The sequence below is a fragment of the Pandoraea anhela genome, from assembly GCF_902459655.1.
In the GTDB taxonomy this organism is placed as follows: domain Bacteria; phylum Pseudomonadota; class Gammaproteobacteria; order Burkholderiales; family Burkholderiaceae; genus Pandoraea; species Pandoraea anhela.
In genome coordinates, this window is the sequence record NZ_CABPSB010000005.1 from 230,151 (window position 1) to 287,821 (window position 57,671).

The 57,671-nt window shown below is 65.0% G+C and carries 49 protein-coding genes and 1 pseudogene (1 of these 50 only partly in view); 23 read left to right on the top strand and 27 right to left on the bottom strand.

What is annotated here, in order from left to right:
* Positions 1 to 184: 184 nt before the first annotated feature.
* The 5 genes from PAN31108_RS09960 (at position 185) to PAN31108_RS09980 (ending at position 5,438) form a co-directional block, all read left to right on the top strand.
* The gene (locus PAN31108_RS09960; RefSeq protein ID WP_150668693.1) at positions 185 to 589 is read left to right on the top strand and encodes a DoxX family protein; all 405 of its coding nucleotides are present in this window, start codon (positions 185 to 187) and stop codon (positions 587 to 589) included.
* A 166-nt stretch (positions 590 to 755) separates the two neighbouring features.
* Positions 756 to 1,574 carry a dioxygenase family protein gene (locus tag PAN31108_RS09965; RefSeq protein ID WP_150668694.1) on the top strand — a complete coding sequence of 273 codons (819 nt, stop codon included), beginning with the start codon at positions 756 to 758 and terminating at the stop codon, positions 1,572 to 1,574.
* A gap of 147 nt (positions 1,575 to 1,721) precedes the next feature.
* Positions 1,722 to 2,669, top strand: a complete 948-nt coding sequence (locus tag PAN31108_RS09970) for a LysR family transcriptional regulator (protein WP_150668695.1) — start codon at positions 1,722 to 1,724, stop codon at positions 2,667 to 2,669.
* Positions 2,670 to 2,772: 103 nt separating this feature from the next.
* The gene (locus PAN31108_RS09975) at positions 2,773 to 4,131 is read left to right on the top strand and encodes a hemolysin family protein (protein WP_150668696.1); all 1,359 of its coding nucleotides are present in this window, start codon (positions 2,773 to 2,775) and stop codon (positions 4,129 to 4,131) included.
* Between the two features lie 164 nt (positions 4,132 to 4,295).
* Positions 4,296 to 5,438 (top strand): helix-turn-helix transcriptional regulator, encoded by a 1,143-nt coding sequence (locus PAN31108_RS09980; RefSeq protein WP_150668697.1) that lies wholly within the window; start codon positions 4,296 to 4,298, stop codon positions 5,436 to 5,438.
* Between the two features lie 109 nt (positions 5,439 to 5,547).
* Here the strand turns inward: PAN31108_RS09980 and PAN31108_RS09985 are convergent, their stop codons facing one another.
* The 3 genes from PAN31108_RS09985 to PAN31108_RS09995 all read right to left on the bottom strand — a co-directional run bounded on the left by PAN31108_RS09985 (position 5,548) and on the right by PAN31108_RS09995 (position 7,705).
* Positions 5,548 to 6,315 (bottom strand): flagellar brake protein, encoded by a 768-nt coding sequence (locus tag PAN31108_RS09985; RefSeq protein ID WP_150668698.1) that lies wholly within the window; start codon positions 6,313 to 6,315, stop codon positions 5,548 to 5,550.
* 287 nt (positions 6,316 to 6,602) lie between these two features.
* On the bottom strand, positions 6,603 to 7,241 hold the full coding sequence (locus PAN31108_RS09990) for a LysE family translocator (RefSeq protein WP_150668699.1): 639 nt from the start codon (positions 7,239 to 7,241) through the stop codon (positions 6,603 to 6,605).
* 260 nt (positions 7,242 to 7,501) lie between these two features.
* A complete protein-coding gene (locus PAN31108_RS09995; protein WP_150668700.1) occupies positions 7,502 to 7,705 on the bottom strand; it encodes a cold-shock protein in 204 nt (67 codons plus the stop codon).
* Positions 7,706 to 8,186: 481 nt separating this feature from the next.
* On the opposite strand from PAN31108_RS09995, the gene PAN31108_RS10000 reads away from it, so the two are divergent.
* Complete coding sequence (locus PAN31108_RS10000; protein ID WP_246183867.1) at positions 8,187 to 8,978, top strand: peptidoglycan DD-metalloendopeptidase family protein; 792 nt, start codon at positions 8,187 to 8,189, stop codon at positions 8,976 to 8,978.
* Positions 8,979 to 9,111: 133 nt separating this feature from the next.
* Here PAN31108_RS10000 and mdoH read toward each other — a convergent pair whose 3' ends face one another.
* From mdoH to PAN31108_RS10015, 3 genes are all read right to left on the bottom strand, one after another.
* The gene (mdoH, locus tag PAN31108_RS10005; RefSeq protein WP_150668776.1) at positions 9,112 to 11,514 is read right to left on the bottom strand and encodes a glucans biosynthesis glucosyltransferase MdoH; all 2,403 of its coding nucleotides are present in this window, start codon (positions 11,512 to 11,514) and stop codon (positions 9,112 to 9,114) included.
* Positions 11,515 to 11,771: 257 nt separating this feature from the next.
* Positions 11,772 to 13,295, bottom strand: a complete 1,524-nt coding sequence (locus tag PAN31108_RS10010) for a glucan biosynthesis protein G (RefSeq protein WP_150668702.1) — start codon at positions 13,293 to 13,295, stop codon at positions 11,772 to 11,774.
* A gap of 433 nt (positions 13,296 to 13,728) precedes the next feature.
* Complete coding sequence (locus tag PAN31108_RS10015) at positions 13,729 to 14,382, bottom strand: LysE family translocator (protein WP_150668703.1); 654 nt, start codon at positions 14,380 to 14,382, stop codon at positions 13,729 to 13,731.
* A gap of 195 nt (positions 14,383 to 14,577) precedes the next feature.
* On the opposite strand from PAN31108_RS10015, the gene PAN31108_RS10020 reads away from it, so the two are divergent.
* Positions 14,578 to 15,492, top strand: a complete 915-nt coding sequence (locus tag PAN31108_RS10020) for a LysR family transcriptional regulator (protein ID WP_150668704.1) — start codon at positions 14,578 to 14,580, stop codon at positions 15,490 to 15,492.
* A 16-nt stretch (positions 15,493 to 15,508) separates the two neighbouring features.
* Here PAN31108_RS10020 and PAN31108_RS10025 read toward each other — a convergent pair whose 3' ends face one another.
* From PAN31108_RS10025 to PAN31108_RS10050, 6 genes are all read right to left on the bottom strand, one after another.
* Positions 15,509 to 16,999, bottom strand: a complete 1,491-nt coding sequence (locus PAN31108_RS10025; RefSeq protein ID WP_150668705.1) for an MATE family efflux transporter — start codon at positions 16,997 to 16,999, stop codon at positions 15,509 to 15,511.
* Positions 17,000 to 17,007: 8 nt separating this feature from the next.
* Complete coding sequence (locus tag PAN31108_RS10030; RefSeq protein WP_150668706.1) at positions 17,008 to 17,796, bottom strand: alpha/beta hydrolase family protein; 789 nt, start codon at positions 17,794 to 17,796, stop codon at positions 17,008 to 17,010.
* A gap of 637 nt (positions 17,797 to 18,433) precedes the next feature.
* Entirely contained in the window at positions 18,434 to 19,762 is a 1,329-nt protein-coding gene (locus PAN31108_RS10035) for an MFS transporter (protein ID WP_150668707.1), read from the bottom strand.
* Entirely contained in the window at positions 19,759 to 20,955 is a 1,197-nt protein-coding gene (locus tag PAN31108_RS10040; protein ID WP_150668708.1) for an amidohydrolase family protein, read from the bottom strand. The genes PAN31108_RS10035 and PAN31108_RS10040 overlap by 4 nt, the downstream gene beginning before the upstream one ends.
* Positions 20,952 to 22,427, bottom strand: coding sequence for a sodium:solute symporter family protein (locus tag PAN31108_RS10045; protein WP_150668709.1), 1,476 nt, complete (start codon positions 22,425 to 22,427; stop codon positions 20,952 to 20,954). Before PAN31108_RS10045 ends, PAN31108_RS10040 begins: the two co-directional genes overlap by 4 nt.
* Positions 22,424 to 22,645 (bottom strand): DUF3311 domain-containing protein, encoded by a 222-nt coding sequence (locus PAN31108_RS10050; protein ID WP_150668710.1) that lies wholly within the window; start codon positions 22,643 to 22,645, stop codon positions 22,424 to 22,426. The genes PAN31108_RS10045 and PAN31108_RS10050 overlap by 4 nt, the downstream gene beginning before the upstream one ends.
* A gap of 402 nt (positions 22,646 to 23,047) precedes the next feature.
* Here PAN31108_RS10050 and PAN31108_RS10055 point away from each other — a divergent pair, with 402 nt between their 5' ends.
* The 4 genes from PAN31108_RS10055 to PAN31108_RS10070 all read left to right on the top strand — a co-directional run bounded on the left by PAN31108_RS10055 (position 23,048) and on the right by PAN31108_RS10070 (position 29,858).
* A complete protein-coding gene (locus PAN31108_RS10055) occupies positions 23,048 to 23,869 on the top strand; it encodes a GntR family transcriptional regulator (RefSeq protein WP_246183869.1) in 822 nt (273 codons plus the stop codon).
* A 331-nt stretch (positions 23,870 to 24,200) separates the two neighbouring features.
* Entirely contained in the window at positions 24,201 to 25,502 is a 1,302-nt protein-coding gene (locus PAN31108_RS10060) for a UDP-N-acetylglucosamine 1-carboxyvinyltransferase (protein WP_150668711.1), read from the top strand.
* A 406-nt stretch (positions 25,503 to 25,908) separates the two neighbouring features.
* On the top strand, positions 25,909 to 26,778 hold the full coding sequence (locus PAN31108_RS10065) for a response regulator transcription factor (RefSeq protein ID WP_246183879.1): 870 nt from the start codon (positions 25,909 to 25,911) through the stop codon (positions 26,776 to 26,778).
* A 272-nt stretch (positions 26,779 to 27,050) separates the two neighbouring features.
* Positions 27,051 to 29,858, top strand: coding sequence for a hybrid sensor histidine kinase/response regulator (locus PAN31108_RS10070; protein WP_246183880.1), 2,808 nt, complete (start codon positions 27,051 to 27,053; stop codon positions 29,856 to 29,858).
* Between the two features lie 34 nt (positions 29,859 to 29,892).
* On the opposite strand, the gene PAN31108_RS10075 is transcribed toward PAN31108_RS10070, so the two are convergent.
* From PAN31108_RS10075 to PAN31108_RS10085, 3 genes are all read right to left on the bottom strand, one after another.
* Positions 29,893 to 31,257: an MFS transporter gene (locus tag PAN31108_RS10075; RefSeq protein ID WP_150668714.1), complete on the bottom strand. Its 1,365-nt coding sequence runs from the start codon at positions 31,255 to 31,257 to the stop codon at positions 29,893 to 29,895.
* 85 nt (positions 31,258 to 31,342) lie between these two features.
* Positions 31,343 to 31,996, bottom strand: coding sequence for a DUF4286 family protein (locus PAN31108_RS10080; RefSeq protein ID WP_150668715.1), 654 nt, complete (start codon positions 31,994 to 31,996; stop codon positions 31,343 to 31,345).
* A 250-nt stretch (positions 31,997 to 32,246) separates the two neighbouring features.
* Entirely contained in the window at positions 32,247 to 33,200 is a 954-nt protein-coding gene (locus tag PAN31108_RS10085) for a LysR family transcriptional regulator (protein ID WP_150668716.1), read from the bottom strand.
* Positions 33,201 to 33,506: 306 nt separating this feature from the next.
* Here PAN31108_RS10085 and PAN31108_RS10090 point away from each other — a divergent pair, with 306 nt between their 5' ends.
* The 4 genes from PAN31108_RS10090 (at position 33,507) to PAN31108_RS10105 (ending at position 36,490) form a co-directional block, all read left to right on the top strand.
* Positions 33,507 to 33,719 carry a hypothetical protein gene (locus tag PAN31108_RS10090; protein WP_150668717.1) on the top strand — a complete coding sequence of 71 codons (213 nt, stop codon included), beginning with the start codon at positions 33,507 to 33,509 and terminating at the stop codon, positions 33,717 to 33,719.
* Between the two features lie 58 nt (positions 33,720 to 33,777).
* A complete protein-coding gene (locus PAN31108_RS10095; protein ID WP_150668718.1) occupies positions 33,778 to 34,140 on the top strand; it encodes a hypothetical protein in 363 nt (120 codons plus the stop codon).
* A gap of 129 nt (positions 34,141 to 34,269) precedes the next feature.
* Complete coding sequence (locus PAN31108_RS10100) at positions 34,270 to 35,571, top strand: O-antigen ligase family protein (RefSeq protein ID WP_150668719.1); 1,302 nt, start codon at positions 34,270 to 34,272, stop codon at positions 35,569 to 35,571.
* Between the two features lie 25 nt (positions 35,572 to 35,596).
* Positions 35,597 to 36,490: a glycosyltransferase family 2 protein gene (locus PAN31108_RS10105; RefSeq protein ID WP_150668720.1), complete on the top strand. Its 894-nt coding sequence runs from the start codon at positions 35,597 to 35,599 to the stop codon at positions 36,488 to 36,490.
* Positions 36,491 to 36,775: 285 nt separating this feature from the next.
* Here the strand turns inward: PAN31108_RS10105 and PAN31108_RS10110 are convergent, their stop codons facing one another.
* Complete coding sequence (locus PAN31108_RS10110) at positions 36,776 to 37,837, bottom strand: YeiH family protein (protein ID WP_150668721.1); 1,062 nt, start codon at positions 37,835 to 37,837, stop codon at positions 36,776 to 36,778.
* Positions 37,838 to 38,074: 237 nt separating this feature from the next.
* On the opposite strand from PAN31108_RS10110, the gene PAN31108_RS10115 reads away from it, so the two are divergent.
* The gene (locus tag PAN31108_RS10115; RefSeq protein WP_246183870.1) at positions 38,075 to 38,746 is read left to right on the top strand and encodes a 2-hydroxychromene-2-carboxylate isomerase; all 672 of its coding nucleotides are present in this window, start codon (positions 38,075 to 38,077) and stop codon (positions 38,744 to 38,746) included.
* Positions 38,747 to 38,786: 40 nt separating this feature from the next.
* On the opposite strand, the gene PAN31108_RS10120 is transcribed toward PAN31108_RS10115, so the two are convergent.
* From PAN31108_RS10120 to yfiR, 4 genes are all read right to left on the bottom strand, one after another.
* Positions 38,787 to 40,067: an SGNH/GDSL hydrolase family protein gene (locus tag PAN31108_RS10120; protein WP_150668722.1), complete on the bottom strand. Its 1,281-nt coding sequence runs from the start codon at positions 40,065 to 40,067 to the stop codon at positions 38,787 to 38,789.
* A 314-nt stretch (positions 40,068 to 40,381) separates the two neighbouring features.
* On the bottom strand, positions 40,382 to 40,960 hold the full coding sequence (gene yfiB / locus PAN31108_RS10125) for an outer membrane lipoprotein YfiB (protein ID WP_306440139.1): 579 nt from the start codon (positions 40,958 to 40,960) through the stop codon (positions 40,382 to 40,384).
* A 91-nt stretch (positions 40,961 to 41,051) separates the two neighbouring features.
* A complete protein-coding gene (gene dgcN / locus PAN31108_RS10130) occupies positions 41,052 to 42,314 on the bottom strand; it encodes a diguanylate cyclase DgcN/YfiN (RefSeq protein ID WP_150668779.1) in 1,263 nt (420 codons plus the stop codon).
* Between the two features lie 227 nt (positions 42,315 to 42,541).
* Positions 42,542 to 43,186, bottom strand: coding sequence for a regulatory sequestration protein YfiR (yfiR, locus tag PAN31108_RS10135; protein WP_246183871.1), 645 nt, complete (start codon positions 43,184 to 43,186; stop codon positions 42,542 to 42,544).
* 328 nt (positions 43,187 to 43,514) lie between these two features.
* On the opposite strand from yfiR, the gene PAN31108_RS10140 reads away from it, so the two are divergent.
* From PAN31108_RS10140 to bcaP, 4 genes are all read left to right on the top strand, one after another.
* Entirely contained in the window at positions 43,515 to 45,236 is a 1,722-nt protein-coding gene (locus PAN31108_RS10140) for a putative bifunctional diguanylate cyclase/phosphodiesterase (protein WP_150668723.1), read from the top strand.
* Positions 45,237 to 45,445: 209 nt separating this feature from the next.
* Positions 45,446 to 46,552 carry an S-(hydroxymethyl)glutathione dehydrogenase/class III alcohol dehydrogenase gene (locus PAN31108_RS10145; RefSeq protein WP_150668724.1) on the top strand — a complete coding sequence of 369 codons (1,107 nt, stop codon included), beginning with the start codon at positions 45,446 to 45,448 and terminating at the stop codon, positions 46,550 to 46,552.
* 250 nt (positions 46,553 to 46,802) lie between these two features.
* Entirely contained in the window at positions 46,803 to 47,462 is a 660-nt protein-coding gene (locus PAN31108_RS10150) for an SH3 domain-containing protein (RefSeq protein WP_150668725.1), read from the top strand.
* A gap of 737 nt (positions 47,463 to 48,199) precedes the next feature.
* On the top strand, positions 48,200 to 49,633 hold the full coding sequence (gene bcaP / locus PAN31108_RS10155; RefSeq protein WP_150668726.1) for a branched-chain amino acid transporter BcaP: 1,434 nt from the start codon (positions 48,200 to 48,202) through the stop codon (positions 49,631 to 49,633).
* On the opposite strand, the gene PAN31108_RS10160 is transcribed toward bcaP, so the two are convergent.
* Complete coding sequence (locus PAN31108_RS10160; RefSeq protein ID WP_150668727.1) at positions 49,614 to 49,907, bottom strand: hypothetical protein; 294 nt, start codon at positions 49,905 to 49,907, stop codon at positions 49,614 to 49,616. The genes bcaP and PAN31108_RS10160 overlap by 20 nt on opposite strands.
* A gap of 251 nt (positions 49,908 to 50,158) precedes the next feature.
* Between PAN31108_RS10160 and kefF the strand changes: the two genes are divergently transcribed.
* Both kefF and kefC read left to right on the top strand, forming a co-directional pair.
* Positions 50,159 to 50,872 carry a glutathione-regulated potassium-efflux system oxidoreductase KefF gene (kefF, locus tag PAN31108_RS10165; protein WP_150668728.1) on the top strand — a complete coding sequence of 238 codons (714 nt, stop codon included), beginning with the start codon at positions 50,159 to 50,161 and terminating at the stop codon, positions 50,870 to 50,872.
* Entirely contained in the window at positions 50,872 to 52,806 is a 1,935-nt protein-coding gene (gene kefC / locus PAN31108_RS10170) for a glutathione-regulated potassium-efflux system protein KefC (RefSeq protein ID WP_150668729.1), read from the top strand. Before kefF ends, kefC begins: the two co-directional genes overlap by 1 nt.
* 90 nt (positions 52,807 to 52,896) lie before the next feature.
* Here kefC and PAN31108_RS10175 read toward each other — a convergent pair whose 3' ends face one another.
* Entirely contained in the window at positions 52,897 to 53,322 is a 426-nt protein-coding gene (locus PAN31108_RS10175; protein WP_150668730.1) for a hypothetical protein, read from the bottom strand.
* Between the two features lie 357 nt (positions 53,323 to 53,679).
* Here PAN31108_RS10175 and PAN31108_RS10180 point away from each other — a divergent pair, with 357 nt between their 5' ends.
* On the top strand, positions 53,680 to 54,582 hold the full coding sequence (locus tag PAN31108_RS10180; RefSeq protein ID WP_150668731.1) for a ferritin-like domain-containing protein: 903 nt from the start codon (positions 53,680 to 53,682) through the stop codon (positions 54,580 to 54,582).
* Positions 54,583 to 54,678: 96 nt separating this feature from the next.
* Here the strand turns inward: PAN31108_RS10180 and PAN31108_RS10185 are convergent, their stop codons facing one another.
* The 5 genes and pseudogenes from PAN31108_RS10185 to mmsB form a co-directional block, all read right to left on the bottom strand.
* Entirely contained in the window at positions 54,679 to 55,089 is a 411-nt protein-coding gene (locus tag PAN31108_RS10185; protein WP_150668732.1) for a DUF4148 domain-containing protein, read from the bottom strand.
* A 256-nt stretch (positions 55,090 to 55,345) separates the two neighbouring features.
* Positions 55,346 to 55,795: pseudogene (locus tag PAN31108_RS10190) on the bottom strand (SRPBCC family protein); the annotation flags it as partial.
* 19 nt (positions 55,796 to 55,814) lie between these two features.
* Positions 55,815 to 56,171, bottom strand: coding sequence for an ArsR/SmtB family transcription factor (locus PAN31108_RS10195; RefSeq protein WP_150668733.1), 357 nt, complete (start codon positions 56,169 to 56,171; stop codon positions 55,815 to 55,817).
* 54 nt (positions 56,172 to 56,225) lie between these two features.
* Positions 56,226 to 57,137, bottom strand: a complete 912-nt coding sequence (locus PAN31108_RS10200) for a bestrophin family protein (RefSeq protein ID WP_150668734.1) — start codon at positions 57,135 to 57,137, stop codon at positions 56,226 to 56,228.
* Positions 57,138 to 57,355: 218 nt separating this feature from the next.
* Positions 57,356 to 57,671, bottom strand: partial view of a 3-hydroxyisobutyrate dehydrogenase gene (gene mmsB / locus PAN31108_RS10205; RefSeq protein WP_150668735.1) — the final stretch only. The gene runs 614 nt beyond the window's last position; only the last 316 of its 930 coding nucleotides appear in the window; its start codon lies beyond the right edge, outside the window; the stop codon is at positions 57,356 to 57,358.

Genomic DNA, 57,671 nt, shown 5'->3' on the forward strand with positions numbered 1-57,671 from the left:
GCCCCCTTCCACGATTGATTGTCCCGACTAACGGGACAATCAATCCCTTCCACCCCCGTTTATCTGCACGATCTCGCTCCCTAGAATCGGGGCTGAGTCAGTCGTCCAAGTGCTCGATGTGCTCGACACGTTGCGACTGCGCCGACCCTTCGCCCGTTTTCCGATTCCCTCACCGGAGCCCGTCATGATCGATACCAAAACCGCCCCTTACGCTGCGCTGCTGCTGCGTGTCTCGTTAGGCATCCTGTTCCTCGCTCACCTGTCGCTCAAGGTGTTCGTCTTCACCATTCCCGGCTTCGTGGGCTTTATGTCCTCGCTTGGTCTGCCGCCAGCGCTCGCCTATGTCACGATGGCGCTGGAACTGGTCGGTGGCCTGATGCTGATCACCGGGTTTTACGCCCGCTGGGCCGCCCTGCCGCTTGCTGCGTTGATGCTCGGCACCATCGTCTCGGTGCATGGCCAAAATGGCTGGCTGTTCACCAACAAGGGCGGCGGCTGGGAATTCCCGGCGTTCTGGCTCGTGGGCCTGCTCAGCGTTGCACTGCTCGGCGACGGCGCCTTTGCGATGCGTCGCGCTCGTGTCGAGTGATCTGCCTCGCCGCCCGCGACACCATCGGCCCCGTCACCGTAGTGCCCTGCGGTAACTGGACGGAAGGGGTGTCCGGGATGTCCGGGGCGTCGTCGATCACGTCGACGGTCGTTTCACGATATCCCGTCGTGATGTTGATTCGTGTTTTTTCGCAGGAGTGAATGCCATGTCTGCCCTTCCGACCCTCTTCGTCTCCCACGGCTCGCCGCTGCTTGCGGTCGATCCGGGCCGCACCGGCCCCTTGCTGACGGCGCTGGGGCGTGCGGTGCCGCGTCCCAAGGAGATCCTCGTGATTTCCCCGCATTGGTCGACGCCGACGCCGCGCGTGGGCAGCCTCGCGCAGCAGCGCACCATTCACGATTTCGGCGGTTTCCCGCGCGAACTCTATACGCTGACGTACCCCGCGCCGGGCGCCCCCGCGCTGGCCGAGCGCACCGTGCAGCGCCTGCGCGACGCCGGACTGCCCGCCGTCACCGACGATCAGTGGGGACTCGATCACGGCGCGTGGGTGCCGCTGCGCTATCTGTATCCGGACGCCGATATCCCGGTCACTCAGTTGTCGCTCCAGCGGCATATGCGCCCCGATTACCAGTACCGGCTCGGGCAAATGCTTGCGCCGCTCGCCAGCGAGGGCGTGCTGATCGTGGCGTCGGGCAGCTTCACGCACAATCTGCACGAAGTGTTTCGCGCGCCGTCGGAAGACCGCGCCGAAGCGCCTTATCTGGCCGAGTTCGTCGCCTGGTTCACGGCGCATCTGGCAACGATGGACCTCGACGCCCTGTTCGACTACCGCGCCCGTGCACCACATGCCGAGCGCGCGCATCCGAGCGACGAGCATCTGCTGCCGATCTACGTCGCAATGGGCGCCGCCGACAACGCGCTCAGCCAGACGCATTTCGACACCGGCTCGACTTACGGTGCGCTGCGTATGGACGCCTTCGCGTTCGGCAGCGCAGCACCGTCGCTCGCCGATGTCGCGCCGTGATCTCAGATGACTGGCGGAGGTGACGCGCCGGCAGCGTTCGCTCACGCGAGCGCGCTGGCACAATAGGGGCATCGGTGTCGGCAACGACCACGTGCCGCGCGCCGCCCCTTCATCTCACCACAGGATTCTGAGGAGCATTGCCCCGGCATGAATAAACTTCGCGAGATCGAGTGCTTCATCGCCGTGGTCGAATCGGGCAGCTTCGTCAAAGCCGCCGAGTCGTTGGGCATCTCGAAGACGGCCGTCTCGCGGTATGTTGCCGACCTCGAAGCGCGTCTGGGAACGCGACTGCTTCAGCGCACCACACGTCGTCTATCGCTCACCGAACCAGGCCAGCGTTACGTGGAGCGCTGCCGCCAGATCCTCGCGGAGCTCGACGAAGCCGACGCGATGGCGGGCGAGCAGGACGGCGAGCCCGCCGGACCGCTGCGAATCAACGCGCCGCATACCTTCGGCGTGCTGCATCTGGCGCCGCTCTGGCCGACGTTTCTCGCCCAGTTTCCGCATGTCAGCCTCGACATCACCCTGAGCGACCGGCTCGTCGACATCGTCGATGAAGGTTACGACCTGGCCATTCGCATCTCGCGGCTGCCCGATTCGTCGCTCGTGCACCGGCGGTTGGCGGTGACCCGTCTGGTCCTGTGCGCGTCTCCCGGTTATCTGGCGCAGCACGGCACGCCCAGGCATCCCAGCGAACTCACGCGCCACGAGACCGTCGGTTACAGCTATTTCCTGCATCGCCGCGAATGGCATTTCGATGGCCCGGACGGCCCCGTTTCCGTTCAGACGCATGCCCGGTTGATCGCCGACAACGGCGACACCTGCGTGGCCGCCGCCATGGCGGGCAGCGGAATCATCCTGCAACCGGCATTTCTCGTGCAGGACGCCCTGCGCGACGGTCGTCTCGTCGAATTCCTGTCCGAGTACACGCAGGGCGAGCGCGGCATCTACGTCGTCTATCCATCCCGCAAGTACCTGAGCGCCAAGGTTCGCGCGATGATCGACTTCCTCGTCGAGGCCTTCGCCATGCCGGGCTGGCTGGCGCCGAACCGCCCCGACCGAAATCTGCCTGCATCCGCGGCGAAAGCCCCATGAATCGCCTGCAAACGGTCGACAAAACACCGTAACGCCACGGTTATTTATTGGCGACGGCAATTGTCACTTATACTGTTGGGCCTGTCGTTCCATTCCTACTATTTTGGAAAACTTCTTACTGATCGTCGCTGCGATCCTGCTGGTGTTGCTCAACGGCTTCTTCGTGGCGGCGGAATTCGGCCTCGTCAAACTGCGCCAGACGCGCGTTCATGTAATTGCCCGCCAACGGGGTTGGCGCGGCCGTATCCTGGCCAAGGTTCACGGCCAACTCGATACCTACCTTTCCGCATGCCAGCTGGGCATTACCCTCGCCTCGCTCGGCCTTGGCTGGATCGGTGAACCGGCGTTCGCACGCATTCTCACACCGCTGTTCGAACTCGTGGGCGTGAGCTCCCCGGAACTCATCCACGCGCTGGCCTTCTTCATCGCGTTTTTCACGATTTCTTATCTGCACATCGTCGTGGGCGAACTCGCGCCCAAGTCGATGGCACTGCGCATGCCCGAGGCCGTTTCCGTGTGGACGGCGGCGCCGCTCTACGGCTTTTACTGGCTGATGTATCCGGCCATCTGGATCCTCAACCACAGCGCCAACCGGCTGCTGCGCTGGACAGGCCTCGATCCGTCGCACGGCACCGACGCCCATTACTCGGCCGATGAAATCAAGCTGATCGTGCGCCGTGGCGCATCGAGCGAAAAACTCTCGCGCGACGACTGGAACGTGGTGGCTTACGCCATCGACTTCAGCGATCTGACGGTGTCGGACCTGATGCGTCCGATGAGCGAAGTGGCCGCCTTCCGCCGTAACGCCACGTTCCGCCAGAACATGGACATGGCCTATCGCCACCGCTACAGCCGCTATCCGTTCTTCGACAACGACGGCGAAACGGTGCTCGGCGTGGTCCACCTGAAGGATCTGTTCCTTGCCGAACACCATGGTCAGTCCATCGAGGACCTCGGCAGCATGGCGCGCCCGGTCGAGCGCGTGAAGCCCGACATGCCGGCGCGCGAGCTTTTCAGCCGCTTCCGCCGGGGCGCGCCGCACTTTGCCATCGTGGGATGGCCGGATCAGAAGCCCATCGGCTTCCTCACGCTGGACAACCTGCTCTCCGCGCTGGTCGGCAAGATCCGGGACGAATTCCGGCAGACGGAAGACGACTGGACCCGTATGGAAGACGGCACGCTCATCGGACGCGGCAGCCTGCCCATCCTGACGCTGGAGCGTGCGCTGGGCCTGGACATTCCGAGCGAGCACGCGGAATCCGTGGGCGGCCTCATCATGAACGCGCTCGGCTATCTGCCGCGCGAAGGTCAGAAGGTCGATTTCGACGGCTTCTCGGTCGTCGTCAAGAAGATGCAGGGCCCGCGCATCGTGCTCGTGCGTATTTACCCCGATGGCGTGCGCGAAGCCCGCGGCCAGCCGCCTGTCGCCCACCCTGTGGCGGTGCCGCAACGCGAGGATTGACCCCGGTTGATGCCCGTGATGCGGCTTGCCAGAATGTCCACTATGTGTGACAGCGCCCGTCAGAGGTTGTCGGTTGGACGCTGAAGGCCAACCGAAGCGAAGGTCACGCAACGCATGGCGGGGCAGGGCAACAGCAGTTCGTCGAAACAGAGCCAGGGGAGGCGATGGTGGACGACACGGGGAAGCGCGCTCTCGACGCGCTGATCGGCACCTGCTACGACGGCGTACTCGATGAGGCATGCTGGGATCGGGCGCTGCGTGATTTCAACCGGTGGGCCGGGGGGATGGGTTTCCATTCGGTCACGTGGGACCGGGCACGCCATTGCGCCACACGCGACTCGCACTCGCTCGACGCCTCCCCCGATCTGATCCGCGAGTTCGTCGAAAAGCTCGCGCCGACCGATCCACGCGTGGCGCTCATGCTGCGCCAACCGGTCGGTCATGCCATGCGGTGTCACCACCATCTGAGCGATCGCTACGTCGCCCACAGCGAGCTGTTCAACGACTTCCTCATTCCCAACGGCGTGCGCTATACGTACGGCCTGCATCTCGATGGCGCGGACGGCGCCAGCGAATTGCTCGCTATCCTGCGCGGCCCGGATCACGTGCCGTTCGAAGATGCCGACGACGCGCCCGAGCTGGAAATCCTGACGAAGCACATTGCGCGAGCGGCGCGTCTGCGCGCGGGCACGCGTCATTTGCAAGCGCAGGCGGCGATGGGCATGGCAGCGCTCGATCATCTCGAGATGGCCATCGTCATCACGGACGACACGAGCCATGCGCACTATCTGAACATCGCGGCGCACCAGATCCTCGGCACGACGCGAAACGTCGGTATTCGCGCGGGGAAATTCTCGGCGCTGCTGCCCGGCGACGATCAGGCATTGCAGCGCCTGATCGCCAACGCAACCGCCGCGATGCCCGTGGCAGGCAGTCACCGGCTCCACGGGGACCATCAGCACCATTGGGTCATCACGGTGCTGCCGCTGCGCGAATCGCACGTGTGCTCGGCGCCGTGGCAGCGGCCGATGGCCATGCTGACGATCGGCGAGCTTGACCGTCGCATGACGCTCGGCCCTTATACGCTCAAGGTGCTCTTCGGGCTGTCGCCGGCGCAAGCGCGTCTCGCGCAGGCGCTGGCCGAGGGGCGCGAGTTGACCCAATACGCGCAGGACGCGAACATCGCCATCAACACGGCGCGCACACAGTTGCGTCACGTCTTCGACAAGACGGGTTGCCGCCGCCAGGCCGATTTGCTGCGGCTACTGCACGCGATTCCCGCGCTGCGAATTCAGGCGCCGGGTTGAGGTGAGGCCCGGCGCGCGGCGCACCGCCGGGCAAGCCCTGCGGCGAATGCAAAAGGGCGACCGAATGGCCGCCCTTTGTGCTTTCGAAAGGTAGATTTCCCCGACAGGCCTATCCGCGCGCGAACGCCTTGCGATTGAGTTCGAGTTGGGTAATGAGCTTTTGCAGACGCGACTCTGCGGTGCGTGAAAGCGCAATGAAGCGGCACCCGATGTGATACTCGATGTCTTTGGCGAGCGGCACGGCGCGCACCGCGCAGACTTCCAGATCGACCTGCACGGTCCCGTAGTCGCGCAGTTCGATTTCGACGTGCATGAGCATCGAGCCCTTCGGAATCTCGGCAGCCGCCTCGGCCTTCGTACGCAGACCGACGCCGCCCAGCGACAGATCGAACACAGCCAGACGCATCGGCGTGTCGTCGGGGAATTTGACCGTGCACTGATACGGGTCGAGGATCGGCGTCTTCACGCGGAAATAGTCGCGGCGCTGCAAGCGCACGAGCGTCTCCGGATACGACGAATAGAAAGCCGGATAGCCTTCGTACTCGCGCTCTTCCACGTCGCCGATGGGGAAATGCACCTGAATGCCTTCGGGCACACCGACGAACAGTGCGCGCTTGTTCGCAAGCAGTGCGCGGTTCTCCGTCTCGATGCCGCCCCAATCGAAGTAGAAGCCGCGGGCTTGCGGCTCGACCTTGAGCAAACGCGTGACGAGCTGACGCTGACCGTTCGCGAAGTACACCGTCATGAAATCGCCGCGGGTCGCCAGATGACGCAGCACGCCGCCAATCTCGAGCGGATTGCTGATGCGATACGAGTCATGCAGTTGAGACTCTTCTTCCGTGGGCGCCGGTGTCACCTGCGGTTCTGTCGTTTCCATACCTGATCTTCTATTTGTCCCCGTGACGGTCACGCGCAACCACGCGATCCGTACGTAATAAAGCCGTTGCGCCGCGCAATGCCCGGGCCATCCCGACACCAAACGGCGCCGGCATCGCGTATCGGGTCATGAACGTTAACGGTCGCCGACCGGAAATATTGAGTGCGCCGGCGCGCCAGCCTCCTGCTCCCCGTGCCGCGCGCCACACCCGGGCCTTTCCAACGCCCTGCTCCACCTTCCACCTCTTTCCTGCTTGGCTACGCTGTCTGCCGACTCCCGTCGCCGGATCAGCGATGAACTGCCGCCATCAACGCGCCGAAGCCCATGAACGCGCCGCCGCTGATGCGATTGAACGCCTTGAGCACACGGGCCTCACGCAAATAAGGCGAGATGCGCATGCCACCGGCCGCGTAGACCATGTACCAACCCATCTCGATGACGGCGAACGTGCAAAGCAGAATCGCGAACTGCGGCAGCTTGGCGGCCGTCGGATCGATGAATTGCGGCAGAAAGGCGGCGGCAAACAGAATCGCCTTGGGGTTGCTTGCGGCAACCAGAAAACCGCCCTTGAAGCGCTTTCCGAAGCTCGCATCGACGACCGGCTCGGGCGAGCCGAGCTTGGCGGCCTCCTCCTGCGGGTTCACCGGCGAGCGCCAGCTCTTGTAACCGAGATAGACGAGATACGCGGCGCCGATGTAGCGCAGCGTATCGAAGAGCATCGGCCACGCCTTGAGCAGTGCGCCCAGACCGGCCGCCGAAATCGACATCATCGCGATGAGCGCCGTCATGCAACCGGCCATCGTCCCGAGCGCCGGACGCAGCCCGTGGCGCGCGCCATGCGTCATGACGAGCAACATGTTAGGGCCTGGCGTCGCCGAGACGAAAAAAGTGGTGACGATGAACAGCCACCAGGTTTGCAGGCTCATGAGTGCCTCGGAAAAATGCTTACACGGATTCGATCAGGCATTGTAGCGTCGAACCGTGACGGTGGCATCGTCCGCGTGAACGTCCGATGCGATTCTGCACGTTCTGAGAACGCGCCTCGCGGCGCTTGCCCGTCGCCCAAGAGGGACAATACGACGGACAAAAAACAAACAGGCCCGATGACTTTCGTCATCGAGCCTGTCGATCGCGGGATATTACCTCGCCAGAAGGCGAGTGCAACATCGCGAGAAGCGGTCAGCCCTTACAGCGGCTTGATGTTCGCAGCTTGCTTGCCCTTCGGGCCAACCTTGACTTCGAACGAGACCTTTTGGTTCTCTTGCAGCGACTTGAAGCCGTCGACCTTCACTTCCGAGAAGTGAGCGAAGAGGTCTTCACCGCCGGCGTCCGGGGTAATGAAGCCGAAGCCCTTTGCGTCGTTGAACCACTTAACAGTACCGGTTTCCATGTTTTTTCCTAATAAAACAATAGCTTGAGGTCGGAATGACCTCGTGAAGCGCTGACAATCAAGGGAAAATGAAGGACTAGAAACCAGCGAGAAGCAGGAAAACTACGTCTGACAACAACTTCGCGGCTTGACAATCTGCAGTTGGTTTTATACGTGTCGCGCCGACGCTTGTCAACAGGGGAAATACCGCAAAATAAGTAACAAATTCCGCAAATAGCGGGGAATTTGGGCACTCTTCGGGTGTCCGACGGCCTGTCGGTGCCCGTACAATGGCGTTTTGTCCCGCGCCCATGCCGTCATTGCGCGCCCGACCCGAGTTTTGTGCTGTCTGAAACCGTTTCCTGACGTTTTTCCCCTATTCGACGCACAGACCGGCCGAGTGTCCGGTTCGCCGCGATTTCCGAGCACCAGCGGGCCTCGCCCTGCCGATTTTTTTACCTGCCCACGGATGGAGCCTAATCGTCTTTCCCGATCGCTACGGTTGTCGCGATCGCAAACCGAAGTTCGCACGCCCGGTCAGTCCCACTGGATCGCGCGTTGCCGCGCCCATCTGATCAGTCTGGCCGTCTGCGCCACACTGGCCGCCTGTGCGGGCTCACCCACGTATGGCCCGGTACCTGCCGGCAGCTATCGCGTTCAGTCCGGCGACACGTTGTATGGCATTGCGCGCGCCAACAACACCAGCACTGCGAATCTCGTGAACTGGAACAATCTGGCCGACGCCGACAAGATCGAGGTAGGCCAAGTGCTGCGCGTGGTGCCGCCGGCCGGGGCGTCCCCCGCGCCCGCACCGTCGGCCGCTTCGGGCGGCAGCACGCCGTCGGCAGCCGCACGGCCGCGCGCGCAGGCAAAACCGGCGCCGAGACCCGCGCCGGCGCCCGCTGCCCCGCGCACGGCCACCAACAAGATCCCGATGACGTGGCCCGCCACCGGCAAGGTGCTGGCCAATTTCAACGGCAGCAGCAATAAGGGGATCGATATCGGCGGCAAGGTCGGCGATCCGATTTACGCGGCCGCCGCCGGGAAAGTGGTTTATGCCGGAAATGGCCTGCGCGGCTACGGCAACCTCGTCATGGTGCAGCACGAAAACGGCTATCTCACCGCCTATGCCCACAACAGCGAGCTGCTCGTCAAGGAAGGCGCGAGCGTCGCGAAGGGGCAGACGATCGCCAGGATGGGCGACACCGATTCACACGGTGTTGTGAAGCTGCATTTCGAAGTGCGTCAGAAAGGCACGCCGTTCAATCCGAGCGACTTCCTGCCGCCACGCTGACGGGCGGGCGCCGGGCCGGGCGTCCACGGCGGCGCCCGGACGGCAAAAGACGCGTGGTCCGCGAAAAGGAAAACGGCAAGGCGACGCCTTGCCGTTTTCGTTATCGGGCGCGGATCGAACACGGAACGCCGGCTCAGGCCGACGCGAGGAATGCCTGCGACAGTCCGTTGGCGCGCGCCTCGCACCATTCCGGGTGGGCGCGCGGATCGGTCCACACGAGCAGGTGGAGTGCTGCAAGCGCGCGTGGATCGTTGAGCAGTTCCCACTTCTGCGTGTTGGTCAGTTTGGTCGGGCCTCTGAGCAACGCCGTCTCGACACGGCCGGCGCGCAGCGTATCGCGCTTCACGTCGTCGAGCGTCGGCTTCACACTCGACGCCACGAGCGCGTTGGCCATCGGGTCCACCACCGCGTCGACGAAATTGACGTGCTTGCCGGTCTCCGCCGTGTACTTCTCCGTCATGCGCAGTTCCTTCGGCGGCCACGACTCCTCCGGAATCAGGAACAGGCGGGCGCGCTTGAGGCCGCGACCGAGCGAGACCCGGCTCGAGAAGACCGACACCGGGATCGAGATCATCATCGAGCCGACGATGGGCATCAACCACCAGATAAAGTCCGGGTTGAGCCAGTAGACGATACCGCCCCACCCCATGCCGATCAGCGTTTGCAGACCGTGACGGCGAATGGCTTCACCCCAGTGCGTTTCCGCGTCCTCGCGCGGTGGCGACTTCCATTGGATCGCGATTCCCGTGAGCGCCGCCAGCACGAACTGCGTGTGAAACAGCATGCGCACCGGCGCCAGCACAGCCGAGAACACCATCTCGATGAACATGCTCACCGTCACGGCGAACCAGCCGCCGAATCGCTTCGCGCCCTTCACCCAGATCAGCAGCACCGCCAGAATCTTCGGCAGGAAGAGCAGCGTCGCCGTCGCGGAGAACAGGGCCAGCGCGCGCTCCGGATGCCATTCCGGCCAGACCGGGAACAACTGGCGCGGCGCCGTAAAGTACTCGGGCACGACCAGCGTATGCTTGGCGAGCAGACACGTCGAAAGAATCAGGAAGATGAACCACAGCGGCGCCGACACGTAGGCCATCGCACCGGTCACGAACACGGCGCGATGCACCGGGTGCATGCCCTCGGCGAGGAACAGACGGAAGTTCATCAGGTTGCCCTGACACCAGCGTCGGTCGCGCTTGAGTTCGTCGAGCAGGTTCGGCGGCATTTCTTCGTAACTACCGGGCAGATCGTAGGCGATCCACACACCCCAGCCCGCACGCCGCATGAGCGCCGCCTCCACGAAGTCGTGCGACAGAATCGCACCCGACATCGCCCCCTTGCCCGGCAGCGGCGCGAGTGCGCAGTGCTCCATGAAGGGCTTCAGACGAATGATGGCGTTGTGGCCCCAGTAATGCGACTCACCGAGTTGCCAGTAGTGCAGGCCGGCGGTGAACAGCGGACCGTACACGCGTCCCGCGAACTGCTGCAAGCGGGCGTAGAACGTCTCCCGCCCCGCCGCGAGCGGCGCGGTCTGAATCAGCCCGGCGCTCGGATGCGCTTCCATCATGCGCACCAGCTTCGTCAGACATTCGCCGCTCATGACGCTATCCGCGTCGAGCACGATCATGTACCGGTAGTCGCTGCCCCATCGACGGCAGAAGTCGTCGAGGTTGCCGCTCTTGCGCTTCACACGGCGCTGGCGCCGGCGATAGAAGATGCGACCAAACCCGTCGACCTCGCGGCACAACGCCTGCCAGGCATCGACCTCGGCGGTACAGTTGTCCGCCTCATTCGAGTCGGACAGGATGAAGAAGTCGAACCGCTCGAGCGAGTCCGTCTTCGCGAGCGACTCGTACGTCGCCCGCAAACCGGCGAACACACGGCCGACATCTTCGTTACAGATCGGCATCACGATGGCGGTGCGCGCTTGCGGTGCGATGGGCGCGTCGCCCGCCGCCATTTTCGAGATCATGTGGCGCTCGCCGCCAACGAGCAGGACGAAGAAGCCGAAGATGGCCGTCCAGAATCCGGCGGACACCCAGCCGAACAGCAGAACGAACAGCACGAGCACGGAGAATTCCAGCGGGTCGGCGCCGTGATACGGCAACACCGACGCCATGAAGTGCGTGGCAAGCGCCGTCTGCGCGATCATCAGCGCGAGCAGCATCCAGCGGCGGCGGCGGCCCGCCTGCGACCATTTCCCTTTCGGATCGGGGGCGTCGCGCACGAGCGGATCGGGGTCCGCGCGCCCGGTGATCTTGCGCCACAAGCGCGCGAGCGGATTGAGCGACCACGCACGCGGGATAAGCGACGTGCGCCGCACCGGCGGCGCCACGCGCAACGTCTGCACGCCGCGCACTTCGTTCAGTCCGGCCGCAGCGGCCAATGAGCCGCCCTCGGTCAACGAGAGACGTACGGGCTGCGACGCGAGTACGGCATCGCTGTCGGACTCGATCTCCGCGAGGTCATGGGCGTGCCATGTCGCCGTGGCCACCAAAGGGGCGGTCACAGTCGCATCGGGTTGCCGGTCTGCCTGCATCCTGGTGTCGGTGGCGTCGGAGGCGTCAGTGGCGGCCGTGCCGTCGGCCACGGCGGCAGACGCTTCGTTCGCGCACGGCGTCCCCTCGCCGGCGACACCGGCACCGCGTGCGGCGAGCAAGCGCTGCAGGCGGGTCAGGATGTCGAGCGAATCGCCACCGTCGCGCTTCGCTTGTGCAAGCAGGGCGCGACGTTTCTCGGCGGGCAGGGGCAGCCGGTCGACATAAAGCTCATCGACCGGAATATCGGAGCGCTCGCTCACTCGGGGGGTAACAGGTAGCTCCACGTTTCGGATAGGGTGTTACTGCCGTTGCGCAGGTAAGCGCGCATTTCGACGGGTTTCTCGGAATCGAGGCGGCGCATGCGGAGCATGACGCGATAGCCTCCCGTGACGTCATTGCGCTGCGTCTGCACTTCAAGAATCTTGCCGTTGCCGTCGATGGACACATTGCCCTCGACCTTGGCGTCGTCCGGTAATTTCTTGAGCGACGGGCCCTCGAAATCGAGTGCGAACAGCAGACTGTCGTCTGGTTTTCCCCGGTAGCCGTGACCTCGGCGGCTTTGCGTCACCCACGCCAAAGGCGGGCGTTTTTCATTATCTTTTTGCCACGTCAGCCGATACTCGAGCGCATAAGGCTGCTTCAGCTTCGGCGGCGCATCGGGGACCCAATAGGCTACGATGTTGTCGTTGGTTTCGTCCGGCGTGGGAATTTGCACCAACTCTACGCGGCCTTGTCCCCATTTGCCCTTGGGTTCCACCCAGGCGCTCGGACGTGACTCATAATGGTCCTCAAGGTCCTGGTAGTTATTGAAGTCCCGGTCGCGTTGCATCAGCCCGAAACCCGCGGGGTTGGACAGCGCGAAGGACGACACCAGCAGCCGCTTGGGATTGACGAGCGGACGCCAGATCCATTCGCCGGTGCCGGACTGAATCGACAGGCCATCGGAATCGTGTACTTCGGGGCGATAGTCGGGCACGGGCGCCTGCTGGTTTTCGCCGAAGAAGAACATGCTCGTGAGCGGGGCGATGCCCAGCTTGGTCACGTTCTCGCGCAGGAACAATTCGGACTTGACGTCGACGGTGGTGTCCGCGCCCGGGCGCAGCGTAAAGCGATACGCGCCGGTGGCGCGCGGCGAATCGAGCAACGCGTAGATGATCAGTTCTTTGGCGCCGGGCGCCGGACGCTGAATCCAGAACTCGGTGAAGCGCGGAAACTCTTCGCCGGAGTTCAGCGCGGTATCGAGCGCGAGGCCACGGGCGGACAGGCCGTAGGTTTGATTTTTCCCCAGCGCGCGGAAATAGCTCGCGCCGAGAAAGACCATGACTTCGTCTTTGTATTTGGGAGTGTTGACCGGGAAATGGATGCGGAACCCTGCGAAGCCCAGGCCACGCAGTTGTTTCGGGTCGATCTTGAGCGCGCCGAAGTCGAACATGTCCGGGCTGTAGCGGATTTCGCGCACGCTGTTGCCCGTCAGTTCATTGATTTTGACGGGACGGTCGTAATACGAACCTTCGTGGAAGAACATCAGCTCGAACGGCAGCTTCTGCGCACGCCACAACGCCTTTTCAGGCTTGAAGCGGATATTGCGATAGCGGTCGTACGTGAGGTTCTGAAGCTCCTTGGGAAGATTCGGATCCTTGGGTTTGTAGCGGCTGTTCGCGAGCGTGCGGGCTTGCTTGGCGACGTCGTCGAACGAAAAGGCATGCGCCGCGCCCGAGACGAGCGCGCAGACGCTGAGCGCACTGGCGAGCGCCAGGCGCAGGGCACGGTGGGAAATCATGCGGGGAACCGCGTTAAGCAGGAATTCCATCGGCAATGGGAAGGGCATGTAACGCGCGTGCCGACCGTAGCCAGCGTGCGCCGAACGCGCAATTTTACCCGTTCATTTACCGATTGACTAAAGATGCATCGGCAAAACCTTCGAAGCGGGTACTCACATTACCCCTATCGTCTGCTGTGACGGTGCTTGCGGCGCGTCATAAATTTGTGACTATTTGTGACCAGCGCAACGAATGAAAGGATTTCCTTGCCTTTCTGCTCCGCCGCTCAGCACTACGCCACCGCCACTTCACCACTTTTCGACCGCTTTTCCGCCACTTCCTCGGCATTCTTTCGCCATTTTCCCGTCATTCACGGAAAAACTTCGCAGAAGTCGCCATACGTTCGTTTCGTCCATCCCCAAATCGCGGACCCACCGTCGGCGTTTCGACTCATTAACGGTTCGCCATCGCCAGTAATCCGCCCAGCGTCATCAGTGCGCCACCGATGGTCCGGCGAACGAGTCGCTGCCGCCGGACCATTGCCGCACGCATCCATCCCGCCGAAAAGCCCAGCGCCACAAGGCTGAACCAGACCCAGTGAGCGAAGGACATGAACGCTCCATAAGCCAGCCCCAACGCCCAGCCCGTGCCCGGGTGTACGACCTGCGTGAAGGTGCTCACCACGAACAGGGTGCACTTCGGGTTCAACGCGTTGGTGAAAAAGCCGGTACGGAAGGCTTGCATGGCGTCGCGCCAGCGGGCGCCACCGGCATCGTTCGATTCAACGCACGTTGAGGATGGTAACTCCTCGCTCACGTCCACCACGGGCGAGCGGTCCTGCAGGGTCCGCCATCCGATGTAGATCAGGTATGCCGCCCCGATCCACTTGATGGCGGTGAACAACCAAGGCACCTGTGCGATCAGCAAGCCCACCCCGACCAACGTGTACGCCACATGGACCTGCACGCCCGCCGCGATCCCCAACGCCGCCCATAGCCCCGCGCGCCTGCCGTGACGCCAGCTCTCACGCGTGACCATCGCAAAATCCGCCCCCGGGCTGACGACCGCCAGTACCGTGATCGTCATGACCGCCAACAACTCTTGCATGATATTTTCTCACTCATTAATTCGGCACCGGGACCTCTCCAACCCGCCGCCTATCCCCTTCGGCGTTCGACTTTCGATCTTTCGATCTTTCAATCTTTCAATCTTTTCGCCCTGACATTTCGAAGGCATTTTGCCGAGTCTTTTTTCACCCGAAAACGATGTTTTTGCCTCGCCATCCGTGATAATTTCTCACGCATGAAGCGCCCTCTCCCCCTGAACGCCCTCCAGGTCTTCGACGTCGCCGCCAGCGAACTCAGCTTCGCCCGCGCCGCCGAGCGGCTGTTCGTCACTCACGGCGCCGTCAGCCGGCAAATCCGTTCCCTCGAACTCGCCCTCGGCCTCCCTCTCTTCGAACGCCGTAACCGCGCCGTCTTCCTCACCCCCGCCGGCACTCGCCTTCACGCCACCACCCGGCAAATGTTCGAGCAGCTCGCATCAACCGTCGCCAGCCTCCACCCGGGCGCCGCCTCCCGAACGCTCGTCGTCTCCTGCGAGCCCACGCTCGCCATGCGCTGGCTCATCCCGCGTCTCGGCGCTTTTGCCCAAGCGCACCCCGATATCGCCCTGCATCTGCACTCCGCCGGCGGGCCGCTCGACTTCGACAGCGCCAAGGTTGACGTCGCCATCCGTCGCAACGACTTCTTCTGGGGACACACCCTCGCGGCCGAACCGCTCGCAGATGAATGGATCGGCCCCGTCGGACTCCCCGCCGCGTTCGCCAGCCATGAGGTGAATGCGCTCGGCACACGCACTCGCCCGAGCGCCTGGCAGGACTGGCTGCGGGCAATGAACGCGTCCCGGCACGAAGCGACGCCGGGGCTTCCCTGCCTCGGGACGCATACCAACACGCCGCCGTTCGAACACTTCTATCTGAGCTTGCAAGCGGCCGGTGCCGGACTCGGTGCGGCCATCGGATCGGTCTACATGGTGAGCGACGAACTGAGCGCAGGACGCCTCGTCGCCCCCTATGGATTCATCCGCGACGGCTCGGGCTACGTCGCGCTCTCGCGCGAACCGTTCGCCGCGAATCCGGCGAAGGAGGCCCTGCTGACATGGTTGCGTGAGGCGCTGGTGGAAGCGGCGTCGCCATGGATCGCGAACGCGCAGTGAACCGGCGCCCGCGATGTCAGGAACGCGGGTCGCGCGGTGGCTGATCGGCAGAGGCGGCCGCGGGCGGTGACGCCACGACCGGTACCGGCGCAGGACCTGCCGCCGCGCTTGCCGCGTCTTCGGTGAGGGCGACGGCGGACGGCGTCTTCGGCAGCATCCGAACCCCGCGCCAATGCCCCCACTTGTAATACGCCAGCGCCATGACGAGCGAGACGGCGAACCCCAGCGGGAAGCTCCACCAGATCGCCTCCGCTCCCCACGTCTTCTGCATCTGCCATGCGAACGGCAAGCGAATCACCCACTGCGAGACGAACAGGATGACGAGCGGCGCCGTGACCGCCCCTGTCGCCCGCACCACACCGAAGAGCACGATGGTCACACCGAACAGCACGAAGGACCACGCCACGATCGCGTTGATGTGCTGGGCCACGGAGATGGCGTAACCGTCCCCCGGCAGGAAGGCGTTCATGAACTGCCTGTTGAACAGCACAATGGCGACGACGAGCGCACCGGTCATGACGACGTTGAGCCCCACGCCCACACGCCCGATCTTCGTCACGCGCTCCCATAACCCGGCGCCGACGTTCTGTGCCGTCATGGACGACACGCCCGCCCCGATGGCGAGCGCAGGCATCTGCACATAGGTCCACAATTGCGACGCCACGCCGTAAGCGGCCGTGGTCTGCGATCCGTAACCGTTGACGAAGCCCATCATGACCATGGCGGACGACGAAATCACCACCATCTGCAACCCCATCGGCAGCCCCTTGACCACGATCAGCCGCAGCAATCCCATATCGATGCGCAGGTACTGCCAGTCCTCGCGCGTGAGCCACAGCGGATCACGGCGCCGGTACAAGGTGTACATCAGCGCGGCAAGACTGAGCGTCTGCGCAATGAGCGTCGCGCCCGCCGACCCCGCAATGCCGAACGGCGGGATCGGCCCCCAGCCGAAGATAAGCAAGGGATTGAGCGCGATGTCCAGCCCCGCCGACAAGAGCATGAAGCGAAACGGCGTACGGGCGTCGCCCGCGCCTCGCAGCGCCATCATCACGAAGTTGTAGAAGTACATCACCGGCAGTGCCACGAAGATGATGCGCAGATAGGCGACGGCGAACTCGCGCGCGTCATTCGGCGTACCGAGCGCCGCCAGCAATTCGGGTGTGAAGCCGTAACCGAGTGCGGACACGGCGACCGACATCAGCACGAAGAACGTCGCACTCGTGCCGACGATGCGCTTCGTGAGCACAGGGTTGCGCGCGCCGATGGACTGACCGATGAGGATGGTGTTGGCCATGCTGATGCCGAAGACGACACCGAGCAGGAAGAACAGCAGGATATTGGCGTTGGACGCCGCCGTCAGCGCCGACTCACCAAGGTAATGGCCGATCCACATGGCGTTGATCGACGCATTGAGCGACTGGAGCACGTTGCTGCCCAGCACCGGCAGCGAGAACCAGAACAGGGTCTTGCCGATCGGGCCGCGCGTAAGGTCCTGTTCGGCCATGGTCTGCCCTATTTGGTCTCGAACTTCACGCCGGCCGTCGGCGACGGCACGCTGCATCGATGGCCGCGTAGATTGTCGAGAAAGCGTTGGATCAACGGCAGCACCTTCGCTTCGATATCGCCGTGTCCGTAACCGAAGCCGGCGAAGTTGAAGTGCGTCGCGCCATCGACGACTGCCAGCCAATGGCACCCCGGCGACATGTCGGCGAAGGGCTCGGTGCGCGTCTGCCATTTGCCTTCGAGCGGCTCGTCGCGAGTCCCGGTCACGAGCAACACGGGCTTGCGGATGTCATGCCATGCGCCCGCCGGGAAGATCGGTCCCTTGCCCTGAGGCGAGAGCGCGATGTACCCGTCGAAGCGGTCGTCGCTATCGAGCCCCAGCGTATTCTTCGCGCCCGCTTCGATCATCACCGTCACGGCGCCCATCGAATGCCCCGCGAAGACCGCCGGCCCCGAGCGGCACTGGCCGCGCGCCCAATGCAAGGCGGCGCCGGTATCTTCCAGGCGGTCGTCGTACGCTTCGGGGTCCGTAGTGAGTGCGAGCAAACCGTCGCGCAAACCGCCATTGCGCACCCGGTCCCGCAACGAGTCGCGCCCGCTTTCCTTGTGCGCCATCGTCACGGTGAGCCAGCCGTACTTCGAGAGCGCACGGCCGAGCCACGACAGGGCATCGCGGTCGTCGCCCGCGCCGGGACTGAGCACGGCGACCCCGTTGCAGGCGCCGGGAGGGCGGAAGACGTGGAGGTTGGCGTACGCCCCGTCGCTACGCAGCACGCGCTGGTCCGAGCCTGTCGCCATGGACGCGGAGGATGCCGCAGAGGATGTGCCGGACGCAGGCGCGGGCGCAGCCGTTGCGGACGCGGCAGACGCGGCCGGGTCGGCAGCCGATACCTGGGCCGGGAAGGTCGTAATCAGGGCAGTGAGAAGCGTGGTGGGGAGCGTGGTGGGGAGCGCGGTGAGGAGCGTCGTAAAAAGCGTCGTAAAAAGCGCGCCAGGAAGGGCCGTGAAGACGCGAGAGAGAAGTCTGGCGGAAAGTGTCGCTGGAAGCGTCGTGAACGGGGACGCGCCGACGCTGTAGGCACCGAGCGCGACGCGTAGCGTCCCGAACGATCGTCCCACGGCCCTGCGCGACTTTCCGAGCATCCGTTCTCCCCTGGTATCCGGCAGCACGCGGCCAACCTGGGCCCGAAGGGCGCTAGTCCGAAATGATCTGAAGGACCGAGGGATCAGATTGAGCCGGGGCAACGGTCTCGCGACGACGCCCCGCTGCGACATCACACGATGAGCCATCTTAGCGCGGATTGCGAATGCGCTCGCATGAATTTTGCGTCGTCTGCACATGTCTCGCGTGCGCAACGCATCGCTTGCATTTCGCGCTCACGGGCGTTGCTTTTTCTATCGCTTCGCGCCCGTTCGTCTCGACCACCGCCATGCCTCACGCGCGTCGATGCCGCGCGTGCGGTGCATCGCGCGACAAGCCCGATGCCGCGGCATACCCCTCGGGATCGAAGCGCCATGTCAAGGCAATCAGCGCGACGTTGAGTAGGATGAGTCCGATCCACGATGGCAGAAAACTCCCCGTCGCCGCCATCACGGCCCCGGTCGCGAACGGTGCGAGCGCCGCAATGCAAAAGCCCACCCCCTGCATGAACGCCGCCAGCACCGCCGCATGACGCGGATGCGCGTGATGATCCAGCGCCAGCACCAGCCCGAGCGAAAAGGCACCGCCCAGACCGAAGCCCACGCCACCGATCCACCCCCAGGGCGCGGCGTCCGGCGCGACGACGAGCCCCGCAAGGCCGCCCAACGTCGCGACAAGCGCCAGCGTGAGCCAGCGACGCCGGTCGACGTGACGGCGCGCGAGCCACGGCAACATCAGCGCCGCGACGACCTGACACGCCGTCAGCCCGGCGAGCAGCGCGCCGCTATGCGTCGCACTCATGCCGCGCTGTTGATAAAAGGGCGGCAGCCAGGCGACCATCGTCGTGTAGGTGCAGTTGATGAGACCGAAGTACACGGCCAGCGTCCACGCACGCGGTTTGCGCAACAGGTCGAACATCGAGGGCGCATTCGCGGCGATGCGCGCCGTTGCGGCATAACATGCGGCGCGCAGCGCCTGCGCCGTCGCCGGTGGCGCCGCGTCGGTCGCACTCACCGGACTGAGCGCACCAAGAGAACTCACCGACGCAGCGTCTGCGTCCGTCGCCATCGACCGGGCGGATCGCGCCAGCGGCGCGCGCCACCACGCCAACGCGGCCGCGCAGACCAGCGCGAGCCACATCCCCAGTCCGACACGCCAGTCACCCGCCTCGGCCGCCACCCAGGGGCTCGCCGCCGCGCCAAGCCCGCCACCGCCCATGAGCGCCGCCGAATAGAGCCCCATCATCGACGTCATCCGCGCCGCGCTGTAATTCGCCTTCACCACACCGGGCAGCAATGCCTGAACGATGGCGATGCCGACACCGGAAGCCAGTGCCGTCGCAAGCATCGTGAAGGTATCGTCGGCCACCCACCGCACGCCGCACGCCAGCGCCAACGCCGCCAGTCCTAGCAGCACGCCGCGACGCTCGCCGAAACGCCGCGTCAGTCCGTTCGCCGCGAACGCGCCCGCCCCCATCGCCAGCACCGGCAGCGACGTGAGCAACGCGGCCACGGGATAGGTCATTCCCGTCGCCTCGCGGATCTGCGGGAGCAGCGGACTGATCGACGTGAGCGTCGGGCGCAGCGTCAGTCCGACCGCGACGATGGCCAGCCAAAGCGTCATACCGCCACGCCTTCGCTCACCACCACGTGACCATTGGCCACCACCCAGCGACGCGGCGCTCGGGTCACGATGGCCTGCGCGGCATTGATGGCGTCGACGAGCACGAGATCGGCACGCGCACCGACATGCAGGCCGTAGTCCTCGAACCGGCACGCGCGCGCCCCCTGATGGGTGACGCAATCGAGCGCGATATCGAGTTCGTCGTCGCGGCGCAGGTTGTAGCGCAGGCCGATCATCATCGCGCGCTCGAGCATGTCGGGCGAGCCGTAAGGCGTCCAGGTATCGCGAATGCCGTCGTTACCGCCCGCGAGCGGCACACCCGCGCGGCGGCATGCCATGAGCGGCGGCACGACGCGCGAGGGCGGCGCGGTCGTGATCAGCGCCACACCGGCATCGGCAAGACGCGCGAGCAGCGCATCGGCACACGCCGCATCGAGTTCGCCCAGACAGAAGGCGTGCGACACCACGACTTTGCCCTGCATGCCGAGCGCCGCGACACGCTCGAGCATCAGCTCGAACGAGAACACGCCCATCTCGCCCGGTTCGTGCAGATGGATATCGACGGGACAGCCGTGCTTGTCGGCCAGCGCGAACATCGCATCGAGCGACGCCCGGGGATCGCGGTCGATGGCGCACGGATCGAGCCAGCCGAGCACGTCCGCACCGCGTGCGAGCGAGGCGTCGAGCAAATCGACGGTGCCTGCGCGATCAAGGACCCCGGACTGTGGGAAGGCCACGATCTGCATGTCGAGCCGATCCGAGAGCGTTTCGCGCGTGGCGAGCACACCATCGAGATGCCGCAGGCCCGCCTCGGTATCGATGTCGACGTGCGTACGCAAACGCGTGGTGCCCGCCGCCAGGAACGCGCGAGCGAGTGCGAGCGACGCCGCGCCCGCATCGTGCCCGCTCGCCGCGCGCCACGCACGCTCGTTGTCGATACGATCGATGAGCCGCGAGCCGCATTCGTTGACGTACCACGGCATGCCCCAGGTGGTCTTGTCGAGGTGCGTGTGCGATTCGACCAGGCCCGGCATGAGCAAGGCACCGCGCGCGTCGATCCGATGCACCACGACCTCGGCGGGGGTCGGCGGCGGCAGCGCCGGCCCGATCGCCGCGATCCTGCCGTGCTCGACCCGCACGGCCAGCGGCGCGCCGTCCAGCCCGCGCGCGTTGCAGATTTCCAGTGTCGTCATAACTTCCTCAACATTCCCGCTTCCACATTGCGCGACCGTGTGTGCGCACTCACCACCACAAACGTCGACGCATTGACCGCCAGTGCGACCAGTCCCATGTTGATCGACGCCACGGTATCCGATGCGCCCGGCAGCAGCGTACGAAGATTGACGTCGAACCCCACCGCCGCGAGCAGCACGAGCGCGCCCGCCCCAATGCCGGCGAACGCACCATACTTGTTACCGAACGGACGCGGCAGCAGACTCGCCACGAACGACGGGAACAACTGCGTGAGCAGACTCGACGCGAACAACGCCAGCGCCACGAACGTCGCGCCGCCGCGCAGCACGAAGCCCACCGCGACCAGACCGAACACCGGCAATACACGCTTGGCGAGCTTGCCGACGAACGCTTCGCTCGCATGCGGCGCGAACCCGTCCCGATAGATGTTCTTGGCGATCAGCGTCGATGCATTGAGCAAGATCATCGAACCCGGCACCAGCGCGGTCAACACCCCCACACCGCCGATCACACCGACGAACCAGGGCGAGAACGTCTGCTTGACGATGCGCAGCAGCGCCAGATCCGAATCCGCGCCCGTGAGTCCGGGCACTTGCAGAATTGCCGCGAAACCGACAAAGAACATGAAGGCGATGACCATCTGATACAGCGGCATCAGGATCGTATTTTTGCGCACCGCGCTCTCGGTCTTCGCGGCATACACCGACGTGAAGACATACGGATACAGGTAATAGCCGAGCGAGGTGAGCAGAATCGTCGAGTTATACCAGGACAGGGTCAGCCCGCTCGTGGGCATTTGCAGGAAGCCCGGGCGGGCGGCCTCGATGCGGTCGAACATCTCGCCGAAACCGCCAAAATAATGCAGCGGCAGGTAAACGCCGAGGAACACCGCGATCACGAGAATCAGAATGTCCTTGTAAATCGCAATGCTCGCGGAACCGTGGATGCCCGAGACCGTGATGTAGACCACCATTGCAATCGCACCGCACCAGATCGCGAGCGCCGGCGGAATCGTGCCGTACGACGCTTCGGACACGATGATGCCCAGCCCCCGCAACTGAATGATGAGCAACGCGCTCATGCCCAGCACGGCGACCACCGACACGACGACCCCGAGCGCCCGCGAGCGGTACGCCGTGGCGAAGAAGTCGGAGAACGACACGCAGTGATGCTTCGTCGCGTGACGCCATGCGGCGGGCAGCATCCAGTAACCGAGCAGATACGCCAGCGCCCCGTAGGCGAGGATGTAGAACGCGGGCGGTCCCTTGCTGTACGCCCATCCGCTGGCGCCCAGAAACGTGAACGTCGAAAACGCCTCGCCAGCCATGAGCAGGAAGACGAGCAGCGTGCCGAAGCCGCGACCGCCGACGGCCCATTGCTCCAGGCTCATCGTGCGCCCGCGCCGTGCGCGCACCCCGACGAACAGCGCAAATGCGAGGAACGCCACGATAACGGCGAGCGCGACGTTCATGATGCGGCTCCGTCGCGATCGTGACGACGCTCGGCATCGCGCGAACCGTCGAAGCGCAACATCACGGCCATGACCACCGACGTGAGCAGCAACCAGACGATGTTCCATGTCATCAGAAAAGGCAGGCCGGCCAGTCGGGCGCCCACGTGCTCGGCGAGCCAACCGCCGCTGTAGAACGCCGCGACGGGAAGCGCGGCCAGGCAATGTACAGGTTTCATGACGTCTCCAGACCCAAAAGGATTCACGGGGCCGCCGCGCTGTCGATGGCGCACTCAGGTGAGTGATATCGATCGTGGCAGCCCGATGGTTTCGGCCATTTCGTCGGCGTCCGGCGTCGTGGCATGTCGTCTCGAAGCGACATATCATCAACCAAACACAATTAAATGGTTAACCATTTTTGTTGACCATTATCGGTAACGATTTGCCGAAATGCAAGACCGTGCGCGTCGGAGGACGGAATTCAAGGGTTAGAGAGACGGCTGTACGACGTCTGTACGACGTCTGCGCGGCCTCCCGTCGGCCTGACGTCATGGGAAGGCGACGCCCTGACGGCGAAGGCGACGGCGCGGGTACAATGCGCCCCACACCCACGCGATCCGCCAACCTCAAGGAGATCCGGCTTGAGCCGCACCGCCGCACCGCCCTCGCCCCCGCTCGCCCCGGCTACTGCCAGGCCGGACGACGAATCCCGCGCCGTCTCCGCGAGCGGCGACGACGGCGCCCCGGGCAGTGCCGGCCAGCAGATCGAAGCGCGCGTCTACGCGGCGATCTCGCAGGCGTTGCTCTCGGGCAAGCTCCGGCCGGGCATGCCGCTGCGCGAGCGCAATCTGGCGCAGGCGTTCGATTGCACGCGCGGTGCGGTGCGCAAGGTACTCGCGCGGCTCGGCTTCGAAGGCAAGCTGGTGCTCGAACCCAATCGCGGCGCGTTCGTGCCGCAGCCGTCGCTCGACGACATTCGTCAGACGTACCGCGCGCGGCGCGTGCTGGAAACCGGCGTGATCGCGAGCCTTTGCGGCACGCTGGACGACGCACAACTCGCGGTGCTCGACGCGCACGTCGCCACCGAAGCGCGCTCGCATGCCGACGGCACGCACGAGCGCTCCATCCGGCTCGCGGGAGCGTTCCATCTGAAATTGATCGGCATGGCGCAAAGCGCCGAACTCGACGCCTTCGCACAGCAGCTCGTCGCCAAGACAGAGTTGTACAAGGCGCTTTACGACCCGGCCGAGTTCATGCATTGCGCCCCGACCGAGCACGCCCGGCTCGTTGACCAACTGCGCGACGGCAAGACGCAGGCAGCGATTGCGCTGGCGAGCGCCCACCTCGACGAACTCGAAGCGCGCGTGCTCGCCCGTGCCGCCGCCGCCGAGACGCCGGACTTTCGCGCCATCTTTGCCGAAGCGTTCGCGGGCGCGGCATCCGCAGCGTCGTCAGCGTCATAGTGCAACGCACGCCCCGGGCGCCGCCTGGCGAGCGTGAGAACACCAAGCGAGACGGAGCCGGACTGAACGCGGCCCGAACCGCTCAGGCCCGCTCAGGCCCGCTTGGGATCGAGCATCCCGGGCGCCGTCGCACCGTCTAGTATCGCGACATGCCCGGCCTTTGGTTTGCCAACCGCCGCAGCAATCTCACCACGTACGCGAGGGTTGCATGAGACGGATGCCTAAATCGGGGTATATTGCGCCTGATCGCGACGGGCCCGTGGCCCGCCTGCCACTTTCGCCCCCGCTGGTGTACGAAGTCATTACAAAGCACGAAGCCCGAAGGAAGCCCATGTCCCATCTGGTAGTCCACGGCGGCCAGCCGCTGCGCGGCCGCATCACTCCCTCCGCCAACAAGAATGCCGTTCTCCCGGTACTGTGCGCCACGCTGCTGACCGATCAGCCCGTGCGCCTCGTCGGCGTGCCCGAGATCACTGACGTTCGCAAGATCCTCGACATCTTTCGCCAGCTCGGCAGCGATGTCAGCGTCGATTTCGACGCCGGGATCCTCGAAGTCCATCACCTGAACACCCGGTTCGATCCGCGCACGGACCATCTGCCCGAAGAGATGCGCTCGTCGATCATGCTGGTGCCGCCGCTGCTCGCGCGTTTCGGCGTCGCGCGCATCGAAGACAACATCAAGGGTTGCACCCTCGGCGTGCGCGAGATCGATCCGCACATCGAAGTGCTGCGCCATTTCGGCGGACGTGTCGAGCGCACCGCGGGTTCGCTGTTGATTCATGCGGACGAAGCGCGCCCCGCGATCCATCACTGGCTGGACTACGCGTCGGTGACCACCACGGAGAACTTCGTGCTGTGCGCGGCGAGCGCCAAGGGTCGTTCGCAGTTGAACAACGCCGCCTCCGAGCCGCACGTGCAGGAGTTCTGCCGCTTCATGCAGATGCTCGGGGTGCCGATTGAAGGCGTGGGCACGTCGCAACTCGCCATCGAAGGCGTGGAGCGCTTCGGCGGCGGCGAATTCCGCTTCGCCGAGGACTTCCACGAAATCACGACGTTCCTCGCGCTGGGGGCGATCACCGGCGGCGAAATCACCGTCAAGAACTCGGCCCCCGAGCAGTTCCCGCTGATCGACCGTACGTTCGCGAAATTCGGCATCAAGGTCGAACATCGCGACGGCTGGTCCACGGCAACCGCGCAAGGCAAGCTCAAGGTGCAGACGCCGTTCACGCAGAATATTCTGACGAAGGTGGAAGCCGCGCCGTGGCCGTATTTCCCGGTGGACCTGCTGCCGATCTTCATCGCGCTGGGCGTGAAGGCCGAAGGCAGCGCCATGTTCTGGAACAAGGTCTATGACGGCGCGATGGGCTGGTCGACGGAGCTGTCGAAGTTCGGTGCACACGTATTCCAGTCCGATCCGCATCGGCTGATCACGTTCGGTGGCGTGCCGCTCTCACCGGCGGTTGTCGAGAGTCCGTACATCATCCGCGTGGCGATCGCCTTGCTGATGGTCGCAGCCAGCATCGACGGGCAGTCCACCATCAAGAACGCGCAACCGATCCGTCGTGCGCACCCTCACTTTGTGGAGAACCTCTGCTCGGTCGGCGCGAACGTCGTCTGGACGAACCCGGAGTAAGGCAGACCGGCAAGGCGTCGCGTTCGCCGCGGCCCCTGCTTGCACCGGCGCCCCCCGGGGGGCCGGGCTCGCGGTGCGGCGCATCCGGTGGCAGACGACCCCCCGATCCCCTACACGCCGATCGTCGCCGCTGCGAACCCGACGGTTGACCATACCTGAGCCGATCCGTCCCGCGCTGAGCGCACCTTTGCCCGACGGCATCCGACGTTTGCCCGACGGAAATTTATTTCCCGCCCCCCGCCCTTCGCACCGAATCGGCGCGGCGCGCCCGGGCGAATGTGAAAGAATGGCGACCATCATGAGCGATCGTCACCTGCCCCCGCAGTCGTTTGCCGCGCCCGCCACGACGTCTCCCCGTCCGACGGGCTCATGGCCCGCCTCGCCCCATGCCCGCCAGTTATCGGGCATGCGTGTGCTCGTCGTCGACGACAATCAGGAAGACCGCATGCTGCTGATGGACTTTCTCAGCCAGCAGGGCTGCCGGGTCTATATCGCGCAAGATGGCCGCGACGGCTACACCAAGGCGCGTACGGTACAGCCCGACCTTATCCTGATGGACATCCGCATGCCGGTCTGCGACGGTCTCGGCGCGTGCCGTCTGCTCAAAGCCGATCCCGGCACCCGTCACATCCCGCTGATCTTTCTGACGGCTGCCGCGCTGCCCGGCGAACGCGTTGCGGGGCTCACGGCCGGCGCGGTCGATTACGTGACCAAACCGTACGACTTCGAAGAGGTGCGGTTGCGGCTGTCGATCCATCTCAAGACGACGGCGCCCGCCCCAACGCATGCCGCTCATGCTGCTCATCCGGCCTCGGCCGGCGTCGGCGGGGAGAGCGACAGGCTCGCGCCACTGCCGGTGCAGGCCCATACGCTCGACGCCGTGCTGTTTCGCGCCACACGCGCATTGCTGCTCGATCAGTTGAACACCACGCCCGAACTCGCCGGGCTTGCCAGCGCTGTAGGCACGAACACGCGCCGACTCAATCTCGCGTTCCGGCGCTGCGTCGGCGTGACGGTTTTCGACTTCCTGCGCGAAGAACGCATGAAGGAAGCGCGACGTCTGCTCTCGGAGACCTCGCTCGACGTGCAGGATATTGCGGGGGCTGTCGGTTTCGCCAGCGCCGCCAATTTCGCGACGGCGTTCCGCGAGCGCTTCGGCATGCCGCCCAGCGGCTTCCGTGAGCAAGGTGCACAGACCTCGCTCATCCACGACAGCCCCGGCAGTCCCAACGGTCCCAACAGTCCCGATAGGCCCGATAGGCCTCCCAAACCATGAGCGCTGCGCCATCGGGCAGACGGGGGCGAACCGGCTGCCGGACCGTCGACGTCGGGGTCTCGCCATCGACGCCCGTCGCCATGAGCGCACTCACGGACTGCCCGCGCACTGCCCGGATCGCCCCCCTGATCGCGTTCAGCGTCTTTGCGTGCTTTACCGGGATCGCCTGCCTTGCCACCCGCGCCACCCGCGCCCATGGTGTCCTCTGCGTCCGTAGCGTCCGTAGCGTCCGTAGCGTCCGTTGCGTCCTCCTTGCGTGCTTCGTGCTCGTCATGCTCGGTGCGCTGGGGCTGCCGCTGCGCGCCGGCGCCGCGTCCCGAGCGACCGCATCGACGCAGACGTCGACCGCACCCCCCGTTGCACCACCAACTGCGCCCTCGACTTCGCCCTCGACGTCGCTCTCCACAGCGACATCGGTCGGCACGGTTCGCGCGCCCGTCGATGCGCCCGCTCTCGCTTCCGCCCTCCCGAGCATCGACCTCACCACGGCGCCCTCGCCGCTCAAGCTCGACACGCAGCTCCGCATGCTCGAAGACCCGACGCGTCGCCTCGACGCCGCGCAGGCGATCGCCGCGCCCGGCTGGCGCAACGTCGCGCCGCGCATGCTCAACGCCGGCTACAGCCGCTCGGCGTTCTGGCTCGCGGGCAGCGTCGAGAACCCGGGCGCCGCAGCGGTCACACGCTGGTTGAGCGTGGGCATCGTGCGTCTGGAGGACGTTCGCTTCTATCTGATGGCGCCGGGCGCCTCGCAGCCGAGCGTGACGTGGCTCGCCGGGCACACCGTGCCGCTGGAACGGCATCCGGTCGCCTCCGAGACCTCCGTGTTCCCCATCACGCTCGCGTCGGGCGAACGCATGACGTTCCTCGTGCGGGTCGAGACGCGCTCGTCGGTAAGCCTCGTGCCACGTCTGTGGCGTCCGGACGACTTCCGCATGGCCGAGGCGCACAACGCGATGATCGCGATGCTGCTCGCGGGCTCGATGGTCTCCATCGGCCTCTACGCGTGCGTGCTCGGCATTGCGCGACGCGACCCGGTCTTCGTGCTCCTGGCGATCACGACCGTCACGCAGGTCGCGCAAGACATGGCGTTTCAGGGCTTTCTGTATCGTTTCCTGCTGCCACAGGGCGGCGAATTCATCGTGCGAGCGCCGAGCTTCTTCTCGACGCTGACGGCCGGAGCGTTCAGCGCGATGCTGATGATCTTCTCGGGCCTGAACGGCGTGACGCTGTGGCGCTGGATCTACCGCGCCATGATCGGCCTCATGGGCGGCATGTCGGTATGGGTACTCTTGGGCGATCACCGCGTGGCCGCCTTTACCCATCTTCAGTTGCTGACGATCTTCAATGTCATCTGGGTCGTCTCGCTGATCGACGGCTGGCGACGCGGTTGCAAGAACGCCCGCCTTAGCCTGCTGTCGTTCTCGCCGGGCTGCATCGTGCTGTTCTGGCGGCTGGCGATCATCAACGGCCTGTTGCCCGAGGAGTGGCTCGCCAATACCGCGATGGCGTGGAGCACGAACATCTCCGTATTGCTGATGCTGACCATCATCGTTGCCGGACGCTCGCGCGAACTCGTACGCGAGCAGCGCGCCGCACAACGCGAGGTGTTGCAAACGCGTCGCGAAGAGCAGGCGCGGCTGGCCGATGCCGTGAACGCGCGCACACGCGAATTGCAGGCCGCACTCATCGCCGCCGACGAAGCCAACAGCGCCAAGAGCGACTTCCTCGCGCGCATCAGTCACGATTTGCGCACACCACTCACCTCCATCATCGGCTTCGCGGATCTCGTCCAGTCCGGTGGCCGCGAAGACGCCGACCGTGGCCGCATCATCCGGCGCAGCGCACATCACATGCTCGCGATGATCAACGATCTGATCGAGTACGCGGGCGGTGGCGCGGCCGATTCGCTGCACGTCGCGCCCGTCTACACACATGCGTTCATCGACAGCATGGCGCACGAAGGCATGAGCCTCGCGCGAAAGCACGACAACGCGTTCCTGCTCGACGTGCGCGCGCCGTTGCCGCCGCTGCTCGCCTTCGACGCCAAACGTGTGCGTCAGATCCTCGGCAACCTGCTCGACAACGCCGCGAAGTACACCGCCGACGGCACGATTACGTTATCGCTGGGTGCGACGCCGGACGCCACGCGCGCCGACATCGTGCATGTGAGTTTCGGCGTGGAGGATTCCGGCTGCGGTATCGCGAAGGAAGACCTGCCGCGTGTGTTCGAACCGTTCGCCCGGCTCGACCGCGCGCGTCGTCTGCCGGGCGTCGGTCTGGGCCTGGCTATCGTCAAGCAGTGGATCGAGCGCATGAACGGCACCATCGCCGTTCACAGCACGCCCGATATCGGTACACGCGTGACGTTCACGTTGCCGCTGCGCGTGGCGCGCGAAGCCGATCTCGTGCCCCAGTCGTTCGCGGGCGCCACGCACGCGCTGCCACCGCTCGACGGCACCGGCCGTCACATCTGGCTCGCCGAAGATTCCCCCGAGATCAGGCAATTCCTGCACGACGAACTCGCCAGTCTGGGCTTTTCCGTGCGCACGTTCGGTGACGGGGTCGCACTCATCGCCGCGCTGGGCAATCCGAAGCAGACGCAGCCGGATCTGGTGCTGACCGACCACATGATGCCCAACGCGGACGGTCTTGCCGTCGCCCGCGCCGCACGACGCCGCTGGCCCGACGTGCCGGTGCTGGCCGTGTCCGCCTCGCCGCAGGTCGTGGCAGGCAGCGAGGCCGGCGGTGAAATGGGCGGGTACGACGCATGCCTGCTCAAACCTGTCGAACTCGCCGACTTGCGCCACACGCTGGCGCGCCTGCTCAACCTCCAGCGGACCGGCCCCGCCGACACCGACGCGGATCAGGGCAGCGCCGCGCTCGTGCGTCCGTCGCGCGACCTGCTGGTCGAAGCCCGCCAGTTGATTGCGATGGGCGCGATTACCGACCTGATGGACTGGGCGCGTAACCTGAGCACGCTGGCGCCGCAGTACGATGGCTTCGCTCATCACGTCCATCAACTCGCACAGCGCGGGGATCTCGCCGGGCTGGCGGAGTTATGCGCGTCGCCGGCGCAATAAGCGAGGCGTCGCGCCCGGCCTTCGCTTCGCGACATCAGTCACGCAACGGTTTGTGCGCCGTCTCACGCGCGGCGAAGAGTGCGATGGCCGTGACCGTGAGCGCCGCCGTCACGTACAACGACACGGCGAGCGTCGTGCCGTATTCCTTGTACAGACTCACGATGATGAGCGGTGCGAAGCCGCCTCCCAGAATGCCTGCCAGCGTGTAAGCCAGCGACGAGCCGGCATAGCGCACGCGCGTCGGGAACTGTTCGGTGACGAACGCCGCCTGCGGACCGTACATGATGGCGTGAATCACGAGACCGACGACCACCGACAGCACGATCAGCGCCGGGCTCGACGTATCGAGCAGCACGAAGAAACCGTATGCCCAGATCACGGCGCACAGCACCCCGAAGCCATAGACCGGACGGCGGCCCAGCTTGTCCGAGAGCGCACCGAACAGCGGCACCGTCAGCGCGTTGAACGCGGTGCCGACCAGCACGGCGGTGAGCGCCAGTGGACGCGACAGATGCAACGTGCCGGTCACGTAGGTCAGCGTGAAGACAACCATCAGTGCGTAGAGCACGTCCGAGCCGATACGCGAGCCGCCGGCGACCAGCAGATTGCGCCAATGCCGGCGAAAGACATCCGCAATCGGCATGTCCGCCTGACGGTCCGCATGCTGCATCTGCTCGAACATGGGCGTTTCCTCCACACCGCGACGCACCCACAGACCGAAGGCCACCAGCACGAGGCTCAGCAGGAACGGCACGCGCCAGCCCCACGACAGGAAGTCGTCCGGCGAAATCGACAGCGTAATGAGCGCGATCAGGCCGGTGGCGAGCAAGGTGCCGAACGACGGCCCGACCTGCGTCCACGACGCATTCAGCCCGCGCTTTGTCTGATCGCCATGCTCCACCGACAGCAACACGGCGCCCGCCCATTCGCCACCGAGCGCCACGCCTTGCACGAAGCGCAACGCCACGAGCAGTACCGGACTCCAGATGCCGATCGACGCGTACGTGGGCAACAAGCCCATCAGCCCGGTGGTCAGGCCCATCACGACGAGGGTGAGCACCAGCACGGCACGACGTCCGATCTTGTCGCCCAGATTGCCGAACACAAAGCCGCCGAGCGGGCGCGAAACGTAGCCGACGGCGTACGTCGACAAGGCGAGGATGGTCCCCGCGAGCGGATCGACCGACGGGAAGAACAAGTGGTTGAAGACCAGAGCGGCCAGCGTGTTGTAGACGGTGAAGTCATACCACTCCAGCGTGGTGCCGACCATGCTGGCGGTGGCCAGACGCCCTTTGTGGGCGCCTTGCCCGGCCTGTTGTCCGGCGTGTTGCCCGGTGCTTGTCGCGCCTTGCGTTGCGCCGTTTTCCCGTGCGTCGCGGGTATTCGAATACGTTGTCATGGATGTCTCCAAAGGTGCATCAGGTGCACCAGGTGCGCGAGGTCCGCCGAGCCGGCCGACCCCGTAGATGGGCTGCGCGACGTCGTTAGTCGCCGCTCGCGCCGAGGCGCCACAGCATGGCGAAGCACGTCACGTCAGAGGCAGGCACGCCGTGGGTGGCGGCAAGTGTCTCGGCGGCGGTGCGTACGGCGTCCGGGTCGGTGCCCTCGATGAGCACCACGGCGTCGGCGGGGGGCAGCGGGGCGTCGCTGGCCGTCAGCGAGACCGACAGCGTGGGCACGGTCACTTGCAGGGTGGCCCGCACGATACCGTCGCCCTGCGCCACCTCGGACAGTTGGGCGTTCAGACGCGCGCGGGCCTGCGCCATGGCCGCCTCCGTCAGCACGAAGGCTGCCAGCACGCCGCCCTGACCTTCACCGGCCTCCACGTCGAGCGTGCCGACTCGGCGCTGCGTGCCCTGCATGCGCGCGAAGTTACGTAGCGACCACTCGGTCTGATGGTGGAACGCCCGAGCGTAAGGCTCGCTCGTGAAGACGGCGGCGTCTTGCGTGCAGTAGAGCGCGAGATACGGACGGGCGCACTCGTGCAGCGCCTTGAAACGGCGGGCGAACTGGAAGCCCGGAATCGCCACACGTTCCTGCATGTGTTCGCGGTCGTACCAGCGGTTGAAATCCGCTTCGAAGGCCGGATCGATATTCGTCCAGATACAAAGTTGGGCGCGCGGGGCAGTCACAGTCATAAGGCATCCATCGGTTTCGACAATCGGAGAGGCCGTCCCCGGGGCGCGCTGTCGAGGGGGAACCGAAGCGCGCACGGGCGGCGACCGTTCAGCCGAGTGTGCAAAACGAGGGAAAAAGCGTCCAACAAGAAATCAAATTCGCCGTAACAGCAAATTCTTATGACCGCGCAACCCCTGACGGGGCGGGGCTTCGGAGCGCCGTCGCGGCGCTTGTATCAGGCGTATCGGGCGTATAGGGGTTATGGGGGTATCAGGCGTCACCGGCGCCCCAGACGGGCGCGGTCATGACGGCGGCAGGCGGAATGGCGATGTCGGGCCCCATGTTCAGGGCGAATTCGCTGGCGGTGCGTTGCGCGAGACGGGCAACATTTTCGGCGAGCAGCGCGCCCGTGCGGAACGATCCGACGAGCGGCAGATTGGGAAAATTGGCGTTCACCCGCAGCAGGTGCAGGCTGTGTTCGCCCAACTCGCGCTGAATGATCGCCGGGGGCAGCATCGCCACGCCGAAACCATCGGCCACGAGCCGGATGATCGCCGCCACCGACGTCATGCAGTTCACCCGCACCGGCCGCTCGGCCGCCACCGAAAACATACGCTCCAGCGTCTTGTGCGGCCCGGAATTGCGCGAAAAGCTCACCAGCGGGTACGCCGCCAGATCGGCCACGTCGAGCGTCTCGCCTTCGAGATTGAACTTCGGGCTGGCAACCCAGCGCATCGGAAACTCGGCCAGCGGCAGATTCTCCACACCGGCGCTATGCTGCACGTCGGTCTGCAATACCAGATCGAGCGTGCCCGCTTCCAGTTGTTTGCACAGGTTGATGGTCGTCTCGCTCGTCACTTCGATTTCGAGCTGCGGGTACTCGCGGTGAATGCGTGCAGCGAGATCGGGAAACCAACTGTGCACGATCGACTCGACCACGCCAATCTTGAGCACCCCCGGCGGCATATCCGGATCGCTCAATTCCCGTTTCATCTCCTGCCCGAGCATGACGATCCGCTCCGCGTACGCGAGCGCTTTCTGTCCCGCCGCCGTGAGCGTGACCTCCCGGGCGCTGCGATCGAACAGCCGCACGCCGAAACTCTGCTCCAACGACGCGATCCGGCTCGAAACCCCCGCCTGCGTGGTATGCAGACGCTCCGCCGTCAGCCGAAAGTTGCGCAGCTTGGCGAGCCAGACGAAGGTTTCGAGAAAGCGCAGATTCATGCTACGTCGCGTGCGGACAACTTTGGGGAAAGGCTTATTTTAGCGGGAACACAAAAGACGCCGTAGAACGCAGCCCGCGTGCGATACGCGTATGACATTCGTTTTTGACGTGTTACGGCGAGACGTTCCCACCGTGTTTCGCGACGTTTCGTTTTCGTAACGTTTTCCGCAGGCGACGCTTCGGCGGTGCCCCCCACTCCCTTACGAATCAAGCAGTTAATCGTCTCAAGAGGACTGGCACGGGATTTGCTGAATCTCTTGCAACGGCCCGTCGAGGCCGGGAGGGCCGAATCTCTGGAGACTGTCATGTCAACCGCCCATTTCCGCCGACCGCATCCGACAGTGGAACTCGCGCGCTGCGTGTTCCGGCAGCATTACATCCGGATCATGCAAGCCGAGCGTCCCGGCAGTTATGCGGTGCTGGTCGACATCTGGCCCATGGACGGCCGGACATTTTCTAGTATCGACCAGGCCAAGCATGCGGCCATGCTGTTCATCCGCAATATGGAAAACGAGTGAGTCCACGTAAGGGATACCGCGCCAGCGGCCCTGGCGCGGCCAACGAGACCAGACCGATATGAAACATCACCACACACGTCAGGGCGCCGCCGAGCGCCATGCCATGGCTGCGTCGATGGCCCGTCCGGCGTCGCATCGCACGACGCGTCAGCCGGTCGTGCTCGACCCGGCGGGCGATCCTTACGCCCGGGTCGCCGTCGAGGCTTACGCTCAGGCGTGTGCCGAGGAGCAACCGTGGCTGGCCGAGGCGCTGCAACGTCAATATCGGCTGGCGGGCGCAACGCCGTCGAGCGCGGCCGCGATCTGGCGCACGTTCCACGAAGCGCAGCAGCTCGCCCGGGAAGGGGACAACTACGACGAAGCCGCATGGACGCATGTGGCCCTTCACCTGTGCGGCGTACTCGGCGCGATGAACCTGTGATCGGGCAATTGTGAATTTTTAGGAAGATCGGTCGCCCGGCGTTGCGCCGGGTAGACGGAAAGCGCGGCGTCTCGGGCATTTCTGGCATACTTCGTGCGAAGTAAATTCCCGCAGTTCGCCTGGTACCCAATGAGCAAGACCGCCGCGCCGGCACGTCCTTTCCGCCGGCACCTTGTTGCCAATATTTTTGGCACACTGATCCTTCTGTTTCCCGCCGTATCGCTCGTGGTGCCGCGCGGTGGAAACACGGCGATGTTCCTGACGGTCGCACTCGGTGCGTTCATTCTTCTGACGCATCGAAAGCCGGGCGAACTCTGTTCGCTCCTGCGAGACCACCCGCACGCGCGAATCCTGCTCATCACGCTGTTACTCCCGTTTTTCTCGATCCTGCTCGTCGAAGCGCTGCACGGCAATATCGTCGCGAACACACTCGACTCCCCACTGCGATTTCTTCTTGCGTGCGTCGTATTTCTCGCGCTGAGACGGATCGTCGACGTCATGCCGACATGGACCGATCTGGCGTTCGCTGTCGGGGCGATCTGCGCTGCGATCATGGCCTGGTACTCGACGGCGGACATTCTTGCCGCCCGCGCGGAAAGCTCGTTTCTGAATCCGATCCATTTCGGCGACATCGCCGTGCTACTCGGCATTCTGTCCATGGTCTCGATTCACTGGTTGTCGCATGACAAGCCCTGGATCGTCGCCTTCAAGCTCATCGGCGCCGCGGCGGGTTGCTATGCGTCATGGGCGAGTCAGTCCCGTGGCGGGTGGATCGTGCTGCCGTGCCTGCTGATCGTATGGTTGCTGTGGCGCAATCACCCGGTCAGCGTGAAACGCCGTCTGACGATCACCCTGATTGCCGTTGTGCTGCTCGCCAGTACCTTCGCGTCGCGCGTCGTACGCGATCGTTTCGAGATGATTCGCTCGGATCTGGTCAGTCTGTCGGCCGGTAACGCCAACACGTCCACCGGCATTCGACTGGAACTCTGGAAGGCGGCAGGCAAGCTGATCGCGCAACGCCCGCTGCTCGGACAAGGCGCGCACGGCTATCGCGACGCCATGCCGGGCATGGCGGCGTCGGGCGAACTCACGCCGGAAGCGGCGGATCTGGGCAAGGGCGAGGTCCATAACCAGGTCCTGGCGTATTTCGTCGACTACGGGCTGCTGGGCCTGTTGAGCATTCTCGGGGTCTATGCCGGCCCGGCCATCTTCTTTCTCAGATCGGCACAGCTCCGACGGGCTCACGTGGCCAATCGCGCCGCCCTGATGGGCCTGATGAGCGCCGTCGCGTTCGCCGTTTTCGGGCTGACCGTCGAGACGTTCAACCTGAAGGTGACGGTCGCGTTCTATGCGACGATGCTGGCCCTGTTTGCCGCGTTCGCCTATCCTGTCGAATCCTCATCAGACGACGCAGCGCCCGCCGGACGGTAAGCCCGTTCCCCGTAGCGTTCCCGACATGCTAAGTATCCTGATCCCTACCTGGAACAATCTCCCGTTCCTGAAGCTTTGCATCGACAGCGTTCGACGCCATTCGGGCGAGGCGCACGAGATCCTCGTTCACGTGAACGACGGCAGCGACGGCACGCTGGCGTGGGTGCGTGAACAAGGCCTGCGCTACACCCACAGCAGCGGCAACGTGGGTGTGTGCCTGGCGCTGAATCAGCTCGCCCCGCTGGCCTCGCACGACCAGCTGCTTTTCCTGAACGACGACATGTTCGTCACGCCCGGCTGGGACACCGCGCTTATCGACGCCGCCCGCGCGCTCGACACACCGGTCTATTACCTGTCCTCGGTGATGATCGAACCGAATGCCGGTGTGAGCAACCAAGTGGTCTCGAAGGATTTCGGCACCTCCGTGCAAACGTTCGACGAAGCCGCTCTGCTCGCCTTCGCCGCCTCGCTGAACCGCGACGACGTGAACGGCGTGCCGACGCAGCCGACCCTCGTGAGCCGCAGCCTGTGGCATCTCGTGGGGGGCTACAGCATCGAGTTCGGGCCGGGGATGAGCAGCGACGACGACTTCCTGATGAAGCTATGGCTGGTGGGTTGCCGCACGTTCCGCATCGTCGGCAAGAGTGTCGTTTATCACTTCGGCTGCCGCTCAACCGGGCGCGTGGTGAAGAATCGCGGTAGCCGTGAATTCCTGATGAAGTGGGGGATGACGCAGGCGGAATTCAAGCGCGATTATCTCGACCGGGCAGGCACGCCGGAGGGCGCGGGACTACCGAACGTGCCGACGCCCAGCGGCAAGAGCCGCATCAAGCGCGCGCTGCATGGCAGCAAGCCCTACCCGCTGGAAGACCTCGCGCGCTGGGATGCCAACGTGCCGGCGCATCTGAAGCTGGACTGACGGCTCACCCGAAGAACGGGCGACGGGCGGACCGCCGTCGACGTCGCGTCATTTGGGCGGGTGGGGCGAAGCAAGTGGATGGCGCATGCGCGCCCACGCATGTTCGAGCCGCTTCACTGCGGGGCTGTCCGGGTGACGCGTCAACACGTCTTGGACGACCGACGGTCGTCCGTCATTGCATTCTAGGCGACGAAACCCGGCTTGCCCGCCGGGTCTGCCCTACCCCTGAGCGCCTTGCGCCACCAGGACGTCGAAAGTCGGCGGGTCCGTCACACGCCGGTTCGATCAGAGTTGCCCCATCGCCAGTTGTACGGCGAGGCTGCTCACCGACACCGCCGCCCAGACACCGAGGCCGAGCAGGATCGGACGCACGCCCGTCGAGGCCATGCGACGCAGGTTCGACGACAGGCCGATCGCGCTCAGCGCAACGATAATCAGAAACTCGGCGGCGTCGTGAATCCACGGCTGCATCGCAGCGGGCACCCACCCTGCCGTACGGAGCCCCGACGCGATCAGAAAACCGAGGATGAACCACGGGAAGATCCGCGCGAGGCTGAAGTTGCCGGCCCCGGCGCGCTTGGCGCGGTACGCCACGATGGCCGCCAGCGTCAGGCAGACCGGGATGATGAGCGTGGCGCGGGTGAGCTTGACGATGGTGGCGTAGTCGCCCGCCGCCTTGCTGTAGCTGTAACCGGCCGCCACGACCGACGACGTATCGTTGATCGCCGTGCCCGCCCACATGCCGAAGCCGAGATCCGAGAGGTGAAGCGCATGGCCGAGCACCGGAAACAGCAGCACGGCGGCGATGTTGAACAGGAAGATGGTCGAGATGGCGAACGCCGTTTCGTGGTCGTCGGGCTTGACGATGGGCGTGACGGCGGCGATCGCCGAACCACCGCAGATCGCCGTGCCCACGCCGATGAGCAGCTTGAGCTTGTCGGGCACGCCCAGCACACGCCCCAGCCCCCACGCCGACAGCCCGGCAGCGGTAATCGTCACGGCCGTGACGGCGAGCGATTCGAGCCCGGTATGTGCCACCTGCGACAGGCTCAGACCGAAGCCGAGCGCAATGATGGACCACTGAAGCACGTACTTCGCGGCGAACCTGATACCCGCTTCGTACCGCGCGCCGGGCGAGAAGAGGTTGCGCACGAGAATGCCGAGCAGAATGCCGAACACCGGACCGCCGACGAGCGGCATCTGACGCCCGAGCAACAACGCAACGAAGGCAATGACGGTCGAGAGAATCAGGCCCGCCCACGGGTTGTGCTGATCGGGCACCAGCGTATCCGGCCGGCTCGCCGTTGCGGACGAAACTGACGAAACGGCGTGGGTTTTTGTTGTCATTGCAGGCACTCCTTTCGAATGACTGCAAGTCTAAAAACTCCGCTTCAATAATAAAAATCGTTATATCGGATACAAAATATCCAAATTTCCGATAGTGATATTCACGGCGCGTAACCCACTGATTTGATGGCACATTTTGCCTCGCCGACAGGCGTCGACCTTAGCCAGCTACACTGTGATGAGCGCCGGGCCGCCACATGGCCGACCAGAACGCAAAAACAAAGGAGACCGCGCATCATGTCGCAAACCATGCCAACCGCCGGCGCCCCCGGTCGCCGTGCCCAGTGGTACTTCGATTTCGCCTCCCCGTTCGCCTATCTGCAATTCGAGCGCTTCGACACGCTCCCGCGCACACTGTCCATCGAGTTGAAACCGATCGTGCTCGGCGCCATCCTTGTTCATTTGCAGACGCAGGGGCCGGCGGAAACGCCGCATAAGCGCATCTTCACGTATCGCATGGCGCAGTTCCGTGCGGAACGGGACGGCATTCCCTACAAGATGCCGCCAGTGCATCCGTTTCACCCGATACGCGTGCTGCGGCTCGCGGTGTCGTTAGGGGCGACGCCTGACGTCGTGCGTACGATCTTCCGCTTCATCTGGGCCGAGGGCCGCGACGTCACCGACGCGCGGGGCTGGGCCGAGCTGAGCGAGCGGCTTGGCCTCGGCGCCGAGGAAGCCATCGCCCGCGCGGAAGCCCCGGAAGTCAAAACGGCCTTGCGCGAGAACACCGAAGCGGCGATCGCCGCGGGTGTGTTCGGCGTGCCGACGTTTGCCTGTGAGGGAGAGCTGTATTGGGGCGACGACGCAACGGCGATGTTTCGCCACTGCCTTGCGCATCCCGAATGGCTGCAATCGCCGGACGTCAAACGTCTGCAACAGGTGACGGTCGGTGTGCAACGCGAGCGCTAGGACGCCCTAGCGACCTAAGGCCGCAATGGCGGTGCTGCGACTACTTCCCGGTCCCCAGCACCAGCGGAAGCGAGACGGCGTCGGCCATGGCGGCATATCCGGCATCGCTCGGATGCGTGCCGTCTCCGCTATCCAGTCGCGGCAGCATACGGGTGGGCTGTGACGGATCGCGCAGGGCGGCATCGAAATCGATCACGCCGTCGAACCCACCATTGCCGACGCTGCTGCGAACCCATTGATTGACGGCCTCGCGCACCGCTTCGCGCTCGGGCGGCAGTTTCCCTGGCGGAATCGTGGTGCCGAGAATGCGCACGTTGCGCGCATGTGCCGCAGCGATCAGTTGCTGATACCCCCCGATCATGTCAGGCGCCGTCACGATCACGTGAGGCACGTCGCAATCGAGGCCCGCGTGCGGCGGCACGTATCCGAAATTGATGTCGTTGATGCCGATCTGCACGACAACCGTCTTCACGCCCGGTTGTTCAAGCGCGTCGCGGCGAAAACGCGCGACCAGCCGCTCACCGTAGCAGGCCGAGTCGTGCAGCAGCCGATTGCCGCTGATACCGAGATTGAGCACGGCCACGTCGCGGCGTCCCGCCGCTCCGAGACGCCGTGCGAGCCCGTCCGGCCAGCGACGGTTCGCGCCTACCGTGCTGCGCATGCCGTCGGTGATCGAATCGCCGATGGCGACGATTGCGTGCGACGGCATCTCCGGCGTCACACTCAGCCCTGCGAGCCACAGCGTGTTCGTAAAGCGTGTAGGAAACGCCGACGCCGGCGCGTGATCGACGAAGTCGCCCGCGCCGCTCAGAAACGCGGTTTGCTGCGCGATCTTGTGCCATGTCGTCGGGGTCTTCGATTCGCGCGTGAACAGACTGACCGCCAGCGGTGTGCCGGCGCGCACGGCGAACGGCACCGGGTCGCTCTCGAGCGACGCGCCCGGCGCGATATGCGCCACGGGCTGACCGCCGAACGTGAGACTGCGCAGGCTCGCGGCATCGACCGAAGCGCCCCGCAACGAGACCGCCAGCGTTGCGCGCTCGATGACGAGCGGCTGCGTGCCGTAGGCGTTCGAGAAGCGCACGCGAGCTTCGTTGCCGGAGAGCGTTGGAAAGAGGATCTGACGAACGGTACGCCCGCCCGCTGCGGGGGCACGGTTGAACGAGGGCGCGGCTGGATGCTGCGCGACCGCCTGCGGCGCCGTCGCCCACGCGCCGACGCGGGCATTCGAGGCGTTTTGGGCAGTTTGGGCAGTTTGGGCGACACCCGGCGACGCCGCCACCGTGGCGGCGACGGCGGCCACCGCGACGGCGCACCGCATGCGCGAAGCGCGGCGCCATGCATAGCAAAGGGCAGCGCGCACGACACGAGGCATTCGGGACAAGCCCTCGGCAGCGGAAAACCGGTGGTGCGGGAACGTCGGAAGCATCGGGGACATCGGAGCAGCGAGACAACGAGACAGCGGAAGCGATCCCGAATCCGGGGCGGCAGCCGCCATTGTGCCTGATTGTGGCCGATGGCAAGGACTTACATTGCCTTTCAGGCGATCGGCAGCAGGCTCGGGCCGTCTTCGGTTCGATACGACGAAACGTCGTCCAACGCAACGCTGCCTGACCGAGCGCAGCCCACGGCACATCAGCGTGTCGAAATCACGATGGCGACGCGCCGGTTCTGCGCCCGGCCGGCCGGCGTGCCGTTATCGGCGACCGGATTGCGCTTGCCTGCACCGATCGTCTGAATCCCCGCACGCTGCATGCCGGCGTCTGCCAGCACACTGGCGACGGCGTCGGCACGGCGAGCCGAGAGTTGCTCGTTGTAGGTGTCGCTGCCGACCGAGTCCGTGTAGCCATACACGCGTACGGCGTCCAGCCCGACCCTCACGAGCGTGTGGCCGATGCGCGATACGGTGTCGCGCGCGGCGTCGCGCACCACGAACTTGTCGGTGTCGAACAACACCGTATCGGACAGCCCGAACTCCCAGCCGTCATCCGTCTGTTGAAAGCCTTCCGCCTTGAGTGCGGTGATCTGCGCCGGGGTGAGGCCATGCACCGGTGTGGTCTGGCAGCCGGCCAGCGCCCCGAGCGCGAGCAGGCAGACGAGCATGAGCGTGCGGCGGGTGGCGGTACAGAAGGGATAGAGGGCGCGGAAGGTGCAGAAGATGCCGAAACTGAAAGCGCTATTCGAAGCGCAGTCACGTGTGTGATGAGTGCTCAAAACCAATCCCCGTTGCGGTGTGAAATCCGGTCGTCGTTTCCGGTCGTCGTTTCCGGTTGTCTTTTGTTCAGCTCAGGTGTTGCTCGCCGCCTTATCTTTTGGGGCTTTCCGCAACATGCCAGGTGCCCTGGCCGGCACGTTTGGCCTGGTACATCGCCGCATCTGCCGCACGCAGCAGCGCGCAGGCATCGTCCGCATGCGTCGGGTACAACGCGACGCCGATGCTCATCGACGTGACCAGTTCACCGCCGTTGGTCCCGTCAGGCAGCGAGATCGGCCTGTCCATCGCGGCGAGCAGCGTCTGCGCGAGGCGCACGGCGTTGGACGTCTGACGTACGCCCGGCAGCATCACGGCAAACTCGTCGCCGCCCAGGCGCGCCACCAGATCGCCCTCGCGCAACGGCTGACGCAGCCGCTCGGCGATGGCGACCAGCACGGCGTCGCCGGCGTCGTGCCCGAGCCGGTCGTTGATGTCCTTGAACCGGTTGCTATCGAGATACAGCAGCGCGACGTGCGTACCTGACTCACGTGCCTCCACAAGCGCCTGCGCCAGACGCGACTCGAAGTAAGCGCGGTTCGGCAGGCCCGTCAGCGGATCGTGATTCGCCTGATGGGCAAGCGTGGCGTTCTGAGCACGCAAATGGTTCTGCCAGCCTTCGAATTCGTCGAGCAATGCGTTGAAGTCGTCGCCCAGTTCCTTGAGCTCGGCAATCGGCGTGGCCGCCACACGCTCATGGAACGCACGTTCGCGACGCACCGCGTGGGCGACTTCCGCCAGCGCGCGCAACGGTTTGACGATATCGCGATGCATACGATTGGCGAGCGCGTTCGCGACGGCGAACGTAATCAGCAAGCATGCCAGCACGCCGCCGATTCCGCTCATCAGGAAAACGAAGAACTGCTTGCCCTGCCCCTGCACTTCGATATGACCGACGATTTGGTCGTCGTGACGAATGGGCAGCGTGACCGGCCCCGGCATCGCGATATCGGCGACGGTGCGCTCGATTTGCGACAACGTGCCGCCCTCGCGACGCCGCCACATTGCGAACTGCGCGTTGCGCGCGTCGAGCACGCGCACTTGCACCACATCCTCGTCGTGCGCGATGAGTGCGACGGCCTCCTGTGCGGCGACCCGGTCGCCGAACACGACGGCGGCTTCGGCGGTGTAGGCCAGAGAGCGTCCGATGAGCAACAGGTTGTTCTCGGCGTAGGCGCGCAGCGCGATCCACGCGACCACCGAGAGCGAGAGCGCCGCAAGCACCACAGCGGAGACGGCCAGACGCAGATGTGTGCGTCTTAGCACCCGTTGGAGCGATGGCCGCCTGGGGTGCGCGGGCGGCGCGGCCGCCGACAGCGTTGAAGTCGCTGAGGCAGTGGAGGCCGCCGAAGTCGTCGGGGCCTGCGCCGGCCCGCCCGCCGCCGCCGCCGCTGCCGCTGCCGACACCGACGCCGACGCCGACGCCGACAGCGGCGGATCGTGCGCGGCGGCGGCCTTATCGACGGCGCCTTGCGGCGGCAACAGTCCGGCGACGGGCACGCCCGGTCCGGCAGGGGGAGGATGGGCTGGAGGGAATTGGGTTGTCATGGTGTCCCCGGTTTTCGCGCCAGCTTCAGCACGTTCGGGTGGACACGTACGCCGCTGCGCGCGACAGTGTCGAGGTTGATATCGAAAGTCACCCGGTCGGCGTCGACATTCAGGCAAAACATCGCACCGAGTGTGCAAGAGTCGTTACGCTCGCTGATCGTGAGCACGGGATGACCGGCGAGTGAAGCCAGTAACTGACGGCGTTCGGTATCGCTGACGGCGCCAAGATACAACGCATCGCACAACGAACCGATGTCGGGTTCCGTAACGGACAGCCGCTGCGCGTCGACGAGCGGCGCGTTACCGGACGGCTGACCGGCCGGTTGGGGCGCGAGCAGGTCGCGAGCGTAATCGGTATTGCCGACCACGCACAGGCGCACTTTCGCTGGCGGCGTCGGCCAGCGCGTGAAGCTGACGATGCCGAGCACGACTTGCCTTACGTGCGCTTCGCGTGCGGCGGCAGATGGAGAGGCAGACGAAGGTGAAGATGAGGGCGGGGCTGCGCCCCCTGCGCCGACGCCGGTAGACGTTTGCGCCATGGCATCGCTGAGCGCGGCCAAGCTCAGCATCAGCAGGCAGAGCAGCAGACGCGCGCGCCAATGCAGAACCGCGCGGCATTCCCGTCGCAGGCCCCGTGTCATGCCGCTCGTCTTTATCCAGACGTTCCAGACGTTATGCAATGCCGTCTTCCCTCGTTGCCGAAATGTCCGTGTGTCGCGGATCGCCGGCGTCAGGCCGCATGATACCGAAGGGCTCGACATCCGGCGAGCCATCGCCCCCCTTTCGACCTCGCGTTTTCCCTTGCCCGAAAGCGCTCGCAACGTGGCAGAATGGGGTTCATAACCAATTGAAAATCAAAAGGAATCGGGCGATTCGATCGCTCGATTATCGAGATAACATCGCGACGCCAGGGAGGTGTTGCATGACGTTCCTGAATTCCGGTCGGGCCGGCTTTCGGGAGGTGCGGACATGAACGATCCCGTGCCTCGTCGGGTACCCGACGTCCAAGCCGAACTGAGTCGCGCTGCGCTCGACAGCGCGCCCTATGCCATGTTCGTCTGCACGGACGACGGCATGATCGAGCGCATGAACACGGCGTTCACGCGCCTGACGGGCTATCAGCCCGACGACCTGCTCGGCAAACGCGGTTTCCTCTCTCTGCTCGATCCCTCGGAACTTGCACGCCGGCGTCTGCCCGCCCTCGCCAGTCTGTCGGCCCACGAGCCGGTGCCGTACGACGACGAATGGCATCTGCTCACGCACATCCGCAGTTGGTTGCCGATCCGGTTGGCGCTCTCCTGCGTAGAACATGCGCCGGGCGAGCGGCGCTGGGTCGGCATCGTGCTCGACCTGTCGCAGCAGGTGCAGGTCGCATCGCGCTTGTGGTACGTCACGCATCACGATCCGGTGACCAATCTGCCCAATCAGACCTTGCTGAGCGAGCGGCTCGAACTGGCGATCCACCGATGCGCGACGCAGCAGGTCGGGTTGACGGTGATGCTCGTCGAACTCGATCACTTGCGTAAGCTGCGAAGCACCTTCGGGCCGCCGACCGCCGAGTTGGCCCTGCGCATCGCTGCCGAGCGCCTGCGCGAAGCCAGCGGCCCCGAAGACGCCCTCGCCTGTCTGGGCGGCAGTCAGTTCGTCATCGTCACCAACGAGACAGGCGACGGCGCGCGGTTGCTCGCCGCGCGCATTCAGGCACGGCTCGCGCAATGGGTCGACGTCGATCAGAACGCGGTCGCGCTCGACGCCAGCATTGGCGCGGTCAGCTACCCCGATCACGGCAACACCCCGGAGACGCTGTTGCGTCGCGCGCACGTCGCGCTCGGCATCGCCAGCGCCGCCGGCGGCGGTCTGCGCTTCTTCAGCAGTGAGATGGACTCGCAAACGCGGCGGCGCAACGAGCTGGAAAGCCTGTTGCGCGTGGCCGTGCATGAGCAAGCAAACGCGCAACTGCATCTCGCCTACCAGCCGCAGGTCACGCTCGCGACCGGTGAGATCCGCAACGCCGAAACGCTGCTGCGCTGGCGTCACCCCATGCTCGGGGCGGTGGGTCCGGCCGAATTCGTGCCGATTGCCGAGACTTCCGGGCTGATCCTGCCGCTGGGCGAATGGGTCATGCAGACCGCATGCCGCGAGGCGAGCCGGTTGCTGCGGCGATGCGGCCATTTGCCGCGCATCTCGGTGAACGTCTCGTCGCAACAATTCGCGCGCCAGGACGTCGTGGGCATGGTCGAGCGCGCGTTGAACGTGAATGCGCTGGAGCCGCGCTATCTCGAAATCGAAATCACGGAAACGGTGCTGCTGGGCGACTCCAGCGCGGCCATCGGGTGCCTGCGCTCGCTGCACGATATGGGCGTGGAGATCGCCGTGGACGACTTCGGCACCGGCTACGCGAGCCTCGCCTACCTCACGCGCTTTCCGGTGCATCGCCTGAAGATCGATCAGAGCTTCGTGCGCGACATGCTCACTCATGCGCCGAGCCATGCGATCGTGAGCGCCGTCATCGCGATGGCTCACTCGCTCGGCTTGCGGGTCACGGCCGAGGGCGTCGAGACGAAGGCGCAGGCGCAGCGACTCAACGAGCTGGGTTGCGACGAGGCGCAGGGATTCTGGTTCGCCCGCCCCGTCGACGCGCACGGTTTCTATCACATCGTGGCGCCCCTGGGCAGCAGCGCGAGACGCTGAGCCGCTGAGTCGCTGAGCCGGCGGGCGGGCGTCGATATCAGGCCGGCTGTAAGGCGACCGGAGACGCCCCACACACCGGGGCGAATCGTGTTTCCGGCCGCGCCTTTTTCGTCGACATGGCGTGTCAGGACTCGCGCGTGACTTTAGAACGCGGTATGGTACGTCGCGAAGGGATTCCCCCGAACGACGTAGCAACGAGGAACATCGTCATGAAAACCAAAGCCGCCATTGCCTGGGAAGCGGGCAAACCCCTGACCATTGAAGACGTCGATCTGGAAGGGCCGCGTGCCGGCGAGGTGCTGATCGAGGTCAAGGCCACCGGCATCTGCCATACGGACTACTACACACTGTCGGGCGCCGACCCGGAAGGTATCTTTCCCGCCATCCTCGGCCACGAGGGCGCGGGGGTGGTCGTCGACGTCGGTCCGGGCGTCACCACGCTCAGGAAAGACGATCACGTCATTCCGCTCTACACACCCGAGTGCCGCCAGTGCAAGTTCTGCCTGTCGCGCAAGACCAACCTGTGTCAGGCGATCCGCAGCACGCAGGGACGCGGCCTGATGCCGGACGCTACCTCGCGCTTTTCGCTCGACGGCAAGCCCATCTTCCACTACATGGGCACGTCCACCTTCTCGAACTACATCGTCGTGCCGGAAATCGCCGTGGCGAAGGTGCGCGCCGATGCGCCGTTCGACAAGGTCTGCTACATCGGCTGCGGCGTGACCACCGGCGTGGGCGCTGTCGTGTACTCGGCGAAGGTCGAAGCCGGCGCGAACGTCGTCGTCTTCGGTCTTGGCGGTATCGGCCTGAACGTGATTCAGGGCGCGAAGATGGTCGGTGCGGACAAGATCATCGGCGTCGACATCAACCCGGGTCGCGTCGAACTCGCAAAGAAGTTCGGCATGACGCACTTCATCAATCCGAAGGAGGTCGAGAACGTTGTCGACACCATCGTGCAACTGACCGACGGCGGCGCCGATTACTCGTTCGAGTGCATCGGCAACGTAACGACCATGCGTCAGGCGCTGGAGTGCTGCCACAAGGGCTGGGGCCAGTCGTTCATCATCGGCGTGGCCGCTGCCGGTCAGGAGATCAGCACGCGTCCGTTCCAACTGGTGACGGGTCGCGAGTGGAAGGGTTCCGCTTTCGGCGGTGCGCGTGGCCGGACCGACGTGCCGAAGATCGTCGACTGGTACATGGAAGGCAAGATCAACATCGACGATCTGATCACGCATACGCTGCGTCTCGACCAGATCAACGAGGGCTTCGATCTGATGAAGCGCGGCGAGTCCATTCGCTCCGTCGTGCTGTACTGAACGGCGAGACGGCGTGTCTCTGGCGCGCGTGCCCATGGCGGCGGTCGCCATCGGTTCGCGCGCGGTCCCTCCCGGCGCTTGCGCGCAACGGGGGCAACCGTGGGAACGCGTGCAAATGTAACCCCGGTAACGCGCGAGAATACGGCAGCAACGTTTCGTTACGCGTTACCGAAAACCAACAGGCGATACGACCGGTCGAACCGGCGTGCTGTGGTCTTGGGCTGCACCGCGTCACAACAGGGAGACGACCATGAACCAACGAACCTTGCCGCGCATTCTGGCGGGCGCCGCGATGCTCACGACGCTCGCGGCCTTGCCGGAGGCGGCGTCCGCGCAGGCGGGGCAAGCCGTCATCAATTCCCCGGCCAATGTGCGGGCAGGGCCTGCGACCGACTATCCGGTCGTCGCGCAGGCGGGCGCCGGCATGCCTGTGACGGTGTACGGCTGCCTCTCCGGCTATTCATGGTGCGACATCGGTTTGCCGGGCGCCCGAGGCTGGATTTACGCGGCGCTGCTCAGCTATCCGTATCAGGGCAATCCGGTGCCCGTGCTCAACTACGGAACGATGATCGGTCTGCCGATCATCACCTTCTCCATCGGCAGTTACTGGGGCAACTATTACCGTAACCGTCCCTGGTACCACGACCCGCGGTATTGGCATCGTCCACCGCCGGGTCCGCGCCCGCCGCATTGGGGTCCCGGTCCGGGGCCACGACCACCGGGTCACTATCCGGGACCGGGGCCCCGCCCGCCGGGTGGTCACTACCCGGGGCCGCGGCCACGTCCGCCGGGCCATGGTGCAGGGCCGGGTCCAAGGCCGCCGGGGCATGGTGGTGGACATGGGGGCGGGCATGGCGGCGGTCGCCCGCCGGGCGGTGGCCCCGGGGGTCAGGGCGGTCCAAATCGATAATGCGGGGGAGATTTTTGATGCGGGCGATGGAACGGCCGGGCCTATAGGCGCCTTGAACGGGCGACTCCCGGATGGCGCGCGCTCGGGGCAACGGTAACTCGGCGGCCCGCAAGTTGGCCGGGGCGAAGCGGTGAGACCCAGACCGGGTACAAAGCGTCGCCTCATAACACATCCCCCCCGAAATTCAGCAACCACTGCGCGCACTTTGGGGAAAACGCTTAAAATGTGAGCAATTCCGGCCAGGCGGAGGTGCCGAACTGGCGCCGATGGCCGGACCGCAGGACAGCGAGCCCTTGCACACACGGCGTCGGACCGGCGTCGATGTGCACCAACGTAGCAGACCCTTCAGCAGACCTATCTCCGGTGTGCCGGCGCGATTCCGAACCGATCGCGACGGTCACGGCAGTCCGGCAGGATCCTCAGTAAGTCTCGATCGTGTTCGTCCCGCTTCGATGCGCCCAACGGCGCGTCGTGGCATGCCTATCGCCTTGCCGCATCCGGCGCGCGTCATCCCCATGCGCCGGTTGCGGCCGATTCGCCCCGCATCGCGCGCGGGCCGCGCTAGCGCATCGACGAGGTTCGTCAACGCCTGTGGCTGCCGCCACGCATGGGAACGAGCGGCCACAAGCCCGGGGCGCCCTTGCAGCCAGGTCGCGGGACGTGTGTCCCGTGGATTCCCCGACGACGCACGCCATGCGAGCGTCAGGGGCACACGTTGCAGGAACCTTTTGCAGGCAATGAGTCTTTTCCGAACCAAAAACATCGAGAACATGCTGGCCGCCGGCCGCACCGGCAGTCTCAAGAAAGTGCTGGGCCCGGTCGACCTCGTACTGATGGGCATCGGCGCCATCATCGGCACCGGTATCTTTGTGCTCACCGGCACCGGCGCACTGACCGCCGGCCCGGCGCTCACGCTCTCCTTCGTCATCGCGGCCATGGCCTGCGGCTTCGCCGCGCTGTGCTATGCCGAGTTCGCGTCCACCATTCCCGTATCCGGCTCCATCTACACCTACAGCTACGCCACGCTCGGTGAAATCGTCGCGTGGATCATCGGCTGGGATCTGATGCTCGAATACGGGTTGGCGTCCTCCGCCGTGTCCGTCGGCTGGTCCGGGTACTTCCAGTCGCTCGCCGCCGGCTTCGGCCTGCACCTGCCCGCCGCGATCACCGCTGCGCCCGGCAGCGTGCCCGGGGTGGCCTCCTTCATCAATCTGCCGGCCGTGGTCGTCATGCTGCTCGTCACGTGGGTGCTGTCGTACGGCGTGCGCGAATCGGCGCGCATCAACAACCTGATGGTCGCGATCAAGATCGGCGTGGTGCTGCTGTTCATCGCGGTGGGCGTATGGCACGTCAAGCCCGCCAACTGGACCCCGTTCATGCCGTTCGGCACCAGCGGCATGTTCAACGCGGCCGCGCTCGTGTTCTTCGCCTTCATCGGCTTCGACGCGGTCACGTCCGCCGCCGAAGAAGTCCGCAATCCGGGCCGCGATCTGCCCATCGGCATCATCGGCTCGCTCATCGTCTGCACGCTGCTGTATGTGGCCGTGGCGGCGATCATGACCGGCATCGTGCCGTTCGCGCAGTTCGCCGGCGTGGATCACCCCGTGTCGCTGGCGCTGCAATACGCCGGGCAGAACTGGGTGGCGGGCTTCGTCGATCTGGGGGCGATTCTCGGCATGACCACCGTCATTCTCGTGATGACGTACGGCCAGACGCGCATCACCTACGCCATGTCGCGCGACGGTCTGCTGCCCCCGCTGCTCTCGCGCATTCACCCGACGCACAAGACGCCGTTCGCCGGCACGTGGATCATCGGTGTGGTGTTTGCCGTCATCGCCGGCTTCGTGCCGCTGGGGGTGCTCGCGGAGTTGATCAACATCGGCACGCTGTCGGCGTTTGCACTCGTGTCCATCGCCGTGCTCGTGTTACGCCGCACGCGGCCCGATCTGCCGCGTGCCTTCCGCGTGCCGGGCGCACCGGTCGTGCCGCTGATTTCCGCCGGCCTTTGCCTGTTCCTGATGGCGCATCTGCAAGCGGCCACGTGGATCGCCTTCGCCGTGTGGCTCGCCATCGGCATGGTGATCTACTTCACTTATGCGCGCCGCAACGCCCTGCTCCACACGCACGGCGATATGCCGCACGCGACGGCGCTCAGCCGAAATTGCGATTGAGCCATACCGCGCCATAGCCCAGCGCGAACATGGTGAGCAGCAGCGGCACGGAGATGCGGATGATCTGAATGATGAGCGGGCGCGGCGGCAGGGCTTCTTCCTGCGGCATGCGCCCGGCCTCGTGCAACGCCCCCGTGCACAGCGCCGCCGCCACCGCGCTGGCAAACACCCAGAACGTCTGGTTGTAGAGCAACGCGATGAGCAGCAACGTGAGTGCCACGTTGCGTCCGTGATAGATCAGATTGACGGTGTTGCGAAAGGCTTGCGGCGACATGTCGGAAAAGCACTGACGAGTGCATGGCTGCACCGCCGGCGCGAAGGGCGTTGTGATTTGTCCTTTTGACCGGCAACACGCCTCACGACGCGTCGCGGCCCTCGAAAGCTGAGCAAGAGCTTATCCACACTTAACGGCTTTCGCCAGCCGAGTCTTTAACGCACGGCGATGGGCGCGACGACGCGACCGTGCCCCCTTCGCCCCCGACACGCCGATGCAGGGCGCCATACGAATGGAGTATCCTCCCCCGCATGACAGCCCCTGCCTCCACCCGTCTCAAGCACGCCGCGCAGGACACCCGCGAGGGTGCTCCGCAGCGTGCCGTCTATGTCATCGTGGCGCATCCGCGCTGGCGCGACTCACGCGTCAACCGCCGCCTGCTCGACGCCGCACGCGGCATCGACGGTGTCGACGTCAACGATCTCTATTCGACCTATCCCGACTTCAGCATCGACGTCGCCGCCGAGCAGCAGCGCGTGGCGCGCGCCGACCTGATCGTCCTGGTTCATCCGATCTACTGGTACAGCATGCCGCCGCTGCAAAAGCTCTGGTTCGACGAAGTCCTGTCGTGGGGCTGGGCCTACGGACACGACGGTCATGCCCTCGCCAACAAAGACCTCTGGCTGGTCGCCAGCACCGGCGGCCCGCTGGAGAGCTATCGCCCGGAGGGCTACAACCAGCACGAGTTCGCCGCCTTCCTGCCCCCGTACGAACAAACGGCGCACCTGTGCGGCATGCGCTTCCTGCCGCCGCACGTGCTCTACGGCGCGCACCGCTGCGACGCCGCCGCGCTCGACACTCATGTGAGCGACTTCGCGGGACGCCTTGCGACTTACCCCCAATGGCCGGAACTAATTGCGATGGCGGATGCGCCCGAGTGTCAGGCCATTCCGTCGACGGACCGTCCGCTCGGCGCGACGGGCGACGCATCCGACGCCGACACCACCGCCGGGAGGGCCGCCTGATGGAACACGTGCCGTCCTGGTTGCTTGCCAGTCTGATCTATCTGGCGGCCGCCGTCATCGTCGTGCCGCTGTCACGCGCGCTCGGTCTTGGCGCGATCATCGGCTACCTCGCCGCCGGAATCGCGATCGGTCCGTGGGGGTTGGGGCTGGTCGCCCGTGTCGAAGACGTGCTGCACTTCGCCGAATTCGGCGTGGTGCTCATGCTGTTTCTCGTAGGTCTCGAACTTGAGCCGCGACGTCTGTGGAGCTTGCGACGACCGATCTTCGGCTGGGGCTCGGCGCAGGTCGTCGGCTGTGCCGTGCTGCTCTTCGCGGCCGGGTTCGCGCTGGGCGCACCGTGGCGCATCGCCCTCGTCGCAGCGCTGGGTCTGGCACTGTCGTCCACCGCGATCGCGTTGCAGGTGATGGCCGAGCGCAACATGCTCGCCACCGCCAGCGGTCAGGCAGGCTTCTCGATCCTGCTGTTTCAGGACGTCGCCGCCATTCCGATTCTGGCGTTGCTCCCGCTGCTCGCGAACTCCCTCGACAGTCACACGATGACGGGCACCACCCGCGCGCTCGAAGCCCTGAAGATCGTCGGCGTGATCGCCGCCATCATTCTCGGTGGCCGGCTGGCGTTGCGCCCGCTGTTGCGCTGGATCGCCAACAGCAAGACGCCGGAGATCTTCACGGCGGCGTCGCTGCTGCTGGTCGTCGCCATTGCGACGTTGATGCAGCTGGTCGGTCTTTCGATGGCGCTCGGCGCGTTCCTCGCCGGTGTGCTGCTCGCCGAGAGCGAGTACCGTCGCGAGCTCGAGACCGACATCGAGCCGTTCAAGGGCTTGCTGCTCGGCTTGTTCTTCATCGCCGTGGGCATGAGCATCGACTTCGGCGTGCTGCTCGCGCAACCGCTGCGCATGATCGCGGTCGTCGCGGGCTTCATGGCGCTCAAGGGACTGGCGATTTACAGTCTGTCCCGGCTCATGCAACTGCCGTATCAGGAGCGGCCCATCTTCACGCTGCTGCTCGCGCAAGGCGGCGAATTCGCGTTCGTGGTGTTCCAGTCGGCAGGACCGCAAGTCTTGCCTGCGGCGGTGTCGTCGTTCCTCATCGGCGCCGTGGCGTTGTCGATGCTGATCTCGCCGCTGCTGCTCGTCGCCATCGACAAGTGGCTGCTGCCGCGCTACAGCGTGAAGGGATCGCCTCGCATGGAGGAAATTTCGGAGCCTCAGTCGGCGAATGTGGTGATTTGCGGATTCGGGCGGTATGGGCAGATTGTCGGTCGTGCGCTGGTGCCGCAAGGCGTATCGGTCACGGTGCTCGATCACGATCCCGACACCATCGAGAGCCTGCGTCAGTTCGGCTTCCGGGTGTTCTATGGCGATGCAACGCGCCTCGACCTGCTGCGTATCGCCGGCGTCGCGAACGCCCGTGCGGTCGTCGTCGCCGTGGACGACATCGATCAGTCGCTTGAAATCGTCGACCTGATGCGCGAGCACTTCCCCGATGTGCCGATCGTGGCCAGAGCACGCAATGTCGGACACTTGTTCCAGTTGCGTGAGCGTGGCGTACAGCACATCGAACGCGAGGTCTTCGAGTCGTCGCTGCGCAGTGCGCGCTCGGTGCTCGAAGCCCTCGGATGGCCGGCCGCCGAAGCGCGCGAGGCGACGATGGCGTTCCGACGTGCCAATGTGCAATTGACGGACGAAATGTTTCCCTCCTATCAGGATCGCAACAAGATGATCGCCACAGCGAAGGAAGGGCGGCGTCAGTTCGAGGAACAGATGGCGCGCGAGCGTGCCACGCGCCGCGCGCAACGTCAGGTCACTTTCGGGTGGGACGGCGACCGTGCGCCCGACAGCCCCGCTGCGCCAGCCAACGCCGACACCAACGCGCAGGCGACATCGCAGGCGCAGGCACGCACGAACGACTCGGCGCACGATCGCCGCGCCTGACCCCCGGCGTTCCCTGTCGCGGCGATAGGGAACGCCGATCGCAACACCCGCGCAGCGCCAGCAAACCCGATCTTGCCGGCGCGTGCGCGATCAGTCGAACGGCTTGAAGTGGCCGTCGACGGGCACTTGCGCATCGGCGCGCAGGCGCGTTTCGGCATCCACACCCGCCAGCCCGCGATAGTAAAGATGCACGGCGATGGCTGCCGAGTAACGACGGATTTCGACGAGCGTGAGATGCGCGTGCTCGGCCGATGTGAACATCAGATACGGCGATTCTTCTTCGATCAGACCGGCGACCTGATGCAGCCCGTGACGGTGCAGCACTTCCGTGAGCTCGTCGCGGCTGCGGTGCGTGTTCGCATCGGTGGCCGGGTACATCATGCGCAGCAGGGCGAGCGGATGATCGGCGACGGCGAGCGAGAGCGCCTGTACGACAGCGTGACTGTCGAGAGCCGTAGCCACGGCTTCACCTTCGGGACGATGCTGCGGAAAGAGTTGCTCAAGGGTCAGCGACATGATGTGTCCAGTGCAAGGTAGCTGCAAAAACTGCGACAGCGGTTCTACAGTCTAGCCACGTCTGCGCGCGCGATGTAGCGCATCGTGCGAATACCTGCGTTGCATGCCCCGCAACAATTACCAAATATTTCGGCGTTGCACCGCACCTGCCTGCCACGTCCTCCAACACATTTCCCAATACCTCACGACCACAGACCACTGCCCGCCGGGCGGTGATGATGCCCGCCGCGCACCTGCTGCCGAACGCGCGCCGCCGACAGGGATCTTCCCCCCGTCTACACGACGCGTGCGTATCGCAAATGGTATGATTTTTGCCGACGCCGACATGACCCATACCGTATGCGATATCCCGACCAGATGTCCGAGACGTTAGCGGCAGCCGTGGCAGAGGCCGACCATGTCATGCGCCATTGGCAGTACGATGTCGATGGCCCCGTGAAAATTGGTTCGGACTCCCACAAACGCATGTTCTGCCGCATGCTGCTGGAGTCTCACAACCCCTACAAGCCGTCCGTCATCGAGTGGCCGACGTTGCCGCCCGACGCCCTCAAACGCCTGACTGCGCTGCCCATCTGGGACATTGCCGTGCAGACGGAGGGTCGCGCGTCCATTCGCGTCGCGACTTATGCGGCAACGGTTCAGGACCCGTTGCTGCGCGAAGCGCTCGTCATGGACGGCGACGAAGAGGCGCGACACAAAGTCGTGCTCTCCAAACTGGTGCAAGCCTACGGCATCGAACTCGCCGAGGAGCCGCCCTACCCGCCGCCCAAAGACGCCGAATGGGCGTGGATGAAAACGGGCTTCAGCGAGTGCATCGACAGTTTCGTCGCCTTCGGTCTGTTCCGCTCGGCGCAGCGCTCCGGCTATTTCCCTGAAGCGCTGGTCGAGACCTTCGAGCCGGTGATTCAGGAGGAAGCGCGTCACATCCTGTTCTTTGCGAACTGGGTCGCCTGGTACCGGCGAACGCTCCCGCGCTGGAAGCGCCCGTGGTTCTACGCGCGCGTGGCCGCCGTCTGGGTCACGCTGATCTGGGATCGCATGGCGATCGCACGCGGCATCGACACCGACGGCGTGGCGCGCGACGCGAACTTTCCCGCGACCGGCACCGCCGATATCGGCGAATCGCTCAAGCCACGCGATCTGATCCTGCTGTGTCTGGAGGAAGACGCGCGACGCATGGACGGTTACGACAAGCGTCTGCTGCGCCCGACATTCGTACCGAAGCTCGCCCGCATCGCACTGCGTTTCATGAAGGCGTGATGCAAGACGGCGTCATTGCCGGATCGCAACGACGAAAAAGCCGTCCCGGGCTTCACGCTCGGGACGGCTTTTTATCGTATGGCGGCAAGCCGACGATCAGCTGCCTTGGAACTCGTCCAGTTGACCGGCAGCGCGGGCGCGGGCCAGTTCCTGCCTGACGTCGGCACGCGACACCTTCGAGTCTTGCGCAACGGCGGCGACCGGGTAGTCGGTGTCGTTCTCGGCCAACAGGCCTTCGGCACGGGCCTGCGCCAGCTCCGTCGTCACTTCGGCGCGGGTCTTGCTCGCGCCCGAGGCCACATACACGGGGTAGGCGTTGTCGCCTTGCTGGATCAGACCGTTGGCACGGGCCTTCGCCAGATCGGCCAGCACTGCGGCACGCGTGGCCGGTTGACCTTGCGAAGCGACGTCGGGGTAGTTGTTACCGTTCTCGGCAGCGTTGCTGGCCACAGCACCCAGCGAGGCAACAGCGGCGATCAGGGCGATAGCGATGTTCTTGCGGTTCATGTTGATAACTCCTGTCTAGTTGCGACGACTTTGTTTTGCATTGCGCCGTCGATGGAAGGAAGTCTAGAACTCGCCCGTGCGATGAAAAACGCGATATTTGTCGAGGAACTATTGCGCGGTTTGATGGGAATCGAGCGCACCACATGGGTGCCGTCCGGCGCGTCATCAAAAATGAAAACGCCGCCCCCGTCGGCCTGAACCGACGATGAGCGGCGGACCGCAGCGTCACATCAGAGGAAACGCCGCGACGGGACGCTTAATCGGTCAGTGAGGCACCGAGGGCGTCGAGCAGGAAATTCGTGCCGTGCTCGCGTGCGCCGGCGTCGTCGTAACCGTCCAGAAACGCGCCCTGTTCGGTCATGACGAGATGCGTGCCGCCATCGCGCGCCCTGAGATCGATGGTGGCGAGCGATACCGAAATCTTGCGCGCATCGAGATGCATTTCGTAGGCGTAGACAAGACGGGTATCGGGCACGACGTCGTAGTAACGCGCATCGAAACTCGACACGACGCCGGTCGGCCACTTGCCTTTCGCCGTCTCGCGTCCGCCGGGACGCACGTCCATCGTGCGCTCGACGAGCGTGAGTCCTTCGCCACGCGCGAACCATCGGTCCTTGGCCTCGCGCTCCACCAGCGCACGGAACACACGCGCCGGCGACGCCGGGTACTGACGTTCGATACGAAAGGTCGCGTGTACGACGCTGCGCGGCGTGCCGGTCTCGGTTTCACTGACGGTCGTCATGAAGGTCTCCTTCGGGCGGCAGGCTGGCCAGATACTCGCCCAATCGGTCGAGATGACCCGCCCACTCGTGACGGCGCTGGTTGATCCATTGCTCGGCAAGGCTCAGCGCCTGAGGTTCGATCCGGCACGTGCGCACACGCCCGGCCTTTTCCGTTCGCACCAGCCCCGCGTTTTCCAACACGGACAGATGCTGCATGACCGCCTGCAACGACATCGACAGCGGTTGCGCAAGCGCACTCACCGATGCCGGTCCCTGCGCCAGACGCACGAGCATCGCCCGGCGAGAGGCGTCGGCCAATGCCTGGAAGGTCAGATCGAGGGTGTCGTCATGGTCAAGCATGTACTTGAGTATAGTCGCGACAAAAACTAAAGCAAGGACTTTAGTATCAAAGTATCAGGTAATGATGTGGTGCTCGCGAGCGCGCATCTGCGCCGTGTGCTGACGGTGGAGAATTTCACGCAGCGACTGCTCGATGGTCTCGGACATGGCGTCGAGCGCCAGATCGTTCGGCTCCAGCCCGAACGGCTCCTCGATCTCGGCGCTCACCGCTTCCAGCGCGAAGAACGTGTATGAGATGAAGGCCACGATCACCGGCGTCATGGGGCCGATGGAGTCGACCAGCCCGAACGGCAGCAACAGGCTGTAGAGATACGTCACCCGGTGCAGGATCACGCCATATGTAAAGGGGATCGGCGTTGTCGCAATGCGCTCGCAGCCTCCGATGGCCTCCCCCAGACGGTCCAGATGCATCTCCATGACCTGTGCCAGCGGCGCGTCGATCTGGGCGCGCATACGGCGCTCGCGCAGCCATTCGCCCGCCATCAGGAGGATCATGATCGGCTTGAACTGCTTGCGCGTGAGGCACGCCACGTCCTCCTTGTCGAGCAGACGCTCGAAGTCCGCGCGTGGGTCGGTGCCGCGCAACTGATGGCGCATGCCGTGTACGAAGGCGATCAGATAGGCGACGAAACGCGGCGAATCGGCGGTGTCCGAGACGAGCGTCATCGACTGACGCGACAGCGCGCGCGTCTCGTTGAGCACGCTGCCCCAGAGCATGCGCGCTTCCCAGTAGCGGGCGTAGCTCGTGGTGTTACGAAAACCGAGAAAGATCGCGAGCGTGATGCCGATCAGCGAGAACGGAATGAACGTGAGCGGAATCTTCCATTCGAAGATGCGCCCGTGCGCGAGCGTGACGGCAATCGAGATGATCGTGGTGAAAATGAGCTGCGGAGCGATCTTGGGCAAGATCGAGCCGCGCACGACGAATAGCATGCGCAGCCAATGCAGATTGGGGCGGACGATCATGATGACGAAGGCGCTCGCGAGCGCTGGGAAACCGGCTGCGGGGGTAGCCGTTGGGGCCGGATGATACGCCGATATTCGCGCCATTGAAACGGCTACGGCCCGCCCGGCGGACAAACTGCATCAAATCGTCGCGTCGCCTCATCGCCGGTAACGGAACAGCGGCAAGTCGATGGCACGACGCCCGCCGGGTGCGATCCGGCGGGCGTGAGGTCCGCCGCCTACTTCACATCCAGCGCCTGCGCGAGCGTCACCGGATCCTGGAAGATGCTCGAAAAGTCGAGTCCGCCATGACCGTTGGCACGATGCACTTCGAAGATCCGGCGCGCCAGATCGCCCAGCGGCGTGGCCACACCGCTCGACTGCGCCGCACCGTGCGCCAGCCGCAGGTCCTTGGCCATCAGGTCCGTGGCGAAGCCGCCGGTGTACCCGCGCGACGACGCCACATTCTCCATCACGCCGGGACAGGGGTTGTAGACCTCCAGCGTCCAGTTGCGCCCGGAGCTTTGCTGCATCACCGCCGACAGCACCTTCGGA

Bases quoted from the DNA above. Each gene is read 5' to 3' on its own strand.
- yfiR (WP_246183871.1), bottom strand. From the start codon at position 43,186: ATGACACGGGGCCTGCGACGGGAATGCCGCGCGGTTCTGCATTGGCGC.
- PAN31108_RS09995 (WP_150668700.1), bottom strand. From the start codon at position 7,705: ATGGAAACCGGTACTGTTAAGTGGTTCAACGACGCAAAGGGCTTCGGC.
- kefF (WP_150668728.1), top strand. From the start codon at position 50,159: ATGACAGCCCCTGCCTCCACCCGTCTCAAGCACGCCGCGCAGGACACC.
- PAN31108_RS10185 (WP_150668732.1), bottom strand. From the start codon at position 55,089: ATGAACCGCAAGAACATCGCTATCGCCCTGATCGCCGCTGTTGCCTCG.
- PAN31108_RS10095 (WP_150668718.1), top strand. From the start codon at position 33,778: ATGAAACATCACCACACACGTCAGGGCGCCGCCGAGCGCCATGCCATG.
- PAN31108_RS10140 (WP_150668723.1), top strand. From the start codon at position 43,515: ATGAACGATCCCGTGCCTCGTCGGGTACCCGACGTCCAAGCCGAACTG.
- PAN31108_RS10060 (WP_150668711.1), top strand. From the start codon at position 24,201: ATGTCCCATCTGGTAGTCCACGGCGGCCAGCCGCTGCGCGGCCGCATC.
- PAN31108_RS10195 (WP_150668733.1), bottom strand. From the start codon at position 56,171: ATGCTTGACCATGACGACACCCTCGATCTGACCTTCCAGGCATTGGCC.
- PAN31108_RS10045 (WP_150668709.1), bottom strand. From the start codon at position 22,427: ATGAACGTCGCGCTCGCCGTTATCGTGGCGTTCCTCGCATTTGCGCTG.
- PAN31108_RS10070 (WP_246183880.1), top strand. From the start codon at position 27,051: ATGCTCGGTGCGCTGGGGCTGCCGCTGCGCGCCGGCGCCGCGTCCCGA.
- PAN31108_RS10050 (WP_150668710.1), bottom strand. From the start codon at position 22,645: ATGAAACCTGTACATTGCCTGGCCGCGCTTCCCGTCGCGGCGTTCTAC.
- PAN31108_RS10015 (WP_150668703.1), bottom strand. From the start codon at position 14,382: ATGCAAGAGTTGTTGGCGGTCATGACGATCACGGTACTGGCGGTCGTC.
- PAN31108_RS10035 (WP_150668707.1), bottom strand. From the start codon at position 19,762: ATGACGCTTTGGCTGGCCATCGTCGCGGTCGGACTGACGCTGCGCCCG.
- PAN31108_RS10180 (WP_150668731.1), top strand. From the start codon at position 53,680: ATGTCCGAGACGTTAGCGGCAGCCGTGGCAGAGGCCGACCATGTCATG.
- PAN31108_RS10110 (WP_150668721.1), bottom strand. From the start codon at position 37,837: ATGACAACAAAAACCCACGCCGTTTCGTCAGTTTCGTCCGCAACGGCG.
- PAN31108_RS10010 (WP_150668702.1), bottom strand. From the start codon at position 13,295: ATGATTTCCCACCGTGCCCTGCGCCTGGCGCTCGCCAGTGCGCTCAGC.
- PAN31108_RS09960 (WP_150668693.1), top strand. From the start codon at position 185: ATGATCGATACCAAAACCGCCCCTTACGCTGCGCTGCTGCTGCGTGTC.
- PAN31108_RS10025 (WP_150668705.1), bottom strand. From the start codon at position 16,999: ATGGCCGAACAGGACCTTACGCGCGGCCCGATCGGCAAGACCCTGTTC.
- PAN31108_RS10030 (WP_150668706.1), bottom strand. From the start codon at position 17,796: ATGGCGACAGGCTCGGACCAGCGCGTGCTGCGTAGCGACGGGGCGTAC.
- PAN31108_RS10115 (WP_246183870.1), top strand. From the start codon at position 38,075: ATGTCGCAAACCATGCCAACCGCCGGCGCCCCCGGTCGCCGTGCCCAG.
- kefC (WP_150668729.1), top strand. From the start codon at position 50,872: ATGGAACACGTGCCGTCCTGGTTGCTTGCCAGTCTGATCTATCTGGCG.
- PAN31108_RS09980 (WP_150668697.1), top strand. From the start codon at position 4,296: ATGGTGGACGACACGGGGAAGCGCGCTCTCGACGCGCTGATCGGCACC.
- PAN31108_RS09970 (WP_150668695.1), top strand. From the start codon at position 1,722: ATGAATAAACTTCGCGAGATCGAGTGCTTCATCGCCGTGGTCGAATCG.
- PAN31108_RS10150 (WP_150668725.1), top strand. From the start codon at position 46,803: ATGAACCAACGAACCTTGCCGCGCATTCTGGCGGGCGCCGCGATGCTC.
- PAN31108_RS10090 (WP_150668717.1), top strand. From the start codon at position 33,507: ATGTCAACCGCCCATTTCCGCCGACCGCATCCGACAGTGGAACTCGCG.
- PAN31108_RS10080 (WP_150668715.1), bottom strand. From the start codon at position 31,996: ATGACTGTGACTGCCCCGCGCGCCCAACTTTGTATCTGGACGAATATC.
- PAN31108_RS10075 (WP_150668714.1), bottom strand. From the start codon at position 31,257: ATGACAACGTATTCGAATACCCGCGACGCACGGGAAAACGGCGCAACG.
- PAN31108_RS10100 (WP_150668719.1), top strand. From the start codon at position 34,270: ATGAGCAAGACCGCCGCGCCGGCACGTCCTTTCCGCCGGCACCTTGTT.
- PAN31108_RS10105 (WP_150668720.1), top strand. From the start codon at position 35,597: ATGCTAAGTATCCTGATCCCTACCTGGAACAATCTCCCGTTCCTGAAG.
- PAN31108_RS10085 (WP_150668716.1), bottom strand. From the start codon at position 33,200: ATGAATCTGCGCTTTCTCGAAACCTTCGTCTGGCTCGCCAAGCTGCGC.
- PAN31108_RS09965 (WP_150668694.1), top strand. From the start codon at position 756: ATGTCTGCCCTTCCGACCCTCTTCGTCTCCCACGGCTCGCCGCTGCTT.
- bcaP (WP_150668726.1), top strand. From the start codon at position 48,200: ATGAGTCTTTTCCGAACCAAAAACATCGAGAACATGCTGGCCGCCGGC.
- PAN31108_RS09990 (WP_150668699.1), bottom strand. From the start codon at position 7,241: ATGAGCCTGCAAACCTGGTGGCTGTTCATCGTCACCACTTTTTTCGTC.
- PAN31108_RS10065 (WP_246183879.1), top strand. From the start codon at position 25,909: ATGCGTGTGCTCGTCGTCGACGACAATCAGGAAGACCGCATGCTGCTG.
- PAN31108_RS10040 (WP_150668708.1), bottom strand. From the start codon at position 20,955: ATGACGACACTGGAAATCTGCAACGCGCGCGGGCTGGACGGCGCGCCG.
- PAN31108_RS10200 (WP_150668734.1), bottom strand. From the start codon at position 57,137: ATGATCGTCCGCCCCAATCTGCATTGGCTGCGCATGCTATTCGTCGTG.
- PAN31108_RS10120 (WP_150668722.1), bottom strand. From the start codon at position 40,067: ATGCGGTGCGCCGTCGCGGTGGCCGCCGTCGCCGCCACGGTGGCGGCG.
- PAN31108_RS10145 (WP_150668724.1), top strand. From the start codon at position 45,446: ATGAAAACCAAAGCCGCCATTGCCTGGGAAGCGGGCAAACCCCTGACC.
- PAN31108_RS09985 (WP_150668698.1), bottom strand. From the start codon at position 6,315: ATGGAAACGACAGAACCGCAGGTGACACCGGCGCCCACGGAAGAAGAG.
- mdoH (WP_150668776.1), bottom strand. From the start codon at position 11,514: ATGCAGGCAGACCGGCAACCCGATGCGACTGTGACCGCCCCTTTGGTG.
- PAN31108_RS10175 (WP_150668730.1), bottom strand. From the start codon at position 53,322: ATGTCGCTGACCCTTGAGCAACTCTTTCCGCAGCATCGTCCCGAAGGT.
- PAN31108_RS10160 (WP_150668727.1), bottom strand. From the start codon at position 49,907: ATGTCGCCGCAAGCCTTTCGCAACACCGTCAATCTGATCTATCACGGA.
- PAN31108_RS10020 (WP_150668704.1), top strand. From the start codon at position 14,578: ATGAAGCGCCCTCTCCCCCTGAACGCCCTCCAGGTCTTCGACGTCGCC.